Origin of the sequence: Pseudomonas sp. 51_B, assembly GCF_017491595.1 — a bacterium.
Taxonomy (GTDB): Bacteria; Pseudomonadota; Gammaproteobacteria; order Pseudomonadales; family Pseudomonadaceae; genus Aquipseudomonas; species Aquipseudomonas promysalinigenes.
Window position 1 is genome coordinate 55,013 of record NZ_JAFGYW010000015.1, and the last position, 57,671, is coordinate 112,683.

48 protein-coding genes and 1 other RNA gene (2 of these 49 running past the window's edge) are annotated in these 57,671 nt (G+C 61.1%); 17 read left to right on the forward strand and 32 right to left on the reverse strand.

Going from position 1 to position 57,671, the window contains the following annotated elements; genetic code table 11:
* On the forward strand, positions 1 to 4,271 hold the 3' portion of the coding sequence (locus tag J5M56_RS16535; protein ID WP_207937317.1) for an NEL-type E3 ubiquitin ligase domain-containing protein. Its footprint begins 244 nt before the window's first position; only the last 4,271 of its 4,515 coding nucleotides appear in the window; its start codon lies beyond the left edge, outside the window; its stop codon occupies positions 4,269 to 4,271.
* Here the strand turns inward: J5M56_RS16535 and J5M56_RS16540 are convergent.
* Complete coding sequence (locus J5M56_RS16540) at positions 4,255 to 5,079, reverse strand: ion transporter (RefSeq protein ID WP_207937318.1); 825 nt, start codon at positions 5,077 to 5,079, stop codon at positions 4,255 to 4,257. The two genes, J5M56_RS16535 and J5M56_RS16540, sit on opposite strands and share 17 nt — an antisense overlap.
* 157 nt (positions 5,080 to 5,236) lie before the next feature.
* On the opposite strand from J5M56_RS16540, the gene J5M56_RS16545 reads away from it, so the two are divergent.
* On the forward strand, positions 5,237 to 6,031 hold the full coding sequence (locus tag J5M56_RS16545; RefSeq protein WP_347709429.1) for an RHS repeat-associated core domain-containing protein: 795 nt from the start codon (positions 5,237 to 5,239) through the stop codon (positions 6,029 to 6,031).
* On the opposite strand, the gene J5M56_RS16550 is transcribed toward J5M56_RS16545, so the two are convergent.
* From J5M56_RS16550 to gcl, 6 genes are all read right to left on the reverse strand, one after another.
* Positions 5,998 to 6,870 carry an urea transporter gene (locus tag J5M56_RS16550; RefSeq protein ID WP_207937319.1) on the reverse strand — a complete coding sequence of 291 codons (873 nt, stop codon included), beginning with the start codon at positions 6,868 to 6,870 and terminating at the stop codon, positions 5,998 to 6,000. The two genes, J5M56_RS16545 and J5M56_RS16550, sit on opposite strands and share 34 nt — an antisense overlap.
* 128 nt (positions 6,871 to 6,998) lie before the next feature.
* Positions 6,999 to 8,414, reverse strand: a complete 1,416-nt coding sequence (gene pyk / locus J5M56_RS16555; protein ID WP_207937320.1) for a pyruvate kinase — start codon at positions 8,412 to 8,414, stop codon at positions 6,999 to 7,001.
* Positions 8,411 to 9,685 carry a glycerate kinase gene (locus J5M56_RS16560; protein WP_207937321.1) on the reverse strand — a complete coding sequence of 425 codons (1,275 nt, stop codon included), beginning with the start codon at positions 9,683 to 9,685 and terminating at the stop codon, positions 8,411 to 8,413. Before J5M56_RS16560 ends, pyk begins: the two co-directional genes overlap by 4 nt.
* 217 nt (positions 9,686 to 9,902) lie before the next feature.
* Entirely contained in the window at positions 9,903 to 10,796 is an 894-nt protein-coding gene (locus J5M56_RS16565) for a 2-hydroxy-3-oxopropionate reductase (protein ID WP_207937322.1), read from the reverse strand.
* Positions 10,797 to 10,847: 51 nt separating this feature from the next.
* Entirely contained in the window at positions 10,848 to 11,630 is a 783-nt protein-coding gene (hyi, locus tag J5M56_RS16570; RefSeq protein ID WP_207937323.1) for a hydroxypyruvate isomerase, read from the reverse strand.
* A 56-nt stretch (positions 11,631 to 11,686) separates the two neighbouring features.
* Complete coding sequence (gene gcl / locus J5M56_RS16575; protein WP_060476865.1) at positions 11,687 to 13,462, reverse strand: glyoxylate carboligase; 1,776 nt, start codon at positions 13,460 to 13,462, stop codon at positions 11,687 to 11,689.
* Positions 13,463 to 13,719: 257 nt separating this feature from the next.
* On the opposite strand from gcl, the gene J5M56_RS16580 reads away from it, so the two are divergent.
* Positions 13,720 to 14,160, forward strand: a complete 441-nt coding sequence (locus tag J5M56_RS16580; protein ID WP_207937324.1) for a heme-binding protein — start codon at positions 13,720 to 13,722, stop codon at positions 14,158 to 14,160.
* Positions 14,161 to 14,279: 119 nt separating this feature from the next.
* Here J5M56_RS16580 and J5M56_RS16585 read toward each other — a convergent pair whose 3' ends face one another.
* Both J5M56_RS16585 and J5M56_RS16590 read right to left on the reverse strand, forming a co-directional pair.
* Positions 14,280 to 14,891, reverse strand: a complete 612-nt coding sequence (locus J5M56_RS16585) for a TetR/AcrR family transcriptional regulator (RefSeq protein WP_186478474.1) — start codon at positions 14,889 to 14,891, stop codon at positions 14,280 to 14,282.
* A gap of 177 nt (positions 14,892 to 15,068) precedes the next feature.
* Positions 15,069 to 15,953 (reverse strand): LysR family transcriptional regulator, encoded by an 885-nt coding sequence (locus J5M56_RS16590; protein WP_207937325.1) that lies wholly within the window; start codon positions 15,951 to 15,953, stop codon positions 15,069 to 15,071.
* A gap of 87 nt (positions 15,954 to 16,040) precedes the next feature.
* Here J5M56_RS16590 and J5M56_RS16595 point away from each other — a divergent pair, with 87 nt between their 5' ends.
* The 4 genes from J5M56_RS16595 to J5M56_RS16610 all read left to right on the forward strand — a co-directional run bounded on the left by J5M56_RS16595 (position 16,041) and on the right by J5M56_RS16610 (position 19,670).
* A complete protein-coding gene (locus tag J5M56_RS16595) occupies positions 16,041 to 16,544 on the forward strand; it encodes a lactoylglutathione lyase family protein (protein ID WP_060476862.1) in 504 nt (167 codons plus the stop codon).
* The gene (locus J5M56_RS16600; RefSeq protein WP_207937326.1) at positions 16,541 to 17,557 is read left to right on the forward strand and encodes a zinc-binding dehydrogenase; all 1,017 of its coding nucleotides are present in this window, start codon (positions 16,541 to 16,543) and stop codon (positions 17,555 to 17,557) included. The genes J5M56_RS16595 and J5M56_RS16600 overlap by 4 nt, the downstream gene beginning before the upstream one ends.
* Before the next feature lie 90 nt (positions 17,558 to 17,647).
* Positions 17,648 to 18,487, forward strand: a complete 840-nt coding sequence (locus J5M56_RS16605) for an ROK family protein (protein ID WP_207937327.1) — start codon at positions 17,648 to 17,650, stop codon at positions 18,485 to 18,487.
* A gap of 262 nt (positions 18,488 to 18,749) precedes the next feature.
* A complete protein-coding gene (locus J5M56_RS16610) occupies positions 18,750 to 19,670 on the forward strand; it encodes a DUF808 domain-containing protein (protein ID WP_060476859.1) in 921 nt (306 codons plus the stop codon).
* A 121-nt stretch (positions 19,671 to 19,791) separates the two neighbouring features.
* Here J5M56_RS16610 and J5M56_RS16615 read toward each other — a convergent pair whose 3' ends face one another.
* The 7 genes from J5M56_RS16615 to puuE all read right to left on the reverse strand — a co-directional run bounded on the left by J5M56_RS16615 (position 19,792) and on the right by puuE (position 26,771).
* Positions 19,792 to 20,574, reverse strand: a complete 783-nt coding sequence (locus J5M56_RS16615) for an outer membrane protein OmpK (protein WP_060476858.1) — start codon at positions 20,572 to 20,574, stop codon at positions 19,792 to 19,794.
* Between the two features lie 349 nt (positions 20,575 to 20,923).
* On the reverse strand, positions 20,924 to 21,709 hold the full coding sequence (locus J5M56_RS16620) for an outer membrane protein OmpK (RefSeq protein WP_207937328.1): 786 nt from the start codon (positions 21,707 to 21,709) through the stop codon (positions 20,924 to 20,926).
* A 144-nt stretch (positions 21,710 to 21,853) separates the two neighbouring features.
* Complete coding sequence (locus tag J5M56_RS16625; RefSeq protein ID WP_207937329.1) at positions 21,854 to 23,209, reverse strand: nucleobase:cation symporter-2 family protein; 1,356 nt, start codon at positions 23,207 to 23,209, stop codon at positions 21,854 to 21,856.
* A 193-nt stretch (positions 23,210 to 23,402) separates the two neighbouring features.
* Positions 23,403 to 24,731, reverse strand: coding sequence for a urate hydroxylase PuuD (locus J5M56_RS16630; RefSeq protein WP_186478469.1), 1,329 nt, complete (start codon positions 24,729 to 24,731; stop codon positions 23,403 to 23,405).
* Between the two features lie 45 nt (positions 24,732 to 24,776).
* Positions 24,777 to 25,280, reverse strand: coding sequence for an ureidoglycolate lyase (locus tag J5M56_RS16635; protein WP_056801462.1), 504 nt, complete (start codon positions 25,278 to 25,280; stop codon positions 24,777 to 24,779).
* A 49-nt stretch (positions 25,281 to 25,329) separates the two neighbouring features.
* Positions 25,330 to 25,845 carry a 2-oxo-4-hydroxy-4-carboxy-5-ureidoimidazoline decarboxylase gene (gene uraD, locus J5M56_RS16640; protein ID WP_186478468.1) on the reverse strand — a complete coding sequence of 172 codons (516 nt, stop codon included), beginning with the start codon at positions 25,843 to 25,845 and terminating at the stop codon, positions 25,330 to 25,332.
* Positions 25,845 to 26,771, reverse strand: coding sequence for an allantoinase PuuE (gene puuE, locus J5M56_RS16645; RefSeq protein ID WP_060476853.1), 927 nt, complete (start codon positions 26,769 to 26,771; stop codon positions 25,845 to 25,847). The genes uraD and puuE overlap by 1 nt, the downstream gene beginning before the upstream one ends.
* A gap of 388 nt (positions 26,772 to 27,159) precedes the next feature.
* On the opposite strand from puuE, the gene uraH reads away from it, so the two are divergent.
* Positions 27,160 to 27,513 carry a hydroxyisourate hydrolase gene (uraH, locus tag J5M56_RS16650; protein ID WP_060476852.1) on the forward strand — a complete coding sequence of 118 codons (354 nt, stop codon included), beginning with the start codon at positions 27,160 to 27,162 and terminating at the stop codon, positions 27,511 to 27,513.
* Positions 27,514 to 27,578: 65 nt separating this feature from the next.
* Here uraH and J5M56_RS16655 read toward each other — a convergent pair whose 3' ends face one another.
* On the reverse strand, positions 27,579 to 28,328 hold the full coding sequence (locus J5M56_RS16655; RefSeq protein ID WP_207937330.1) for an RHS repeat-associated core domain-containing protein: 750 nt from the start codon (positions 28,326 to 28,328) through the stop codon (positions 27,579 to 27,581).
* Positions 28,329 to 28,486: 158 nt separating this feature from the next.
* On the reverse strand, positions 28,487 to 29,806 hold the full coding sequence (locus J5M56_RS16660) for an NCS2 family permease (protein ID WP_225915547.1): 1,320 nt from the start codon (positions 29,804 to 29,806) through the stop codon (positions 28,487 to 28,489).
* A 311-nt stretch (positions 29,807 to 30,117) separates the two neighbouring features.
* Here J5M56_RS16660 and J5M56_RS16665 point away from each other — a divergent pair, with 311 nt between their 5' ends.
* Positions 30,118 to 30,873 carry a GntR family transcriptional regulator gene (locus J5M56_RS16665; protein ID WP_060476850.1) on the forward strand — a complete coding sequence of 252 codons (756 nt, stop codon included), beginning with the start codon at positions 30,118 to 30,120 and terminating at the stop codon, positions 30,871 to 30,873.
* 102 nt (positions 30,874 to 30,975) lie between these two features.
* Here the strand turns inward: J5M56_RS16665 and guaD are convergent, their stop codons facing one another.
* The 4 genes from guaD to xdhA all read right to left on the reverse strand — a co-directional run bounded on the left by guaD (position 30,976) and on the right by xdhA (position 37,096).
* A complete protein-coding gene (guaD, locus tag J5M56_RS16670; RefSeq protein ID WP_207937331.1) occupies positions 30,976 to 32,280 on the reverse strand; it encodes a guanine deaminase in 1,305 nt (434 codons plus the stop codon).
* A 10-nt stretch (positions 32,281 to 32,290) separates the two neighbouring features.
* A complete protein-coding gene (gene xdhC, locus J5M56_RS16675; RefSeq protein WP_060476848.1) occupies positions 32,291 to 33,136 on the reverse strand; it encodes a xanthine dehydrogenase accessory protein XdhC in 846 nt (281 codons plus the stop codon).
* A gap of 113 nt (positions 33,137 to 33,249) precedes the next feature.
* On the reverse strand, positions 33,250 to 35,649 hold the full coding sequence (gene xdhB / locus J5M56_RS16680; protein ID WP_060476847.1) for a xanthine dehydrogenase molybdopterin binding subunit: 2,400 nt from the start codon (positions 35,647 to 35,649) through the stop codon (positions 33,250 to 33,252).
* On the reverse strand, positions 35,642 to 37,096 hold the full coding sequence (gene xdhA, locus J5M56_RS16685) for a xanthine dehydrogenase small subunit (RefSeq protein WP_207937332.1): 1,455 nt from the start codon (positions 37,094 to 37,096) through the stop codon (positions 35,642 to 35,644). Before xdhA ends, xdhB begins: the two co-directional genes overlap by 8 nt.
* Before the next feature lie 263 nt (positions 37,097 to 37,359).
* On the opposite strand from xdhA, the gene J5M56_RS16690 reads away from it, so the two are divergent.
* The 5 genes from J5M56_RS16690 to ffs all read left to right on the forward strand — a co-directional run bounded on the left by J5M56_RS16690 (position 37,360) and on the right by ffs (position 45,293).
* Entirely contained in the window at positions 37,360 to 38,019 is a 660-nt protein-coding gene (locus J5M56_RS16690) for a GntR family transcriptional regulator (protein WP_060476845.1), read from the forward strand.
* Positions 38,020 to 38,022: 3 nt separating this feature from the next.
* On the forward strand, positions 38,023 to 41,511 hold the full coding sequence (smc, locus tag J5M56_RS16695) for a chromosome segregation protein SMC (protein WP_207937333.1): 3,489 nt from the start codon (positions 38,023 to 38,025) through the stop codon (positions 41,509 to 41,511).
* A 207-nt stretch (positions 41,512 to 41,718) separates the two neighbouring features.
* Positions 41,719 to 42,603 (forward strand): cell division protein ZipA, encoded by an 885-nt coding sequence (gene zipA / locus J5M56_RS16700; RefSeq protein ID WP_186478462.1) that lies wholly within the window; start codon positions 41,719 to 41,721, stop codon positions 42,601 to 42,603.
* 99 nt (positions 42,604 to 42,702) lie between these two features.
* On the forward strand, positions 42,703 to 45,033 hold the full coding sequence (gene ligA, locus J5M56_RS16705; protein WP_207937334.1) for an NAD-dependent DNA ligase LigA: 2,331 nt from the start codon (positions 42,703 to 42,705) through the stop codon (positions 45,031 to 45,033).
* A 163-nt stretch (positions 45,034 to 45,196) separates the two neighbouring features.
* Positions 45,197 to 45,293, forward strand: an RNA gene (gene ffs / locus J5M56_RS16710) — signal recognition particle sRNA small type.
* 170 nt (positions 45,294 to 45,463) lie between these two features.
* Here the strand turns inward: ffs and J5M56_RS16715 are convergent.
* Both J5M56_RS16715 and J5M56_RS16720 read right to left on the reverse strand, forming a co-directional pair.
* Positions 45,464 to 45,889 carry a hypothetical protein gene (locus J5M56_RS16715; RefSeq protein WP_186478455.1) on the reverse strand — a complete coding sequence of 142 codons (426 nt, stop codon included), beginning with the start codon at positions 45,887 to 45,889 and terminating at the stop codon, positions 45,464 to 45,466.
* A gap of 133 nt (positions 45,890 to 46,022) precedes the next feature.
* Entirely contained in the window at positions 46,023 to 46,799 is a 777-nt protein-coding gene (locus tag J5M56_RS16720; RefSeq protein ID WP_207937335.1) for a transporter substrate-binding domain-containing protein, read from the reverse strand.
* Positions 46,800 to 46,922: 123 nt separating this feature from the next.
* Here J5M56_RS16720 and dnaX point away from each other — a divergent pair, with 123 nt between their 5' ends.
* The 3 genes from dnaX to recR all read left to right on the forward strand — a co-directional run bounded on the left by dnaX (position 46,923) and on the right by recR (position 50,028).
* Complete coding sequence (dnaX, locus tag J5M56_RS16725) at positions 46,923 to 48,938, forward strand: DNA polymerase III subunit gamma/tau (protein ID WP_207937336.1); 2,016 nt, start codon at positions 46,923 to 46,925, stop codon at positions 48,936 to 48,938.
* 63 nt (positions 48,939 to 49,001) lie between these two features.
* Entirely contained in the window at positions 49,002 to 49,337 is a 336-nt protein-coding gene (locus tag J5M56_RS16730) for a YbaB/EbfC family nucleoid-associated protein (RefSeq protein WP_027921266.1), read from the forward strand.
* Positions 49,338 to 49,425: 88 nt separating this feature from the next.
* The gene (gene recR, locus J5M56_RS16735) at positions 49,426 to 50,028 is read left to right on the forward strand and encodes a recombination mediator RecR (RefSeq protein ID WP_060479549.1); all 603 of its coding nucleotides are present in this window, start codon (positions 49,426 to 49,428) and stop codon (positions 50,026 to 50,028) included.
* Positions 50,029 to 50,061: 33 nt separating this feature from the next.
* Here the strand turns inward: recR and J5M56_RS16740 are convergent, their stop codons facing one another.
* The 8 genes from J5M56_RS16740 to ccoG all read right to left on the reverse strand — a co-directional run.
* Positions 50,062 to 50,610 (reverse strand): adenine phosphoribosyltransferase, encoded by a 549-nt coding sequence (locus tag J5M56_RS16740; protein ID WP_060479550.1) that lies wholly within the window; start codon positions 50,608 to 50,610, stop codon positions 50,062 to 50,064.
* A gap of 55 nt (positions 50,611 to 50,665) precedes the next feature.
* The gene (gene fnrA, locus J5M56_RS16745; protein ID WP_186478452.1) at positions 50,666 to 51,400 is read right to left on the reverse strand and encodes a Crp/Fnr family transcriptional regulator FnrA; all 735 of its coding nucleotides are present in this window, start codon (positions 51,398 to 51,400) and stop codon (positions 50,666 to 50,668) included.
* A 186-nt stretch (positions 51,401 to 51,586) separates the two neighbouring features.
* Positions 51,587 to 52,969, reverse strand: a complete 1,383-nt coding sequence (gene hemN, locus J5M56_RS16750; RefSeq protein WP_186478451.1) for an oxygen-independent coproporphyrinogen III oxidase — start codon at positions 52,967 to 52,969, stop codon at positions 51,587 to 51,589.
* Between the two features lie 104 nt (positions 52,970 to 53,073).
* Positions 53,074 to 53,757, reverse strand: coding sequence for a sulfite exporter TauE/SafE family protein (locus J5M56_RS16755; protein WP_207937337.1), 684 nt, complete (start codon positions 53,755 to 53,757; stop codon positions 53,074 to 53,076).
* The gene (gene ccoS, locus J5M56_RS16760) at positions 53,750 to 53,971 is read right to left on the reverse strand and encodes a cbb3-type cytochrome oxidase assembly protein CcoS (protein WP_060479554.1); all 222 of its coding nucleotides are present in this window, start codon (positions 53,969 to 53,971) and stop codon (positions 53,750 to 53,752) included. Before ccoS ends, J5M56_RS16755 begins: the two co-directional genes overlap by 8 nt.
* Positions 53,953 to 56,433 carry a heavy metal translocating P-type ATPase gene (locus J5M56_RS16765; protein WP_243430806.1) on the reverse strand — a complete coding sequence of 827 codons (2,481 nt, stop codon included), beginning with the start codon at positions 56,431 to 56,433 and terminating at the stop codon, positions 53,953 to 53,955. The genes ccoS and J5M56_RS16765 overlap by 19 nt, the downstream gene beginning before the upstream one ends.
* The gene (locus J5M56_RS16770; protein ID WP_060479556.1) at positions 56,430 to 56,960 is read right to left on the reverse strand and encodes a FixH family protein; all 531 of its coding nucleotides are present in this window, start codon (positions 56,958 to 56,960) and stop codon (positions 56,430 to 56,432) included. Before J5M56_RS16770 ends, J5M56_RS16765 begins: the two co-directional genes overlap by 4 nt.
* Before the next feature lie 17 nt (positions 56,961 to 56,977).
* Positions 56,978 to 57,671, reverse strand: partial view of a cytochrome c oxidase accessory protein CcoG gene (gene ccoG, locus J5M56_RS16775; RefSeq protein WP_060479557.1) — the final stretch only. 722 nt of this gene lie beyond the right edge of the window; the window shows 694 of its 1,416 coding nt (coding positions 723-1,416); its start codon lies beyond the right edge, outside the window; its stop codon occupies positions 56,978 to 56,980.

Genomic DNA, 57,671 nt, shown 5'->3' on the forward strand with positions numbered 1-57,671 from the left:
AAGCGCGTTTCCAGCAGCCTTTTGCGGTCAACCGCTGGAAGTTCATTACCGGTTCACGCCAGCCGGTGATCAATATCCAGCCGGTGGGTGCGCACCTGACCGAAGTGGTCTACACAGACATGCCGCTGCTCGAAGCGGCACTGCGCAATTTCACTGCCGAGCAGGCCAGCGAGGCGGGTCAGCCCCGTGGCAATCGCCTGACCAGCGCCCGCCAGGGTGGCATCAAGCCACCTTCGGCCATCGAATTTGCCCAACTGTGCCGTAGCCTGGACATCGGCGCGCAATACCAACGTCACCTCGACAGCATCCTTTTGGCGCCGGCCGCTGATGGGCAGCCGGTGTCTACCCTGCTAGGCGAGCTGCAGCGCCAGCAGATGTTGGTCGATGCTTATCGGGCTCAGCAGGCCGGGGTGTTGAATGATCAGGAGCTGCAACTGGTGGTTGGTCTGTGCCGCGATGGTACGCCGCCGCGCCTGGGGGGCGATCCTGTTGTTGCCAAACGGCTGCGTCTGCTCGACTGCGACCTTGAGCAAATCGTGCTGCTCGAGGTGATAGACGAAGGGTTGCTGCTCAATACCACCCGGCGGATCCTCGCGTACGTCCCTGGTGACCCCCATGGGCCGTGGTCGGTTTTCGACAGCCTCAGGCGTTTGGCCAACGGGTTGGGCAAACGCTTGCGCAGCAGCCAGTATCAGCAGTTTTTCAGCCGCTTCGTCCGCCGACGCGATAGCCAGCGTTTCTTCTCGATCATCATCCCGGGCTATGCCGGCCTGGCAGCGTTCGCCAACATCGATCTGGATGAACGCATGTATGCCTACCGGCTTCCGCTTTTCGAGACCCTGGGCGCTGGCCGCATCAAACAGATCAAGGACGATGCCGCCATGATCGCGGTGCCGGTGGCAGACCTGGACCGTCAGGTGCAGCAAGCCCACGACCGGCGCCTGGCGGCCGAAGGGTTGGCGTTGCTGAACCTGGCCGGGCTGTTCATTCCTGTCGTCGGTGCAGGCCTGCTTGCGCTCACCGCCTGGGAGCTGCTGACTGAGGTCTATCACGGCGTCGAGGCCTGGCACGAAGGTGATACCCAGGGTGCCTTGGAGCACATGATGCACGTTGCGACTGATCTTGCCGTTATGGCTGCGCTGGGTGTTGGGGTTACCGTGGCCCGCCGTGCTTGGACGCGCTCGAGCTGGGTCGATGGTTTGTTACCCGAGCGCTTGGAGGATGGCACCACGCGCCTGGGCATTCCGCGCCTTGAGCAGTATCGCAGCCCTTTGCCGGCGCTTAAGGAGCAACCCGATGCGCAGGGCGTGTATCGCCTTGGCGAGCTGGCGTGGGTCGAAATGGAGGGGCACCATTATCCGGTCGTGCAAAGCGCCTTGGACGGGCAGTGGCACTTGCGACCGCGTGGTGGGTGCGGGCCAAGGCTCATTCATAACGGGGCGGGTGCGTGGCGGGTGTGGTTCGAGCAGCCTGGCCAATGGGAGGACCGTCTGCGCTTGTTCCGCCGCCTCGGCGGGCACCTGGGCGAGCTTGATGACGAACAGATCGAACAGTTGCTGGTTGCCCATGACCTGCAGGCCGATCACCTGCGGGCACTGCACGTCTATGGTCAGGCGCCTGATCCTGCATTGCTCGACAGCGCCCAGCGCATGCGCTTGGACCTGCGAATCAGCAGGCTGATCAGCGCCCTACGCTCGGGCGTGCAAAGCGATGACGATGGTTTGCTCGCTCAGGCCAGGGCTTTGCCGCAGGCCTCGGGCCTTTCAGACCAAGCATTCGCCGAACAGATAGCACGTCAGCGCCAGGTTTTGTTCAGCAACGCCTACCAAGCCAGCCAAGGTGCTGCCGATACGCAGAGCCAGGCATTGCGCCGCGCGTTCCCAAGCTTGCACGAGGGCGCTGCTCGCGCGCTGTTACGCGATGCCCATGTGAGCGACCGCCAGCGCTTGGCTGAAAGCGGCAGAGTGCCGCTGCGCCTCGCTGAAGCGGCGCGCGAGCAGGCCGCTCGCATACGCTTGGCCCGGGTGTTCGAAGCGCTTTACCTGCGGGTGCCGCAAACCACCGATCTGGCTCGCGTGGTCCTGGGCCTGCTCGAGCGCATGCCGGGTGGCACGCAGGTGCGTTGGTCGTTGTTCGACGGCACTGTCGATACACCGCTACAGGTCAACGCCCATAGCGCTGCAGATCATTTCGGCGTGCGTCACCATCAGGGCCAATTCACCCTGCTCAATGCCCAGGGGGCAGCGCTGGGTGAGCCGGGGGAGCTGTTCGAAACCCTGGCGGCGGCGTATGACGACCGCCAGCGGGCAGCCTTTGCAGTCGCTGAGCCATTTGCCCACAACCTGCGCGTACTGATCACTCGGCAGGCGGCGCGGCAGCGCACCGAGGTGCAGCAATTGCTGGCGCCGGCAAGGCCCACAGGCTGGTTCCGGCCTGTGCAGCGGCTGCCCGATGGGCGGCTGGGGTATCCGTTGAGTGGCCGCCTGCCTGGCACTGGCAGCCAGACAGCCAACTACGCATTATTGGCTATGGTGCGCGAGTTGTACCCGACCTATACCGATGCCCAAGCCTTGGCCTGGGTGGAAGAGGTGCGCGGCAGCGCAGGGGATGTGCACCGAGAAATCAACCGTTTGGGTAATCAGCTAGCCATGCTCGAGCGTCAGCTTCGCCGCTGGGCACGTCAGGCACCACGCGGCGCCCAGCGTGAAGAGCGACGTTACGTTTTGCGCAGCTTGCTGGACTGCTGGCAGCGACGCGTCACAACCCATAACGACAGCTTGCTGAACACATCAAATTTTCGCCTGGCCATTTTCGCTGCAGAACCGGGCCAGTTGCCCGACCTGCCGCCGCAAGTCAGCTTTGCCCATGTACACGAGCTGGCGTTATTGGGCATGCGCCTTGATGCGGTGCCAGAGAGTTTTCTGAGCAGGTTCCCCAACTTGCGCATTCTGGAACTCAACGGCAATCGCCTGACTCGCCTGCCGGCTGGCCTTGAGCACTTGAATGAATTGCGCGAACTGGACCTGTTCGGTAACCGCATCGTCTTGGATACGGCGCAGGCGAACGTGTTGGCGCGCTGCGAATCGCTGGAATACCTGAACCTCTCATTCAACCCACTGGGCCGCGGGTTCTCCCTTCAGCAGTTAGGTCGCCTGCGGCGCCTACATCTAAGGGGCACTGGCCAAACCGAACTGCCGCCCTCAATCTTGCGGTGTGCAGACTTGTTGCAGGTTGACCTGCGTGATAACCAGATCAGCCGGCTGCCTGCCTGGTTCGCTCGTTCGCCGGTCTGGACAAGGCGCATGATCATGTTGTGGGGCAACCCGCTGCCTGCCGCTGACCTTGAGTTGTTACGCGCGGGCACGCCATCGCTGGGCGCAGATCTTAGCGCGCCAGGTGGGACTACCCAGGTGCGGCTGCGCTGGCTGGATGCGGCCAGGGGCCTGACCCGCGACGAGCAATCGGCGTGTTGGGAGGCGGTACAGGTCGAACCTGGCAGCGCGGACTTTTTCAATTTGCTGGCGCGCCTTTTGGAAACGGCTGACTTTGCCCAGCGCCCCGAAGCACTGGCCGAGCGGGTGTTCACCATGCTTGATGCGATGCAGGAGCATACCAGCCTGCGTGAAGCCCTGTTCGAGCAGGTGACCCGCCAGCTTACCTGCCAGGACAGCGTCGCCCTGAGCTTCAGCAACCTGGAGTTGAGCTTGTTGGTCTGGCGCGCCCGGATCGAAGCCGGTGCTGGCGCCGAGCAAGCGGCGCTGTTGCAGTTGGGCCGCCAGTTGTGGCGGCTGGATGAAGTCGAGCGGATTGCATTGGCCGATATCCAGGCGCGGCGAGCCTCAGGCGCCGACCCCGACGAAATCGAGGTGGGCCTGGCCTACCGGATCGGTCTGCGCGATGCGCTGAACCTGCCAGCGCAGCCGGGTGACATGCTGTTCGCGCAAGTGTCCGGGGTGGATATGGCGCGCCTGGAAGCGGCCCGTGACCAGGTGCAGGCTGCCGAGACCGACGATGCGATAGCTGCCTCGCTGGTTCAGCGCGAATTCTGGCAGACGTTGTTGGAGCGCACTCAAGCCGATGCCTTCGAGGCCGCCGATCAACCTTTCCACGAGCGCTTGCAAGCGTTGCTCGATACCGCCGAATCGGTACCTGAGGCCGAGTACCTGGCGCGGGTAGGGGCTGTGCACGCCGAGCGTCAGGCTGCCCGAGAACGGTTACTGTTGGAGCTGACCCTCAAGGCCCTGGCCGAACCCGCTAACCCTGCTTCCTGAACAGCGCGCTGCCGCAGCGCGAACAGAACGCCGCAGCCGGCTCATGGGCCGGCTTGTGGCACGTCGGGCAGTCATGGCGTAGCTGCTCGCCGCGCATCGCGTTGGCCAGTTCAGCGGTGAAGATGCCAGTGGGCACGGCGATGATCGAGTAGCCGGTAATCATTACCAGCGACGACAGCACCTGGCCCAGCGGTGTCTTCGGCACGATATCGCCAAAGCCTACGGTGGTGAGCGTGACGATGGCCCAGTAGATGCCTTTGGGGATGCTGGTAAAGCCATGCTCAGGGCCTTCGACCACGTACATCAACGTGCCGAACACGGTGACCAGCGTCGATACACTGGCCAGGAACACGATGATCTTCTGCTTGCTGCCGCGTAGGGCTTCGAGCAGGTAGTGGGCTTGTTTGAGGTAAGGGCTGAGCTTGAGCACGCGAAAGATGCGCAGCATTCGGATCACCCGAACGATCAGCAGGTACTGGGCGTCGCTGTAGTACAGAGCGATGATCCCCGGCACGATCGCCAGCAGGTCGACCAGGCCATAGAAACTGAAGGCGTAGCGCAAGGGTTTGGGCGAGCAGTACAGGCGGGTGAGGTATTCGGCCAGGAAGATCGCGGTGAAGCCCCATTCGATACCGGCCAGCAGGCCGGCATAACCCTGGTGCACTTCGTTGATGCTGTCGAGGATCACGGTGACCAGGCTGGCCAGGATGATGAGCAAAAGGATCTTGTCGAAGCGTCTTCCAGCCACGGTGTCGGTCTGGAAGACGATGATGTAGAGGCGTTCGCGTAAGGATTGTGAGGCTGGCATGGCACTGAGAATCCACAAGAGGGATGCCAAGGCTAGGAGGTCGACTGGGCGTCATGCAACTAGGTCAAGCAGCAACAACTGGTAGAAATGTCAGTTTCGTGTAGCGCAGCGTAGGTTCAAGCTTCAGTTTGACTCTTCAAACACAGGCATTCTTATCGTGGTCAGCCCCAGCTCCCAAAACCGTTCCACCGTCACCTACACACCCTATGGATTTCAGAAGGATTTGCGTCACTCTGGAGCGTTGTTTTTCGCTGGTGAGCGGCTGGATACCGCAGGTGGTGGCTATCTGTTGGGCAATGGGTACCGCCTTTATCGCCCAGCATTATTGCGCTTCGTCAGCGCTGACGACATCAGCCCATTTGGTGAGGGTGGGCTGAATGCATATGCCTACTGTGCTGGCGATCCAATCAACAAACACGATCCATCAGGGCACAAGCCAGTATGGCTCATGGCTTTATACAAGGGCCTCGGGATTAGCCAGCACAAAGCCGAACCCTCAGGACTCACTAAAGTGCTCAAAGACTTTGGGCTACCCAAAGACGACCTTAAATTTCATTTGAAGAGCCTCGCACAGCCGAGTGCCAAGGGAGCTAGAATGCTTGTGAATAAGCTAGAAGGTGATCAGTTCATTACGTATCGCTTTACTGGAGACTATCCAAAGGTCACCGGTGAGCAAATACATGTAAGACCACGAGCGCAAACAGCTGGTGTATTTTTTCGCAAGGGAAATATCCATATTGAGCCGCCCAGCTTCGATCATCCCGGGAATCACTTGACATCGCGAGGCTATGAACGGGTGGAACTGAGTTCAGATACGCACGCATTCATTCACGTTGCGCAACCTTTTGCTGCGCCGAGAGTGTCGTTGGATCGTCAGCTACCCGGGGTTTCACAGCGTGTGCGCGCTGAGCCCAATCTTTATGTCGATGTCGAGGTGCTGCGACGAACGTAAACGCGCAACAGATAGCTACCCACGTGTACTAGCCAGCATGCTATGACGAAGGGGGACGTCAATACGGCGATAGGCAGTAGACTCAGAAGCCCTTGCGTGAGTAACGCGATACCAATACTGAGTAATGTTACCCATGAGCGTTCACCCTGTCGGCTGAATGCCAACGCTGCCAGCGCGGCATTGAATCCATACAAGCCTAGCCAGGCGGCCTGCGCTTGCCCTATAAGCAATCCCACTGCGCCGCCAATGGCCGACCCCACTAGGGCCCACATGGCAGCATGGGGGTTGGCAAGAAATGCTCCAACGATGATCAGCAACCCGGCCAGAGGCTGGTCGAGCAAAAAGATCTGCCCCACGCCACGCGCCAGGCCATGCAGCGGGTCGGCTTCGACTAAGCCGTTGGGTGCGGGGCTTGAGAACAGCAAGGTGACCCAGCCGAGCAGCACGAACGGTGCGGTATAGGCGATCAGCAGCTTGCCGCCACGCTTGCGCCATTGGTGGGTGATGATGCTCGACAAGCCGCCCGCGGCAATGATCAGCGGCGGCACCATGGCTGACCAGGGCAGCACGGCGCTGATCAGAATGCCGATCAGCACGCCGTTATAGCAGTACAGCCCAGCCTGGCGGTCGGCGCGGTCGTAGCCGCGGCGTTGGGCAGTGAGTAGCCCTGCCAGAGCACCGAGCAGAGCGCCGCCGACCAGGTCAGGGGCGGTCAGCAGGATGGCCAACAGGCAGCACAGGCCGCACAGTGGGTGGCGCAGCAGCAGCACTTGGCTGAAGCCGTTGAGCAGCGCCGTGGCCCAGTCCGGGCACGGGTTGACGAAGTTTTTGGTGTACATCGGGGCAGTCGATAAGGTTGATGGGGGAGCGGTGGGCCTCTTTGGGCTCCGGTTTTCCGCCGTTACGGGGCGCGGCAACATTGCCGTGGGAGCAGGCTTGCACGCTCCCACGGCAGTGATGCAGACCTTTAAACCAGGGTCTCGATCCGCAAGGTGTTGGTCGAGCCCGGCTTGCCAAACGGTACGCCGGCGGTGATCAGCAGCGTGTCGCCACGGCTGGCCATGCCTTGTGCCTGGGCAATCTCCAGCGCCGTGGATACCACCTCATCGACCTGGCGCAGGCGGTCGTTGACCACCGAGTGCACACCCCAGGCCACGCTAAGGCGGCGGGCGGTCTTGAGGTTTGGCGTCAGATTGAGAATCGGCGCCCGTGGCCGCTCGCGGGACGCACGCAGGGTGGAGGTGCCCGATTCGCTGTAGTTGACCAGCACCGCCACCGGCAGGATGCCGCTGATGCGGCGGATCGCGCAGCTGATGGCATCCGATACGGTGGCCTCGGCCTTCGGCCGGCCGACGTCCAGTTGAGCCTGGTAGTCCGGGCCGTTTTCCACCTGGCGGATGATCTTGCTCATCATCTGCACGGCCTCCAGCGGGTAGTCACCGGAAGCGGTCTCGGCCGACAGCATCACCGCGTCGGCGCCTTCGGCCACGGCGTTGGCCACGTCGGTGACTTCGGCGCGGGTCGGTGCCGGCGAGAAGCGCATGGATTCGAGCATCTGCGTGGCTACTACCACCGGTTTGCCCAACTGACGGCAGGTGTCGATGATGCGCTTCTGAATTTGCGGCACGCTCTCGGCCGGCACTTCCACGCCCAGGTCACCGCGGGCCACCATGATCGCGTCGGACAGCTCGGCAATCGCCTGCAACTGCTCGACCGCCGACGGCTTCTCGATCTTGGCCATCAGGTAGGCCCGCTCACCGATCAGTTGACGTGCTTCGACGATGTCTTCGGCGCGTTGCACGAACGACAGCGCTACCCAGTCCACACCCAGTTCCAGGCCGAATGCCAGGTCACGGCGGTCCTTTTCGGTAAGCGGCGACAGATCGAGCACCGCTTGTGGCACGTTCACGCCCTTGCGGTCAGACAGTTCGCCACCGGCCAGCACTTCGGTGTCGATGGCATCGCTGTGCTTGGCGGTAACGCGCAGGCGCAGCTTGCCGTCGTCCAGCAGCAGATCCATGCCAGGTTCCAGTGCGGCGATGATCTCTGGGTGCGGCAGGTTGACCCGGCGGCTGTCGCCCGGGGTCTTGTCCAGGTCCAGGCGCAGGGCCTGGCCGCGTTGCAGCTGAACTTTGCCTTCGGCGAACCGGCCTACGCGCAGTTTCGGGCCTTGCAGGTCCATGAGGATGCCCAGCGGGTAGTTCAGCTGTTGCTCGACTTCACGAATCCACTGATAGCGCAGGGCGTGGTCGGCATGCTCGCCGTGGCTGAAGTTGAGGCGGAAGATGTTCACGCCGGCCTCGACCAGTTGGCGAATGTCGTCGATGCCTTTGATCGCAGGGCCGAGGGTGGCGAGGATCTTTACTTTTTTATCAGGCGTCATGATTGGGCAGTCTCGAGAATCAGAATGGCGCGAAAGTCGTTGACGTTGGTGCGCGTTGGCTCGGTGACGATCAGTGCGTCCAGCGCCGCGAAATAGCCGTAGCCGTTGTTGTTGTCCAGCTCATCGCTGGCGGACAGGCCCAGTGCTTCGGCACGGGCGTAGTTGTCCGGGGTCATGAAGGCGCCAGCGTTCTCCTCCGAGCCATCGATGCCGTCGGTGTCGCCGGCCAGGGCATACACGCCCGGCAGGCCCTTGAGGCTCTCGGTGAGGCTGAGCAGGAACTCGGCGTTGCGCCCGCCACGGCCATTGCCGCGCACGGTCACGGTGGTTTCGCCGCCGGAGAGGATCACGCAGGGTGCCTTGAGCGGCTGGCCGTGCAGGACGATCTGCCGAGCGATGCCGGCGTGGACCTTGGCCACTTCCCGCGACTCGCCTTCCAGGTCACCGAGAATCAGCGGGCTGAAGCCGGCCTGGCGGGCTTTCACGGCGGCAGCTTCGAGCGACTGTTGGGGCTTGGCGATCAGCTGGAAGTGGCTGCGGGCCAGGGCCGGGTCGTCGGCCTTGACGGTCTCAGAGGCGGGGTTGTTGAGCCAGTCGATCACCGATTGCGGTGCTTGGATGCCGTAGCGCTTGAGAATCGCCAGGGCATCGGCCGAGGTGCTCGGGTCGGCCACGGTCGGGCCGGAGGCGATGACCGTAGCCAAGTCCCCTGGTACGTCGGAAATGGCATAGGTGTAGACGGTGGCCGGCCAGCAGGCCTTGGCCAGGCGGCCGCCCTTGATCGCCGAGAGGTGCTTGCGCACGCAGTTCATCTCGCCGATGGTGGCGCCGGATTTGAGCAGCGCCTTGTTGATCTGTTGCTTGTCGGCCAGGGTCAGGCCTTCGGCAGGTAACGCCAGCAGGGCAGAGCCACCGCCGGACAGCAGGAAGATGACGCGGTCGTCTTCGGTGAGGTTGCTGACCAGTTCCAGCACGCGTTTGGCCACGGCCAGGCCGGCGGCGTCGGGGACCGGGTGAGCGGCTTCGACCACCTCGATCTTCTGGCAGTTGGCGCCGTGGCCGTAGCGGGTGACGACCAGGCCAGAGACGTCGCCCTGCCAGCATTTCTCGACCACTTCGGCCATGGCGGCTGCGGCTTTGCCGGCGCCGATGACGATGACCCGGCCGCTACGGTCGGCGGGCAGGTACGGCTCGAGAACTTGGCGTGGGTGGGCGGCGGCGATGGCTGTGTCGAACAGGTCGCGAAGAAGGGTTTGCGGATCGACCGACATGGCAGGCTCCCAGTTATTGTTGTTCTACAGAATCGAAAACGCCCCTGGAACTGCCTCCGTGCAGGCCGAACCAGGGGCGGGTGTTGCTCGGTGTCACTGCCTGGCCTGTGGTCGCAGGGCAGGCCGCGTGTGCTTCATCGCGAGCTTTGCTCGCTCCTACGGGCCTTACGCTGATCCTGTAGGAGCGAGCGCAGCTCGCGATGAGGCCAGTAAGGTCTTACTTGTCGTCGCGAATCGAGAAGTTGGCCATGTGCTCCAGGCCTTTGATCAGCGCCGAGTGGTCCCAGTTGCTGCCACCAATGGCCGCGCAGGTGTTGAACACTTGCTGGGCATTGGAGGTGTTGGGCAGGTTGATGCCCAGCTCCTTGGCGCCTTGCAGGGCCAGGTTCAGGTCCTTCTGGTGCAGGCTGATGCGGAAGCCTGGGTCGAAGGTGCCTTTGATCATGCGCTCGGCATGCACTTCGAGGATTTTCGACGAAGCGAAGCCACCCATCAGTGCCTCACGTACCTTGGCCGGGTCGGCGCCGTTCTTGGCGGCGAACAGCAGGGCTTCGGCAACGGCCTGGATGTTCAGGGCGACGATGATCTGGTTGGCGACCTTGGCGGTCTGGCCGTCACCGTTGCCACCGACGCGGGTGATGTTCTTGCCCATGGCTTCGAACAGCGGCAAGGTGCGCTCGAAGGCTTTCGGGCAACCACCGACCATGATGCTCAAGGTCGCGGCCTTGGCGCCGACTTCACCGCCGGAGACCGGGGCGTCGAGGTAGGCTGCGCCGGTTGCCTTGATTTTCTCGGCGAAGGCTTTGGTGGCGGTTGGGGAGATCGAGCTCATGTCGATCACCACCTTGTTCGGGCCCACGCCTTCGACGACGCCGTTTTCACCGAACAGCACGCTTTCGACCTGCGGGGTGTCCGGCACCATGATGATGATGAACTCAGCTTCCTGGGCCACTTCCTTAGGGTTGGCCAGGGCCACCGCGCCAGCGGCGAGCAGGTCGGCTGGGGCTGGGTCGTGGTGAGTGGAAACGAAGATGCTGTGACCTGCTTTCTGCAGGTTCTGGGCCATGGGCTTGCCCATGATGCCGGTGCCGAGGAAACCGATTTTAGCCATGAGAAATTACCTCTTTTATATTTGTTCGCGTGCCCGGTGGGAGCAGGTGATTCAGATCGCGTTGTGTGATTTCAGCCAGCCCAGGCCCGCTTCGGTTGTGGTCAGCGGCTTGTACTCTGCGCCTACCCAGCCCTGGTAGCCGATGCGGTCCAGGTGCTCGAACAGGAAGCGGTAGTTGATCTCGCCGGTGCCGGGTTCGTTGCGGCCTGGGTTATCGGCCAGCTGGATGTGGTTGATCAGGTTCAGGTTGGCTTGCATGGTGCGAGCCAGGTCACCTTCCATGATCTGCATGTGGTAGATGTCGTACTGCAGGAACAGGTTGTCGCTGCCGACTTCGGCCTGGATTTCCAGGGCCTGTTTCGTGGTGTTCAGGTAGAAGCCCGGGATGTCGCGGGTGTTGATCATTTCCATGACCAAGCGGATCCCGGCGGCCTTGAGCTTGTCTGCCGCGTAGCGCAGGTTTTCCACGAAGGTCTTGCGCACGGTGGCGCAGTCGGGGCCTTGCGGACGAATGCCGGCCAGGGCGTTGACCTGGGTGTTGCCCAGCACCTTGGCGTATTCGATAGCCTTGTCGACACCGGCGCGGAATTCTTCGATGCGGTCAGGGTGGCAGGTGATGCCGCGCTCACCTTTGGCCCAGTCGCCGGCGGGCAGGTTGAACAGCACCTGGGTCAGGCCGTTGGCATCGAGCTGCTGCTTGATTTCGGCTGCGCTGAAGTCATAGGGGAAAAGGTATTCGACGCCGCTGAAACCAGCGTCGGCGGCAGCCTTGAAGCGGGCCAGGAAGTCCTGTTCGGTGAACAGCATGGACAAGTTGGCAGCGAAGCGAGGCATGGGTTGTCTCCTTGCGATGAAGGCCCCCAGCGCAGGCGCATGGGGGCGTCAGGCGATCAGTCCAGCAGCGAGATGGCAGTCGGCGCGTCGTTGCCGACCAGAGCCAGGTCTTCGAATTCGTTGACTGCGTTGATCTCGGTGCCCATGGAAATGTTGGTGACGCGTTCGAGGATCACTTCGACCACGACCGGTACGCGGAACTCTTCGGCCATCTTCTGCGCTTTGAGCAGGGCAGGGGCGATTTGCGCCGGTTCGAATACGCGGATGGCCTTGCAACCCAGGCCCTCTACCACAGCGACGTGGTCGACCCCGTAGGTGGCGGCGTCGGTCGAGTTGATGTTCTCGAAGGCCAGTTGTACACAGTAATCCATGTCGAAGCCACGCTGTGCCTGACGGATCAGGCCCAGGTAGGCGTTGTTCACCAGCACGTGGACGTACGGCAGGTTGAACTGCGCGCCAACGGCCAGCTCTTCGATCATGAACTGGAAGTCGTAGTCACCCGACAGCGCGACGACCTTGCGTTTCGGGTCGGCCTTGACGACACCCAGAGCCGCAGGGATGGTCCAGCCCAGTGGGCCGGCCTGGCCGCAGTTGATCCAGTGGCGTGGCTTGTACACGTGCAGGAACTGCGCGCCAGCGATCTGCGACAGGCCGATGGTGCTCACGTAGCAGGTGTCCTTGCCGAATACCTGGTTCATTTCTTCGTACACGCGCTGCGGCTTGACCGGCACGTTGTCGAAGTGGGTCTTGCGCTGCAGGGTGGCCTTGCGCTGCTGGCAGTCTTCCAGCCAGGCTTTGCGGCACTTGAGCTTGCCGGCGGCTTTCCACTCGCGAGCCACTTCCAGGAACGCATCCAGCGCTTTGCCTGCGTCGGACACTATCCCTAAGTCAGGGGTGAACACGCGGCCGATCTGGGTCGGTTCGATGTCCACGTGTACGAACTTGCGGCCTTCGGTGTACACGTCGACGGAGCCGGTGTGGCGGTTGGCCCAGCGGTTACCGATACCGAACACCAGGTCGGATTTGAGCAGGGTGGCGTTGCCATAACGGTGCGAAGTCTGCAGGCCGACCATGCCGACCATCAGGGCGTGATCGTCAGGGATGGTGCCCCAGCCCATCAGGGTTGGGATCACCGGCACGCCGGTGAGCTCGGCGAACTCCACCAGCTTGTCGCTGGCGTCGGCGTTGATGATGCCGCCGCCGGCGACCAGCAGCGGGCGCTCAGCGTCATTGAGCATGGCCAGGGCTTTTTCAGCCTGTACGCGAGAGGCGGATGGCTTGTGTACTGGCAGCGGCTCGTAGGCGTCGATGTCGAATTCGATTTCGGCCATCTGCACGTCGAATGGCAGGTCGATCAGTACAGGGCCAGGGCGACCGGTGCGCATTTCATAGAAGGCCTTCTGGAAGGCGTAAGGCACCTGGCCCGGCTCCAGAACGGTAGTCGCCCATTTGGTGACCGGCTTGACGATGTTGGTGATGTCGACAGCCTGGAAGTCTTCCTTGTGCAGGCGCGCACGCGGCGCCTGGCCAGTGATGCAGAGAATCGGAATGGAGTCGGCCGAGGCGCTGTACAGGCCGGTGACCATGTCGGTGCCGGCTGGGCCGGAGGTGCCGATGCACACACCGATGTTGCCTGGGTTGGCACGGGTGTAGCCCTCGGCCATGTGCGAGGCGCCTTCGACGTGACGAGCGAGGACGTGATCGATGCCACCCACTTTCTTCAGGGCCGAGTACAACGGGTTGATGGCAGCCCCTGGGATGCCGAACGCGGTATCTACACCTTCACGGCGCATGACCAGAACGGCTGCATCGATTGCTCTCATTTTGCTCATGATTTGTGCCTCATCGATTTTGTAATTGTATACAACTTGCTTTGTGCCAGAGTGTATTCATGGCTGGCCGCTCAGGTCAACGGATTTTCGTCGGGCAGAGGTGCTTTCCACTTAGCGCCCGTGAAAACGGCAGTTTGCGATCTCGCATACGATCGTTTCAAATTATTGTATACAAAAATATCGCCGGTTGTGTTCTATTGGTTCATCCGTTTTTCATCTGCCCTCAGGGCTTCTCACAACAATAAGAGGACCTTTCCATGAACGCTTTGAACCTGAAACTCGCTGTCAGCCTGGTCAACGCCGCGCTGGCGGCGGGCCGCAAGATCAACGCAGCGCCCCTGACCGTGGCTGTACTCGATGCCGGCGGTCATGTCTTGGCGTTGCAAAGAGAAGACGGTGCCAGCCTGATTCGCCCCGAGGTGGCCACGGGCAAAGCGTGGGGGGCGATTGCCTTGGGCAAAGGCTCGCGCCTGTTGGCGCTTGATGCACAACAGCGTCCGGCCTTCTTTGCGGCATTGAATGGGTTGGGTGAGCGGCCGGTAGTGCCAGCGCCCGGGGGCGTGCTGATTCGTGATCAGGACGGCAAAGTGCTCGGTGCGCTAGGCATCAGCGGTGATACATCGGATATCGACGAGCAATGCGCGATCAGTGCGATCGAAGAGGTGGGGCTGAAGGCGGATGCGGGGGTGGCGGCCTGAACCCAGGCTGCCTGAACTGGCTTTTTCGCGGGTAAACCTCACACACGTTAGCCACAGGCTTGAAAACTGTGGGGAGCCGGTGGGAGCGGGTTTACCCGCGAAGCGGCCTGCGCTGGCTGTCAGGCTGCTTCTGGCTCACACCCTTTGAGCACCATGCGGATGATGGTGTCGGCCGCAGCGTCATAGTCGCTATCGGCCAGCTTGGCTTTGCCGGTCACTGCCGAAATTTGCCAGTCGAAATCGGCGTAGGTCTGGGTCGCGGCCCAAATACTGAACATCAGGTGGTGGGCATCGACATGCGCGATTTGCCCACGATCGATCCAGCCCTGAATGCACTCGATATTGTGCCGCGCCTGCTCGTTCAGTTGTTCCACCTGGTTGGGCGACAGGTGCGGCGCGCCATGCATGATCTCGCTGGCAAATACCTTCGAGGCATGGGGCAGATCCCGCGAGATGCGGATCTTGGAGCGAATGTAAGCACTCAACACCTCTTTGGGGTCGCCGTCGGCGTTGAACGGCGTGGATGCCTGCATGATCGGCGCGATGATGCTTTCCAGAACCTCGCGGTAGAGGTTGTCCTTGGATTTGAAGTAGTAATACACGTTCGGCTTGGGCAGCCCCGCCTTGGCGGCGATATCGCTGGTTTTGGTGGCGGCGAAGCCCTTGTCGGCGAATTCTTCACTGGCTGCGCGCAGGATCAGCTCCTTGTTGCGCTCGCGAATGGTGCTCATGGTCAGGGATCTTCCTCGTGTCTGGCCGCCTCGAAGAGGGATCGGGCATGGTAGCACCGCGCCCGACGGGGGCTCAAGGCAGGGGCCTTGGCGCCTTAGGGCAGCGCGTAATCGCTAGCTGATCCGTCCAGGGTGCCTGGCTTGGTTTCGACTGAGGCCACAGTTGCCCGGCAGTACTCAACGATGGTTTGCATTCAGACGCTCCTGCATCCGTTCAATAACCCGCCTGGCCCTGGAAGACAAAGGCCACTCTGACCTGTAGATCAGCCAGAGCGTATCCACCACAGGGTTACCACATTCAACGACCTGCAATTTATCCTGTTGGTGGAAGGCGAGCCTGGCGAACCTTGGTAGCACGGTGAAACCCAAGCCTCGTGATACCGGCTCCAGGATCAGGCCTACCTGATTGCTAAAGCCCTTTGCCTGGATCGCTCGCATCCCTGGTGTGTCTGGATACCGTCGGCTAAGTAAGCGTGTTGCCATCCCGACTCCGTCTGGGTGGTCGACAAAGCCCAGCTCCAACAAGGTTTCGAAGCCTGCATAGGGATGTGCAGCTGGCAGTATCAGCTCCAGGGGCTCCTCGGTGAAGGTCTGGGATTCGATCCTCTCGTCTTGCGGCTTGAACGTCACAATCCCCATCTCGAAGCGATTGCTCAGTACTGCCTCCAGCACCTCTGAGTCCGGGGCAAACCTATGGCGGATAATGAGGCCTGGATGGGCTTGTTGATAATCCAGCAGCAGCGGATACAGGGCCAGCCCTATGCTGCCTGGTGTAACTAAGCTGATGTCACCAACCTCTAGTTGGTCAGCATTGAGGCGAGCATCAAGCGCGCGGCTAGCGCGTTCCACTTCTCTGAAGTATTCCAACAAGGCAGTTCCAGCAGGTGTCAGCTCCACATGCCGGTGGTGGCGGATGAGCAAAGTACCGTACTGATGCTCCAGGTTACGTATATGCTGACTCACTGCAGCTTGGGTGAGATTCAGCTGCTCAGCCGTGCGAGTGAAATTTCCACGTTCGGCAAGCACTGCGAAGGACCGGAGCCACTGCGGATTAACCATCATGAAGTCTTATCGTAACCATAACCTGATCATGGTTTTCATTATAGATGGCGATGGATAGGGTAGTGCCAACTCTTCTGGAGGTTCGCCATCATGTCCGTTTATCCACGCAACTTCTCTCACATCGGCCTGTCGGTCACCGACCTCGACGGCGCCGTCAAATTCTATACAGAGGTACTGGGGTGGTATCTGATCATGCCACCGACCACCATCACTGAGGACGAAAGTGCAATTGGTGTGATGTGCACCGACGTATTCGGTCCCGGGTGGGGCTCGTTCCGAATCGCTCACCTCTCGACGGGGGACCGTATCGGAGTCGAAATATTCGAATTCCGCAATGCCGAACGTCAAGAAAACAACTTTGAGTACTGGAAAACCGGTGTCTTTCACTTCTGCGTGCAAGATCCAGATGTCGAAGGCCTAGCCGCCAAGATCGTCGCCGCTGGCGGTAAGCAGCGGATGCCGGTTCGTGAGTATTTCCCAGGCGAGAAGCCGTATCGCATGGTCTATATGGAAGACCCATTCGGCAATATTCTGGAAATCTACAGCCACAGCTATGAACTCACTTATTCTGCAGGAGCTTATCAAGCATGACCCTGCCACCGTCCTATCGCGCGTTTACCTGGCAAGGCAGTGCGGACCCAGCGCAACTGCAGCTCACTGAATTGCCGATGCCGAAGCTACAAGCGGACGACGTGCTTATCCGCAATATCGTGATCGGGCTCAACCCCGTTGATTGGAAAGTCTTGGGTGGCAGCCTGGTCAATTGGCAGCCAGGGCACGTACCAGGTGTCGATGGTGCGGGTGTTGTGGTGGCTACCGGTGATAATGTCCCCGCATCCTGGGTCGGGCAGCGTGTCGCTTACCATCAAAGCCTTGGTCGTCACGGTAGTTTTGCGCAATATACCCCCGTCAATGCCAGGGCATTACTTCATGTTCCCGCAGGCGTCAGTTGGGAGCAGGCTGCCAGTTTCCCCTGCCCATCACTGACCGCTTGGCTGGCTTTAGAAAAGCTGCCGTCGGCATGTCGCACATTGTTGGTGAGCGGGGCTGGTGGTTCGGTTGCCAATCATCTGATTCAACTAGCTGTGCGGCGAGGGTTGAAGGTCACCTCGCTCAGCCACCCCAGGCATTGGAAAAGGCTGGCCGATCTGGGCGTGATCGAGCGCATGGCAGGCCCTCTGACTGAGCCGTGGTCAGGGCCGGCGGTATTCGACGCGGTCATTGATACGGTGAGCGCTGAGCACGCGGCTAGCCTTGTCCCCGCCCTTAGAGCCAATGGCCACTTGGTCTGTGTTCAGGATCGTCTGGATGTATCGCCGTTACCACCGTTCACTCGAACGATATCGATACACGAAGTTGCTCTGGGGGCAGCCCATGCATACGGTGATGACCGCACCTGGCGAGACCTTGTCGATGCGGGCAATGAGATCCTCACCTTATTGGGGCGTGGTGAGTGGGAGCCTGACCATTTCAATGTCGTCTCCTTCGAGTATCTTGCAGACCATCTCAGCGGCCTGCAGCATCGAGCTTTCAGTGGTAAAGGCCTGGTTCGCATAGTGAGTGATGAGTTGGGTGAACTTGCCGCGACAGTGAGCAGTGATTGATGCCTGAGTACTGAACCCAGTGCCGATGATTCTGGCAGTTTCCACCGCCTCAGCGCTTGAAGCGGTGGTCGTTAATCAAGAGGTAGTGCAATGAGCAGTGCGTGCGAAGCACCTGAGATCATCATTGGCGCAGATTTGGGCGGGACTAAATTGTCCCTTGTATGTGATGGGTATTCGCGACGTTTTACAACGGGCCTGAACTACACACCCGAAGATTTTGCCGCCCAGCTTTGCGCCTTCGCCGAAGAACTGAACCTGCGCCCGACTCGCCTTGGTATTGCCGTACCTGGCCTAGTCGCCTGCGATGGGCGGGTCGTGTCTTGCGACGTGTTGCCCGGCTTGACGGGGTGGCACCCAGCAACTTCGCTCAAGGCCCTTGGGTGTCAGGTAGCTGTGATCAACGATGTCAAAGCGGCTCTCTTGGAGGAGATGCACGATGCCTGCGACGATTTCACCGGTGGCGTCATCATGGCCGGCACTGCCATAGGTGCCGCATTCATTGCTCAGGGGCGGCAATTGGAAGGTGCCAATGGCTGGGCAGGCGAGCTCGGTTACCTGCCACTGTACATAGATGGGGCAGTCAAGCGACTGGATGAGATAGCCGGCGGGGGGGCGATGGCCGGTCTGCATGGCATCGACGGCGAAGCTTTTGCACGGTTGGCTAATGCAGACGATCCTTCTGTAATGTTGACGGTTAAGGCTGGAGGCCAGGCGCTGGGTCTTGGAATCGCGAGCGTGATAAACATGCTCAACCCCTCGCGCCTGGCAGTCGGTGGGGGAGCGGTCAAGCTCAAGGGCTACTGGAAGGCGGCTTTGCTGACAGCCCAGGCTCATACTATTGCCCCACTATGGGACGCTTGCACGGTGACGCCAGTAGCGTCCGGCGAGTTAGTGGTGGCGCGCGGCGCGGTGCGGGCCGCTCAACGGTAAGCGGCCTGGGCTGGTTGGCGGTGGCCTGGGTGGGCCGTGCTCTGCATTGGATGTGCATCTGGGCAAGGTGCTTCAGTCTCCCGACCGCTGCGCTGTGGCGCGCAGCAAGGGATGCGGTAGCCCTAGCTGTGGGACATGAACTGTTTTGCCCACAGCAGGTCCTTATGAAGTCTTTGTCTCGCGAGTACGGTTCTTGTGAGCGCTGGGTGAGCCGGGTGCTTCAAGCGAGTAGGATGCGCGCTTTTACCGAGGATTGGATGTTATGGCTGGCAGCAGCTTTTTTGCTTTATTGGATGATATCGCGGCGCTGTTGGACGACATCTCGTTGATGAGCAAGGTCGCGGCGAAGAAGTCTGCCAGCGTGCTCAGTGATGACCTGGCTGTGAATGCCGAGCAAGTGACAGGCATGAAGGCAGACCGTGAACTCCCTGTCGTTTGGGCAGTGTTCAAAGGGTCGCTCAGGAACAAGGCGATTCTGGTGCCTTGTGCCCTTGTGCTCAGTGCAGTACTACCAGCAGCGGTCAAATGGCTATTGATGGCAGGCGGCATTTACCTTTGCTACGAAGGCTACGAAGCGATCAAGGACAAGTTTTCACGCAAGGGGCACGGTTCGTCGGAACAGGGTAAGCAGGCCACGCCCAAAAGCCCCGAGGCGCTGGCTGACTACGAAAAACGCAAGATCAAAGGTGCCATCAAGACTGACTTCATCTTGAGTGCCGAGATCATCGTCATCACGCTCAATGTCGTTGCGCAGGCCCCTTTGTATCAGCAGATTCTGACCCTTGTGCTAATTGCGGTAATCATGACCGTGGGCGTGTATGGCCTGGTTGCGGGCATTGTTCGCCTGGATGACGCCGGCTTCGCACTGTCTAAATCCAAGGCTCGGGGTGGATGGGGCAGGGCAGTCAGAAAGTTCGGCCAGGTATTGGTAGCGGCTGCGCCATTTTTGATGAAGGCGCTTTCCTGGATCGGTACGGTAGCGATGTTTCTGGTCGGCGGCACCTTCGTGGCTGAAGGCATACTGCCGCTCGAACACGCCGTTGAGGGTGTGGTAGCAGCGAGTGCAGGTTGGGGGCCAGTCGTGAAATACGCGTTGTTTGGTGTGATTGGGGCAGTGGCTGGCTTTGTAGCGGCGGTGGTGGTCAGCGGGTTTTCCTGGGTTCGCCGAAGCTCTGCAACTTAGGCCCGCCTTGAGCCGCGATTGCGACGCTGCACGGCCTATCAGGCGCCTCGAGAATGAAGCCCGCAGCAGATTATGGCTATGAAAGCGCCGCCAAACGGCGGCGCTGTCATATTCAGCAGAATTAGAAGTGCACTTTGACCAGGAAGCTCATGGTGTTCTGATCGGTAGTGAAGCCATCGCTGTCCTTGATACCGTACTTGTTCTTCCAGTAGTCGTACTCGACGCCCACGTACAGTTGTTTCTCGCCCAGGTGCAAAGCCTTGCCCAGGTCGTACTTGATCTGCGGGTTGAAGTGCAGGTTGGCATGGTAGGTGCCGCGACGGTTCTCGTCGTTGTCCACCACCCAGTCCATGAAACCATCGATCAATACATCGGAGTCGCCCACAGGAATGGTGTAGGACCATACCGGGGTGATCTGCCAGACATTGTCACCGGCGCGGCTACCGTCGGTAGTGCGGTTGTAGAAGTTCAGCTGGAAGTAGTCGAAGCCTGGGATGGCCAGGTCGAAGCCCGGGCCGATCAGATAAGACTCGGTGTCCCCTTCACCGAACTCGTAGGTCATGGCCAGCAGCACGTCCTTGACCGGGCCGAACTCAAGCTTCTGGTCGAAGATCTTGTTGAACGACAGGCGCGGGCTGAATTCACCGTAGTACGTGTTGGGGCCGTTGTTAGCGTCTTTTTTACCCTGATAGAAGATTTTGTCGACGAAGAAGAAGTTGTCGCCGTACTTCCAGCCATCAGCATGTTCGAAGGTGAAGGTTTGCTGAGTCTCCGGGTTGACCTTGAAGTTCTTGCCCCACAGGTAGGTCAGGCTGTTGTTCTGCCACTGCAGCAGGTCGCCGGCAAAAGAAGTGCCGCAGGCCAGCAGGCCGCCCGCGAGAATCAGGCTATTGATGGTACGCATTGCGAGTGTCGCTCCCTTGATTGGTTATTGTCAGCGCTCGAGAGGCGCTTTTTGTCTTTTGAGTCAGCTTTTTTCGATTGGCCACACTTGATTGGCAAGAGCTGCGCCAACTTTTCGGGGTTAGCCGCTGTCTTCCTGCTCGACTCGTTCTGAACGGATGAAAATGGGTATTTCAGGCTGGCAACACGTCGGCCAACCGCCCGAATTCATTGACTGAGCGGTCAGTAAACGCAGGCAGAATCCATCCTGCCTCAATCGAGGGGGCGCGCAGATTACTGGCTTGCGCGCCGCGTCTCAAGTGCTCCGTCCTGGCGCACTGTGATTCAAACCTGGGCGTTCGATCAGGTTTTCAGAAATGTACCTTGATCAGCGCGCTGGCAACACTCTGGTTGCTCTGTAGGTTGCCGCAGCTGTCGATGCCGTACTTGTCTTTCCAGTAGCTGTATTCGAAGCCCACATATAGCTGTTTGGCCCCCAGGTTCAGGGCCTTGCCGAGGTCGTATTTGACCTGTGGGTTGAAGTGCAGGTTGGCGTGGTAGGTGCCGCGTTTGTTCTGGTCGTTGTCTGGCACCCAGTCCATGTAGCCGTCGATCAGCACGTCGGATTTGCCTACGGGGATGGTGTACGACCAGCCAGGGGTTATCTGCCAGACATTGTCGCCCGGGCGGCTGCCTTCGGTGTTGCGCACGTAGAAGTTCAGGGTGAAGTAGTTGAAGCCGGGGATGTCCAGGTCGAAGCCGGGGCCGATCAGGTAGGCCTCGTTGTCGCCTTCACCTCGCTCGTAAGTCATGGCCAGCAAGACGTCCTTGACCGGGCCGAAGGCAAGTTTCTGGTCGAGGATCTTGCCCAATGACAGGCGCGGGCTGAATTCACCGTAATAGGTGGTCACGCCTTTGCCAGGGTCGGCTTTGCCGTTGTAGAAGATCTTGTCGACAAACAGGAAGGTGTCGCCGTACTTCCACTTGTTAGCGTGTTCGAAGGTGATGGTCTGCTGGATATCAGGGTTGACCTTGAAGTCCTTGCCGTACAAGTAGGTCAGGCTTTCGCCATGCCACAACAACCATTGGCCTGCGTGGGCGGGGAGGGCGGCCAGCAAGCTGCTACCCAGTAGCAGGGACGAGGTGATGCGCTTCATGTTGTGATTCCCGGACTTATTGTTTTTGTTAGCGGTTTTTTTGGCGCACGGGCGCCCCGAGCGGCCCATTCCGGCGGGCCGACGGTGAAGCGGTTACTGCCCAAGTGGAGCATGGGGCGGCAGATGACGCCGCCCCCGATTGGCTCAATGTTGGTGGCAGGCGTCGTTATGCACGGCGCGCTCTGCACCACCCAGGATGTTGAACAGCACGTTCAGTACCAGCGCACTGACCGTGGCCATGGCGATACCGCTGTGGGTGATCGGTTCCATCCACTGCGGCATCTGGGCGAAGAACTCCGGCCTGACCACTGGGATCAACCCAAAGCCGATGCTCACCGCCACCAGCAACTGGTTGCGACGGTCGCCGATGTCGGCTTCCTGCAGGATCTTGATACCAGTGGCGGTGACCATGCCGAACATGGCGATGGACGCGCCGCCCAGCACCGCAGGCGGGATCGAGGCGATCAGGTAGGCGGCCTTGGGTAGCAGGCTGAGCACGATCAGCAGGGCGCCTGCCATGACCGTGACGTACCGGCAGCGCACACCCGTCATTTGCACCAGGCCGATGTTCTGGGCGAACGAGGAATGGGTGAAGGTGTTGAAGAAACCGGCGATGAACGACGCGCCGGCATCGCACAACAGCCCACGGCGCAGCATTGCTGGGGTTACTTCACGATCGGTCACCTTGCCCAGAGCCAGGAACATGCCCGTGGACTCGACGAAGATGATCACCACCACCAGACACATCGACAGAATCGGTGCCAAGCTGAAGGTCGGCATGCCAAAGTGCAGTGGCGTCACCACTTGCAGCCACGGCGTAATGCTCAGGCCCGACAGGTCGACCATGCCGATGGAGCCAGCCAGGATGTAGCCCAGGCCCATTCCCACCAGCACTGAAACGTTGACCCAGAAGCCGCGCATGAAGCGGTTGATCAACAAAATGACCGCCAGCACCAGGCCGGCAACCAGTAGGTAGATCGGCGAGCCGAAGGTCGATGCGCTTTGGCCGCCACCGGCCCAGTTGACCGCCACGGGGAACAGCGACAAGCCAATGGAGGTGATCACCGTACCGGTGACAAGCGGCGGGAAGAAACGTACTACCTTCGACATGAAGGGTGCGATCAGCATACCGAAGAACCCGGCAGCGATGGTCGCGCCGAAGATCCCTTGCAGGCCTACACCCGGCATCCCGGCCATGGCCACCATGCTGCCAACGGCGGCGAAGCTGGCGCCCATCATCACCGGCATGCGGATGCCGACCGGGCCGATACCGAACGACTGGATGATGGTAGCGACACCGGCGACCAGCAGATCGGCGTTGATCAGGAAAGCGACTTCTTCACGTGACAAGCCAGCGGCCTGGCCGATGATCAGCGGTACGGCAATCGCACCCCCGTACATCAGAAGCACGTGTTGCAGGCCAACCAGAATCAATTGGAACAGGGGCAGGGGCTGTCGCGGCGGCGCAACGGGAATGTACGCCTTGCGTGACTCGGACATGCAGCACCTCGAGTTTTGTTTTTATTCTCGGATCCAAGCGTCAGTCGCAGGCGCCAGGCCCCATGTCAGCGGCCAGGGTTCGCGCGTGCAGTCGAGCGCTCGATGCTTGCTTGTTGCGTGTGACGTGAAACCAAGGCCGGCGTCGCCGGCCTCTTCGCGGGTGCGTCCGTTCTGTGGAGCGCAGCCCGGTGGATCAGTTGACTTGCGCGCCCTTGGCGATCCAGTCACCGACGAGCTTGCGCTCTTCGGCAGTCATCTGGGTGATGTTGCCCAGCGGCATGATCTGGCTTGCGACCGCTTGCGCTTGAATGCGCGCGGCCTGGGCCTGGATCTGCTGCGGGGTGTCGAACATCACGCCGGCAGGTGCTGCGCTGAACAACGGGCTGGTCGGTTTCGACGAGTGGCACACGCTGCAGCGTTCCTGGATGACTTTATGGATCTTGTCAAAGTCGCCACCGGCTGCCTGGGCGCTCGCCTGGGCGGGTGCCTCGGCAGGCGCGGCAGGCGCTTGGGCGGCCTTGGCAGCTTCCTCGGCGCGCAGCTCGGCGGCGGTCTTGCCACCAACGGCGGTCGCAGGTAATGGCTGATACTCGATCTTCGCCGCTGCCTGTTCAGGGCTCACCGCCATCGGCTTGGGACCGGTGACGTAGGCAAGGCAGATCATCGCCAGTGCACCCACGGGCAGGGTCCAGGCGTACTTGTTGCTGTCATGGCGGGTGTTGAAGTAGTGGCGGATCAGAACCGCGGCTACTGCAATACCCGCCAGGATCAGCCAGTTGTACTGGCTACCGTAGGTGCTCGGGAAGTGGTTGCTGATCATGATGAACAGCACCGGCAAGGTGAAATAGTTGTTGTGGCGCGAGCGCAACAGGCCCTTGGCCGGCAGAACCGGGTCAGGCGTCTGGTTGTTTTCGATCGCCGCTACCAGCTGGCGCTGGGCCGGCATGATGATGCGGAATACGTTGCCGACCATGATGGTGCCGATGATCGCGCCGGTATGCAGGTAGGCGCCACGGCCGCTGAACACCAGGCTGAAGCCCCAGCAGGCGGCAATGATCAGCACGAACAGCACGGCACCGAGCAGGGCAGGCTTTTTACCCAGCGGCGAATCGCAAAGGAAGTCGTAGATGAACCAACCGGCCACCAGCGAACCGATACCGATCGCCACGCCTTCGGCGCCACTGAGGGTGCTGCCAGGGGCCAGCAGGTACAGGGTCGGGTTCCAGTAGAACACTACGCACAGCAGGGCGATACCGGACATCCAGGTGAAATAGGCTTCCCATTTGAACCAGTGCAGGTTCTCGGGCATTTTCGGGGGCGCGAGCTTGTATTTCTCCAGGTGGTAGATACCTCCGCCGTGAATCGCCCAGAGATCACCCGACAACCCATCGCGCGGGTTGCTTCGGTTCAGGTGGTTCTCAAGCCAGACGAAGTAGAACGATGCACCGATCCAGGCGACACCGGTGATCATGTGAACCCAGCGAATGCTCAGGTTCAGCCATTCGTGAAGGTGTGCTTCCACAGTATGTACCTCTGCCGATCACCGTGAAGGATGATCGACCTTTTCTTATTGGTGGGGATTGAGGATCAGCATCTGTTCCTCGGTGAAGTAATGCTCATCGCAGTTGTTGCCAGAACCGCTGCGATCAACCACCAGGAAATCATCCCGCTTTTCGATCGTCAGCACCGGGTGGTGCCAGACGCCGCGATGGTAATTAACGCCCTGCCTGCCATTACTACGGAAGGCACGGACCAAGCCTGATACAGGTGCATCGCCAACGGGCGCGACCACGATCAGAAAGGGGTTGCCGAGCAGCGGGATGAAAGCCTGGCTGCCCAGCGGATGGCGTTCCAGCATGCGCACGGTCAGCGGCATGTCCAGCGCGTCGGCGCGGAAGATGCTGATGATCGCCTTGTCTTCAGGCTCGGCGGTCTCGACCGTGGCGAGCTTGTGAAAACGCATGGTCGAGCCGTTGTTGATCATGAAGTGGTCGCTGCCATCGGTTTCGATCACGTCACCGAAAGGGGCGAATGCTTCTTTGCTCAGGGGCTCGATCATCAGGGTGCGCATGGGTTATCTCTTCTCTTGTGCGTTTTTCTAAATGGGGTTCGGCTGCGGTTTACAGTTGCAGCAGGCGGAACAGTGCAATCAGGTTTATCTGCGCCAGGGCTTCCTTGAATTCGGCCTCGGCATCGTTGTGAATGCGCTTTTCGAAAGAGGCGAGGATCTGATGCCGGTTGCTGCCTTTGACCGCCATGATGAACGGGAACTGGAACTTGGCTTTGTAGGCGTCATTGAGTTCGGTGAAACGGGCGAATTCTTCAGGGGTGCATTGGTGGATGCCCGCGCCTGCCTGCTCATTGGTGCTCGACTCGGTCAATTGGCCTTGCACGGCGGCTTTACCGGCCAGGTCCGGGTGAGCGTTGATCAGCGCCAGTTGGTCAGCGTGGTTGGCGCTCAGCAGGATATCGCTCATGCGCTGGTGCAGTACCTCGATCTCGTCCAGCTCACCCAGTTGGCCCAGGTCGTAAGCCTTTTCGGCAACCCACGGCGAGTGCTCGTAGATGTCGGCGAATGCCTTGACGAAGGCATCACGGTCCAGGGTGGAAGGCTTGAGTGTGTTGAAAGCGGTCATCAGGCGTTCTCTTTCTTGTACGGGTGGGTGGCGTGCCAGTGGCGAGCGATGTCCACACGACGGGCGAACCAGACCTGGTCATGGCTTTTGGCGTAATCGACGAAGCGCTTGAGCGCAGCCAGGCGCGCCGGGCGGCCGACCAGGCGGCAGTGCAGGCCGATGGATAACATTTTCGGGGCCTCGGCACCCTCGGCGTAGAGCACGTCGAAAGCGTCCTTGAGGTACTGGTAGAACTGCTCGCCGCAGTTGAAGCCCTGGACTTGGGTGAAGCGCATGTCGTTGGTGTCCAGGGTGTAAGGGATCACCAGGTGCGGTTTGCCGGTAGGGTTGTTCGGCTCCCAGTAGGGCAGGTCGTCGTCATAGGTGTCGCTGTCATACAGAAAACCACCTTCTTCCATCACCAGGCGGCGGGTATTCGGCCCGGTGCGGCCGGTGTACCAGCCCAGTGGGCGCTCGCCCGTGAGTTCGGTGAGAATGCGGATGGCTTCGAGCATGTGCTCGCGTTCCTGCGCTTCGTCCATGTACTGGTAGTCGATCCAGCGGTAGCCGTGGCTGCAGATCTCGTGGCCGGCTTCGACCATGGCGCGGATCACGTCGGGGTGGCGCTGGGCGGCCATGGCCACGGCGAAGATGGTCAGCGGTACGCCGCTGTCCTTGAACAGCTTGAGCAGGCGCCATACGCCAGCGCGGCTGCCATACTCGTACAGCGACTCCATGCTCATGTTGCGCGCGCCCTGCAGCGGCTGGGCGGCGACCATTTCGGAAAGGAAGGCTTCGGACTCTTTGTCGCCGTGCAATATGTTGCGTTCACCGCCTTCTTCATAGTTCAGAACGAAAGACAGCGCGATGCGAGCGTTGCCCGGCCAGTGCGGGTGAGGGGGAGTGTTGCCGTAACCGATCAGGTCGCGAGGATAGTCAGCGCTCACTGCAGTCTTCCTTCTTGTGTGTTGGTGCGGGGTGGGCGAGCCGCGTCGGGATGTCGCACCACCAGATGGGATGATTGTATACAACTTCTGAAATCATTTGTAAGCCTGTTTTTCCGCATTTCTCCCCTTTTGTCGCTTGAGGCTGGGTTACAAATAGGCCTGCAAGAAACCTGCCTAATTGGTCAATAATTGACCCGAGACGCTGCACGGCGTCTATATCTGGGTCTAGCCGCTGGTGTGCCGGCGGCGCAGTAAAGGGATTCAAAAAATTGTGTACAATCTCACGCTGAAATGTCTTAATGGCGTCATTCCCGCACATCGCAAGCCCTGAATTGGGGCGTCAGCTGTGTATTTTTTGCCCATAGATTGAACAAGAGGCGACAAGCAGATGGGACGTTTGACCACTCACGTACTGGATGCCGCGCATGGCTGCCCAGGCAGCTCGATCAAGGTCGAGCTGTACCGCGTCGAAGGCCAGCAGCTGGAGCTGGTGAATACTGCGTTGACCAATAGCGATGGCCGCGTCGACTCGCCGTTGCTGCAAGGTGATGACTACCGCACAGGGGTATATCAGTTGCAGTTCAGCGCAGGTGATTACTACCGCGCCCGCGGCGTGCAACTGCCGGCCCAGGCGTTTCTGGATGTTGTAGTGCTGCGTTTTGGCATCGACGAGCAGCAAGAGCACTACCACGTGCCATTGCTGATCTCGCCTTACAGCTATTCGACCTATCGTGGAAGCTAGTTGGTCGCTAGAAGAATCTTCGTAGGTCCTTTAGCCCGCTCTCACACTGGCGGGCTTTTTTTCGTCTAGAGATCGATGCCATTGCGAATTCCATTTCCCGTGACGTGCAGTGACTTACCCGTCTTCATCAATACGTGATCTTCAACGCCGGCACCCAAGGCTCCTCCCAGATTGAAAAAGGTACCGACCACGCGCGTTGGCCCTTGCTCTTTCATCCATTCCTGGCTAGCAAGCACATGGGCTGAAGTGTTGGAAATACTCCCGCTTTTAGTGCGTTGTGCAATCCTGACGTAGGCATCTGCGTGATCGCGACTCAAGGAACCATCACCATGGCTTGCCAGGTTGTTGTTCACGGCGGCCAGCTTATCTATGAAGGGTGTGCCTGAAGAGAGTTTCTTGACGTATTCATTGATCACGTATCTTCCTTCGATAAAGCCTTGCTCGGACTGCGAACGACGTGGGAATAGGGATTTTTCAGTGAGGTCCCACGTGTCGGCTACGAGCTTTTTGCCTGGCTTGAACCAGCCTTTGACTTGCGCGATAAGAGCGGGGGCCCGACCAGAAGGGTCTGTCAGGTTTATCGGGTCACACAGGCAGAAACCATAGGGATTGGCCCCTCCTTCGCCGAAAGGGCTCAGGGCGTCTGGGCTATGGAACCTCATGAGCGATGGGCTGTAGGTTCGGTATCCGTTGCCTAACTGATAAACACCGGTCAGCGCCTCTTGATACTCACCGTTGAACCCCAGCTGGCTTTTGCGCGGCTGGCTGTAGCCATAAGGCGTATAGGAGCAGGTAGGGAAGGCCGTATCGCGCATTGATTAGCCTCCGGTGATAACGCTGACGAGGTCTGCACGATTTGTATCAGACACCACTGCTGCTGGCACCTGACAAAAATATCAGTCTGTGGGGCTCGCTTTAGATGCTCTGAAAACAGCCAGAGGCGCCGTGGCGCCTTTGGCTGATGCAGCTGTGGTCAGAGAAACACAAACTTGGCAATGAAGATCGCGCACAACACCCACAGGCTGGCCGAAATTTCCTTGTACTTGCCGGTCCCCGCCTTCAACGCCACATAGCTGATGAAGCCCAGAGCAATGCCATCGGCGACCGAGAAGGTCAGCGGCATCATGATCACCGTGACGATCGCCGGAATGCTGTCGGTGGCTTCGTCCCAATGGATGTGTGCCATGCTGCCCATCATCAGCATCGCCACATAGATCAGTGCGCCGGCAGTGGCATAGGCGGGAATCATGCCCGCCAGGGGGGCGAAGAACATCGCGGCGATGAACAGGATGCCGACGACTACGGCGGTAAGGCCAGTGCGACCACCTGCCGCGACCCCTGCGGCACTTTCCACATAGCTGGTGACCGGTGGCACACCCACCACAGCACCGAACACGCTTGAAGCACTGTCAGCCTTCAACGCCTTCGACAAGTTCTCGATACGCCCGTCCGGCGCCACCAGGTTGGCCCGCTGGGCCACGCCCATCAACGTGCCGGCGGTGTCGAACATGTGCACGAACAGAAACGCCAGCACCACGCTGATCATGCTGACGTTGAACACACCGGCTACGTCCATGGCCATCCAGGTGGGTGCAAGGCTTGGTGGCATCGACATCACACCGTTGAACTTGACCAGGCCCAGCCCCCAGCCGGCCAGGGTGACACCGATGATGCTGATCAGGATCGCGCCGAATACACGCTTGTAGCTGAGAATGGCTATAAGCAGGAAGCACACCGCCGCCAGCAGTGGCCCAGGCTCGTGCAGCGACCCCAGCTTGATCAAAGTGGCTGGGCTGTCGACGATGATGCCGGCGGTCTTCAGGCCGATCAGCCCGAGAAACAATCCGACGCCGGCCCCCATGGCATGGCGCAGGCTGACCGGAATGCTGTTGAGCAACCATTCACGCACTTTCGACAAGGTCAGGAACATGAACAGCACGCCCGAGACGAACACCGCCCCCAGCGCTGTTTCCCAGTTGTAGCCCATGGTGCCGACCACGGTATAGGTGAAGAAAGCATTGAGCCCCATGCCCGGCGCCAGGCCGACCGGCCAGTTGGCATACAGGCCCATCAGCAGGCAGCCCAGGGCTGCGGCGATGCAGGTGGCCACGAAGGCTGCACCATGGTCGATGCCAGCGTCGGCCATGATGTTTGGGTTGACGAAGATGATATACGCCATGGTGATGAAGGTGGTCACCCCGGCGATCATTTCGGTTTTGACGGTGCTGCCATGTTGCTTGAGTTTGAAAATCCGTTCCAGCCAACTCGTTTCGAGTGGTGGCGCGAGATCCAGCGTAGGTGCTTCGGATTTGCGGCTTTCCACAGCGGTACTCCTCAAGTCTTTCTTGTTGTTGTGGGAGCCGGTCCTGAGCAATGCACTTGGTGGCTCCTCGAGGGAAGGCAGACGTCTGACGCGCTTAGTTGACTTACGGGTCAAGAAGTTGCTCGATGGATTATGCTTTTGTGTACAAAGAATGCAAATAATGTTTTATCTTTTGTGCGCGCAATGCGGCGTATAACGGCTATATGGCTTAAACGCCCCTGCTCAATCGCCTCAGCCTGTGTACAATGGCGTCATACTTTCTCTTCGTGCTTCGAGAGCCCATGAACGAACAGCTGCAACCTCTGAAAAAACCTGCGCGTACTGGCAAGGCCGGCCGCAGTGGTACCCAGGATGACATCGTCTACGCGCACATTTTCGAGGCGATCCTCGAGCAGCGATTGGCGCCGGGCACCAAGTTGAGCGAGGAAGCGCTGGGTGAGATCTTCGGCGTCAGCCGCACCATCATTCGCCGTGCCTTGTCGCGCCTAGCCCATGAAAGTGTCGTACTGTTACGGCCGAACCGCGGCGCGGTGGTGGCCAGCCCAACGGTCGAAGAGGCGCGTCAGGTATTTTTCTCCCGCCGCATGGTGGAGCGCGCCATCACCGAGCTGGCGGTGCAGCATGCTACCGTGGAGCAGCTCAACGAACTGCGCCAGATGGTGCGTGAGGAGCGTGACAGCTTCTCTCGTGGTGACCGTGGAGCCGGTATTCGTCTGTCTGGCGAATTTCACCTGAAACTGGCTGAGGCCGCAGGCAACGCCCCACTGGTCAGCTTTCAGCGCAGCCTGGTTTCGCAAACCTCGCTGATCATCGCCCAGTATGAAAGCGGCACTCGCTCGCATTGCTCCTATGACGAGCACATGCAGTTGATCGACGCCATCGAGGCGCGCGATGCCGAGCAGGCCGTGAGCCTGATGATGCACCACATGGATCATATCGATAGCAAGCTGAACCTGGACGACGAAAGCGCCTCGGACGATCTGCACGCCGTGTTCTCGCACTTGCTCAAAAAGCCCAAGGTTTCCGTCAAGGGTTGATCGTTCGGCCCACGTGATGGCTGTGTGGGAGTGCCCCCACAGCCATCGACGCTTCGCCGCTTATTTCCGAAAAGCCATATTACCCCACCTTACGCAGGTGCCTTAGCGCTGATGCACGCAGCGCCCTGCCGCGTAAGTTTCGCGCACGGTACGGTCGTCGCCCAAAGTAGTCAGCACGAACAGGGTTTCTTCGATGCTGGCAGACTGCTGAATGCGGTAGTCCAGCAGCGGTGTGGCCTTGTAGTCGAGCACCACGAAGTCGGCATCGTTGCCTGGGCGCAGGCTGCCGATGCGGTCATCCAGGCGCAACGCACGGGCGCCGCCAAGGGTTGCCAGGTACAGCGACTTGTAAGGGTGCAGACGCGCGCCTTGCAGTTGCATCACTTTGTAGGCTTCGTTCAGGGTGTTGAGCAGCGAGAAGCTGGTACCGGCGCCAACGTCGGTGCCCAAACCCACGTTGACCTTGAAGCGCTCGGCCTGGGGCAAGTTGAAAAGGCCACTGCCCAGGAACAGGTTGGAAGTGGGGCAGAACGCCACGGCCGAACCGGTTTCGGCCAGGCGTTGGCATTCACTGTCGCACAGGTGCACGCCGTGGGCGAATACCGAGCGCTCGCTGAGCAGCTCGAAGTGGTCATAGACGTCCAGGTAACCCTTCTGCTCCGGGAACAGCTCCTTCACCCAATCGATTTCCTTGAGGTTTTCCGACAGGTGGGTGTGCATGTACAACCCGGGGTGCTCCTTGAGCAATTGGCCGGCCAGGGCCAGTTGCTGCGGTGTGCTGGTTGGAGCGAAGCGCGGGGTCACCGCGTAATGCAGGCGGCCCTTGCCATGCCAGCGTTCGATGAGCTGCTTGCTTTCGGTATAGCTGGACTCGGCAGTGTCGGTGAGGTAGTCCGGGGCGTTGCGGTCCATCATCACTTTGCCGGCGATCATGCGCAGGTCGAGGCGCTCGGCTTCCTCGAACAGGGCGTTGACCGATTGCGGGTGCACGCTGCCGAACACCAGGGCAGTGGTGGTGCCGTTGCGCAGCAACTCCTTGAGGAAAATTTTCGCGACCTTGTCGGCGTGATCCTTGTCGGCGAACTGCTTCTCGCATGGGAAGGTGTAGGTGTTGAGCCAGTCCAGCAGCTGTTCGCCGTAGGAGCCGATCATGCCAGTCTGCGGGAAATGGATGTGGGTATCGATGAAGCCCGGGGTGATCAGTGCGTCCTGGTAATGCATCACTTCGATGTCGGCCGCCAGGCTCGGCAGCAGCTCGCTGGCATGGCCGACAGCGCTGATGCGGCCGTCGTCGATCACCAGCAGGCCGTCCTCGAAGTATTCATGGGAAGCGTCCAGGCCTACCTCGGCCGGGTCGGCGATGCTGTGCAGGATGGCGGCACGGTAGGCTTTGCGGGTAGCGGTCATATCACACTCGTCAAATGGCTTGGCTGCGCCGGGAGGGGGGCAGCAACTGGGCAATGGGGCCGGCATTGGCGGCAGCGTCATGCTGGCCAAAGCAAGCGTTGTAGGTGGCAATGATTTCGCCGGCGATGGACACGGCAATTTCGATCGGCAGTTTGCCCTTGACTTCAGGCAAGCCCATCGGGCAACGCATACGCGCCAGCAGAGCATCGTCATAGCCGCGTTCGCGCAGGCGATGCTCGAATTTGACCCGCTTGGTTTTCGAGCCGATCAAGCCAAACCAGGTGAAATCGTTGCGCTTGAGAATGGCGGCGGTCAGTTCCAGGTCGAGCTGGTGATTGTGGGTCATGACGATGCAGTAGCTGCCTGGTGGCAGATCTGCAACCTCGTCGACCGGTTCGTCACTGACGATCTTGCTCACCCCGTTGGGGATGAACTCGGGGAATTCCTGCTCACGCGAGTCGATCCAGCGCACTCGGCAGGGCAGCGCGGCGAGCAAGGGTACCAGAGCACGGCCGACATGGCCCGCGCCGAAAACGGCGATCTGCGCTTGCACCGCGGCCATGGGTTCGAACAGCAGCACAGTGGCACCACCGCAGCACTGGCCAAGGCTGGCGCCGAGGCTGAAGCGCTCGAGGTGCGGTGTGCTGCGGTGCTCTTCGAGCATCTGGCGGGCGATGTGCAGCGCCTTGTATTCCAGGTGGCCACCGCCGATGGTGTCATACAGGGCTGTGGCGCTGACGACCATTTTCGAACCTGCGTTGCGCGGGGTCGAGCCGCGTTCCTCGATGATAGTCACCAGCACGCAGGCTTCACCACGGGCCTGATGGTCGGCGAGGGCGTTGATCCAATGGTGCATGATCCATAACCTCTTGAAGGGGCTATCCAGTCCACAGTGGGGGCAGGTTTGCCCGCGAATGCGAGGGAGTCGCACCGCCGTCTTGGCCGGTGCCCCCACTGTGATCCTCGCTGTCAGTGAGTCACGGTTTCCAGTTCTTGCTCGGCGGATGGTTGCTGAGCCACCGCTTTGCGCATCTGCTCACAGCCCCACAACACCCGCTCCGGCGTGGCCGGCGCGTCGATATTGGGTTGCACACGGTAGTCGGCGATGCTTGCCACCGCGTCCTTGAGCGCGCACCAGGCGGCAATGCCGAGCATGAACGGTGGCTCGCCGACGGCTTTGGAGTGGAACACGGTGTCTTCCGGGTTCTTGCGGTTCTCCACCAGCTTCACCCGCAGGTCCAGCGGCATGTCGGCCACAGCCGGAATCTTGTAGCTGGCAGGGCCGTTGGTCATCAGCTTGCCTTTGGCGTTCCACACCAGCTCTTCGGTAGTCAGCCAGCCCATGCCCTGAATGAACCCGCCCTCGACCTGACCAATATCGATGGCCGGGTTCAGCGAATCGCCCACGTCATGCAGGATGTCGGCGCGCAGCATCTTATATTCGCCGGTCAGGGTGTCGACGATCACTTCCACACAGGCAGCGCCGAAGGCGAAGTAGTAGAAGGGGCGGCCGCGTGCCTGGCTGCGGTCGTAGTAGATTTTCGGCGTGCGGTAGAAACCGGTGCTCGACAGCGATACCTGGGCGAAGTACGCCTGTTGCACCAACTGTTCGAAACTGACGATCTGGTCACGCACCCGCACATGGCCGTTGCGAAACTCGACGTCTTCCTCGGTCACCTGATAGTGCCGTGCGGCGAACTCGGTCAGGCGCTGCTTGAGGATCTGTGCGGCGTTCTGGGCAGCCTTGCCGTTCAGGTCGGCACCGCTGGAAGCCGCAGTCGGCGAGGTATTGGGAACCTTGTCGGTATTGGTGGCGGTGATCTGGATACGGCTGAAATCAACTTGGAACACCTGCGCCACTACCTGCGCCACCTTGGTGTTGAGCCCTTGGCCCATCTCGGTGCCGCCATGGTTCAGGTGGATGCTGCCGTCGGTGTAGATGTGAATCAGCGCACCGGCCTGGTTCAGGAACGTGGCAGTGAACGAGATGCCGAACTTGACTGGCGTCAGCGCCAGGCCCTTTTTCAGAACCGGGCTATTGGCGTTGAAGCGGCGGATCGATTCGCGACGCTCAGCGTAGTCGCTGCTGGCTTCGAGCTCGGCCGTCATTTCTTCGAGCATGTTGTGCTCGACCGTCTGGTAGTAGTGGGTGACGTTGCGTTCGGTCTTGCCGTAATAGTTGGCCTTGCGCACCGCCAGCGGGTCGCGGCCCAGATGGCGGGCGATGTGGTCCATCACTTGCTCGATGGCGACCATACCCTGAGGGCCGCCAAAGCCACGGTAGGCGGTATTGGAGGCGGTGTTGGTCTTGCAGCGGTGGCCGTGCACGGTCGCATCGCCCAGGTAGTAGGCGTTGTCGGAGTGGAACATGGCACGGTCGACGATCGAGCCGGACAGGTCTGGCGAGTAGCCGCAGTTGCCGGCCAGGTCCAGATTGATGCCATGCAGGCGGCCGTCGTCGTCGAAGCCGACGTCGTACTCCACGTAGAATGGGTGGCGCTTGCCGGTCATGGTCATGTCTTCGACCCTTGGCAGGCGCATCTTGGTTGGCTGGCCGGTCAGGCGCGCAATCACCGCGCACAGGCAGGCCGGGCTTGCTGCCTGGGTTTCCTTGCCGCCAAAGCCGCCACCCATGCGGCGCATGTCCAGCACCACTTTGTTCATGGGGACGTCGAGCACTTCGGCGACCAGCTTCTGTACTTCCGTTGGGTTCTGCGTGGAGCAGTAGACGATCATGCCGCCGTCCTCGGTAGGCATCACCGAGGAGATCTGAGTTTCCAGGTAGAAGTGCTCTTGGCCGCCGATGTGCAGCGTGCCTTGCAGGCGGTGCGGGGCGCTCGCCAGGGCTGCGGCAGCATCGCCGCGCTGGTGAGTGTGGCTGTCGAGCACGAAATGCTTCTTGCGCAGCGCCTCGACCACGTCCAGTACCGGCTCCAGGTCTTCGTACTCGACAATGGCGGCCATAGCGGCACGCCGTGCAGTGTCCAGGTCACGGGCCGCCACGGCCAGCACCGGCTGGCCGAAGAACTCGACTTTATCGATGGCCAGCAGCGGGTCGCCAGCGACCACCGGGCCGATGTCCTTGAGGCCCGGAATATCCTCATGGGTAATGGCGATTCGCACGCCCTCGAAGGCATAGCAAGGGCTGGTATCGATGCGCAGGATACGCGCATGGGCGCGGTCAGCGGTGCGAGCGTATACGTGCAACTGGTTCGGGAATTCCAGGCGGTCATCGATGTAAATCGCTTCGCCAGACACATGCTTGTCGGCACTGTCGTGCTTGATGCTGCGCCCGACCCCGCTGGTCAGGTCCTGGCGGAACAGTTCGGCCATCTCGGCCTGGCTCTTGGCAACGTGATGGTTAGACATAATCGGTCACCCGTGTCTCGATGTAAGGCGTTTGCTGTTCGATGAAGTACTTGCGCAGCAGGTTCTGCGCGGTGAGCAGGCGGTATTCCTTGCTGGCGCGGAAGTCGCTGAGCGGGGTGAAGTCTTCGGCCAGAGCCAGGCAGGCGCGCTCGATGCTGGCCTGGTTCCAGGGCTTGCCGCGCAAGGCTGCTTCGCAAGCGCGAGCGCGTTTGGGGATGGCCGCCATGCCGCCGAAGGCGATGCGCACGCCGCTGACTACGCCATCTTCGATGCTCAAGTTGAAGGCTGCGCAGACTGCGGAGATGTCGTCGTCCAGGCGTTTGGACACTTTGTAGGCGCGAAAGGCCCAGTCTTTGCTGGCGCGTGGCACGATGATCTTCTCGATGAACTCACTGTCCTGGCGGGCAGTGATGCGGTAGTCGATAAAATAATCTTCCAGCGGCATGACCCGCTGACGTTCGCCCTGGCGCAAGACGACCTGCGCATCCAGGGCAATCAGCAGGGGAGGCGAATCGCCAATCGGCGAGGCGTTCCCGATGTTGCCACCCAGGGTGCCCTGGTTGCGGATCTGCAGCGAAGCGAAGCGGTGCAGCAGGTCGCCGAAGTCCGGGTACTCCTCGTTGAGTGCACCGTAGCAATCGGTAAGCGCGGTGGCGGCGCCGATTTCCAGGTGGGTGGCGGTCTTGTCGATACGTTTGAGCTCAGCGACATGGCCCACATAGATCATCACCGGCAGGGCCTTGTGGAACTGGGTGACTTCCAGTGCCAGATCGGTACCTCCTGCCAGCAGACGCGCTTCGGGGTGCGAGCTGTATAGATCGGCCAGATCGGCAACGGTCAGCGGCACCAGGCAGCGCTTGTCGCCGGTATTGAGTTCGCCGGTCTGAGTTGGCGCGATGGCTTTCAAGCGGGCTATGGTCTGCGCTTGCTGGGCATCGAACTGGTCGCGGCATGGCTGGCGGCAGCTCTGCTCGGCCGCGTCGAGGATCGGCCGGTAGCCGGTACAGCGGCACAGGTTGCCGGCAAGGGCTTCCTGAGCTTGCTGCAGGTCGGCGCCCTGGCTGTTCTTCTGCAGGGCGAACAACGACATGACGAAGCCAGGCGTGCAAAAGCCGCACTGCGAGCCGTGGCAGTCGGCCATGGCCTGCTGCACACTGTGCAACTGGCCGTTGTGCTTGAGGTCTTCGACGCTGATCAATTGCTTGCCGTGCAGGGAAGAAACGAACGTCAGGCATGAATTGAGGCTGCGGTAGCGCAGGCTGTCCTCGCCAGCTTCGTTCTGCACGAGCTCGCCTACCACTACGGTGCAGGCGCCACAGTCGCCACTGGCGCAGCCTTCTTTGGTGCCGGGTTTGCCCAGGTGCTCGCGCAGGTATTGCAGCACCGTCATGTTAGGGTCCAGGGCATGCTCGCTGCGCAGCACCTGATTGACGAGAAACTGGATCACGGGGATGGCCTCGCAATGGTTTTATTGTTGTTGAGCGGACAATAAGCAGACCTGTCGCGATGGTCAATAATTTTCTGACTCAAAGGTCAGGAAATTATGCGTGTCGACGCTCAGCCGTACATCGGTGCCTTGTACAAGCATAGATCGCGCCGCCTTGCTTGTCTGACCGGTCAAATAAAGGCCAATGCCCCTCTGCGCGAGTGCCAGGCAAGTGCGCTACAATCGCTTCCTTGTGCCCAGTTCAATGATTTTGAAGGAAAACCATGACGTTCAAGGCGCCGGACAGCCTCTCCGAGCAAATTGCCGACTACCTGGCCGAACGCATCATCCGCGGTGAGCTTGCGCCCGGTGAGCGTATCCAGGAGCAGAAGGTCACGCAGGCCTTGAGTGTCAGCCGCGGTTCGGTGCGCGAGGCGTTGTTGATCCTCGAACGTCGGCATTTGGTGGCAATCCTGCCGCGACGTGGCGCCCATGTCACCGAACTGGACGAACGTGGCGTACGCAGCCTGTGCACCCTGATGGGCGAGTTCTACATTTTGCTGGGTAACGCGGTAGCACAAAAATGGCGCACCGAAGCCGACCTGCGACCGTTTCTGGACATTCAGCAGCGCCTGCGTCTGGCCAGTGAACGGCAGGATATCAAGGCGTTCGTCGCCGAAAGTTTCGCAGTGATGCGCGCAGCCTACCCCTTCGCCGATAACCCCTACCTGCAGGAAACCGTCGAAAACCTGCAGCCGGCCATGAGCCGCGCCTACTACCTGGCCCTGGATCAGCGCCAGGCCAACATGGATGACTACCTCGACTTGTTCGCCCGCCTGCTCGAAGCCGTGGTCGCCCGTGACCTGCCGCATATCCGCGAGGTGCTCACCGCTTATGGCCAGCGCAGTTGCGAGCTGGTGCTGGCGGCGCTGGCGCGAGGCTGACCGATGCGCCTGAAGTGCATTCGCCTGGCCGGGTTCAAGTCGTTCGTCGACCCCACCACGGTCAACTTCCCCAGCAACATGGCGGCGGTGGTTGGCCCAAACGGTTGCGGCAAGTCCAACATCATCGATGCGGTGCGCTGGGTGATGGGCGAAAGTTCGGCGAAGAACCTGCGCGGCGAGTCGATGACCGACGTCATCTTCAACGGCTCCACCAGCCGCAAGCCGGTGAGCCAGGCCAGTATCGAGCTGGTGTTCGACAACAGCGAGACCACCCTGCTGGGCGAATACGCGGCGTACGCCGAAATTTCCATCCGCCGCAAGGTCACCCGAGACGGGCAGAACAGCTATTACCTAAACGGCACCAAGTGTCGCCGCCGCGATATCACGGACATCTTCCTCGGCACCGGCCTGGGCCCGCGCAGCTATTCGATCATCGAGCAGGGCATGATCTCCAAGCTCATCGAGGCCAAGCCAGAAGAGCTGCGCAATTTCATCGAAGAGGCGGCGGGTATCTCCAAATACAAGGAGCGCCGCCGCGAAACCGAAAGCCGGATCCGCCGCACTCAGGAAAACCTTGCACGCTTGACCGACCTGCGCGAAGAGCTGGAGCGCCAGCTCGAGCGCTTGCAGCGCCAGGCCCAGGCTGCGGAGAAGTACCGTGAATACAAGGCTCACGAACGCCAGCTCAAGGCCCGCCTGGCAGCGTTGCGCTGGCGCGACCTGGATGAGCGTGTGCGCCAGCGCGAGGCGGTGATCGGTGACCAGGATATCGCCCACGAGGCGCTGGTGGCGGAGCAGCGTAACGCCGATGCCAGTATCGAACGCCTGCGCGACGGGCACCACGAGCTCTCCGAGCGATTCAACCAAGTGCAAGGCCGCTTTTACTCAGTGGCTGGTGACATTGCTCGGGTGGAGCAGAGCATCCAGCATGGCCAGCAGCGCCTGCGCCAGTTGCAGGACGATTTGAAGGAGGCCGAGCGTAGCCGTCAGGAGACCGAATCTCACCTGGGGCATGACCGCACCCTGTTGGCCACACTCGGTGAAGAGCTGGCGATGCTCGAGCCGGAGCAGGAGCTGACCCTGGCTGGCGCCGAAGAAGCTGCCGCTAGCCTTGAAGAAGCCGAGCTGGGTATGCATGGCTGGCAAGAGCAGTGGGACAGTTTCAACACTCGCTCCGCTGAACCACGGCGCCAAGCCGAGGTGCAGCAGGCCCGGCTGCAGCAGCTAGAAGCCAGCCTGGAGCGCCTGGCCGAGCGTCAGCGCAAGCTGGCCGAGGAGCGTGAGCAACTGGGCGTGGACCCGCAGGATACCGGCATGCTGGAGTTGGCCGAGCAACTGGCCGCCAGCGAGATGCTGCTTGAGCAGTTGCAGGTGTCGGAGCAACAAGTGGTCGAGCGCCTGGAGCACGTGCGCGAGCAATTGCAGCAGGCGATTCATGCCCAGCAGCAGCAACAAGGCGACTTGCAGCGTCTGGGCGGCCGCCTGGCCTCGCTCGAGGCGCTGCAGCAGGCTGCTCTTGAGCCTGTGGGCGGTACTGCCCAATGGCTTCAGGACCATGGGCTGGACCTGCGTCCGCGCCTGGCTGAGGGCCTGCGCGTTGAGCCAGGCTGGGAGCTGGCAGTGGAAACCGTGCTGGGCGCCGATTTGCAAGCCGTGCTCCTGGACGATTTTGCTGGCTTGAACTTCAGCGCCCTGGAGCAGGGTGAGCTGCGCCTGCTGCTGGCAGCCGAAGGTGGTGAGCGCCAGCCCGGCAGCCTGCTCGACAAGGTCGAAGGGCGCACCGACCTGGCGCCGTGGCTAGGCCATGTGCAACCAGTACAAGACCTTGCCGAGGCGTTGGCCAAGCGCGCCGCGTTGAGCGACGGGCAAAGCCTGGTGAGCCGCGATGGCTACTGGGTGGGGCGGCATTTTCTGCGCGTCAGCCGCGGTGCCGACTCTCAAGGGGGTGTGCTGGCCCGTGCCCAGGAAATCGAACGGTTGGGTGAGGAGCAACAGGCACTTGAGGCGGCGCTGGAACAGCTGGAGCACGAGGCGCAGATCACCCGCGAGCAACAGCTTGAACTGGAAGAGCAGCGCGAGCAATTGCGCCGCCGTAGCCAGGAAGAAAACCGCCAGCACGGCGAGCTCAAGGCCAGTCTGTCCGCTGAGCGCGCTCGCGCCGAGCAGCTCGAGCTGCGGCGGCGTCGCCTGCAGGAAGAACTGGCCGAGCTTCAGGAGCAACAGGCGCTTGAGCACGAGCAACGTGGCGAAGCGCGCCTGCTGCTGCAGGAGGCGCTGGACCTTATGGCCCAGGACACCGAGCAGCGCGAGCAACTGATGGCGCGCCGCGACACGCTGCGCGAAGGCCTCGACCGCATTCGCCAGCAAGCCCGGCAGCACAAGGACCACGCCCATCAGTTGGCCGTGCGCCTTGGCTCGCTGCGCGCCCAGCATGACTCCACTCGCCAGGCATTGGAGCGCCTGGAGCAGCAGGCCGCACGGCTGAGCGAGCGTCAGGAGCAACTGAACCTGAACCTCGAAGAAGGTGAAGCACCGCTTGAAGAGCTGCGCCTTAAGCTTGAGGAACTGCTGGAGCGGCGTATGAGCGTCGACGAGGAAATGCGTCAGGCGCGGCTGCACATGGACGAAGCGGATCGCGCATTGCGTGATGCCGAAAAGCGCCGCACCCAGGCCGAACAGCAAGCCCAACTGCTGCGTGGCCAGCTGGAGCAGATGCGCCTGGAAAACCAGGGCCTGGATATACGTCGGCGCACCTTGCAGGAGCAATTGTTGGCTGATGGCTACGATTTGCAAGGCGTGCTGGGCACGCTCGAGGCCGACGTCAGTGAGCAGGGCACCGAGCTTGAGCTGGAGCAGGTCGAAGGCCGTATCCAGCGCCTGGGCGCGATCAACTTGGCGGCCATCGAGGAATACGAGCAGCAGTCCGAGCGCAAGCGTTACCTGGACGCCCAGGATGCCGACCTGGTCGAGGCCCTTGATACCTTGGAAAACGTCATTCGCAAGATAGACAAGGAAACCCGCAACCGCTTCAAGGATACCTTTGATCAGATAAATGCAGGATTACAGGCACTTTTTCCAAAAGTTTTCGGTGGTGGCAGCGCTTATCTGGAACTGACGGGCGAAGATCTACTCGATACAGGGGTGACGATTATGGCGCGTCCGCCGGGCAAGAAGAACAGCACCATCCATCTTCTATCCGGCGGCGAGAAGGCACTGACCGCTTTGGCGCTGGTGTTTGCCATCTTCAAGTTGAACCCAGCACCGTTCTGCATGCTCGACGAGGTCGATGCGCCACTGGACGATGCCAACGTTGGGCGGTACGCCCGGCTGGTCAAGGAAATGAGTGAAAGCGTGCAGTTCATCTACATCACCCATAACAAGATCGCCATGGAGATGGCGGATCAACTGATGGGGGTGACCATGCATGAGCCGGGCTGTTCACGTCTTGTTGCAGTTGATGTAGAGGAGGCCCTGGCCATGGTGGACGCCTGATGAACGAAGATCGGGATGAAAAGCGTAGGCAAATGTCCCCTGACATGTGCGACAGACGGTGTAAAGTTGTCTTTGGTCGTGCTAGCTTAATGTCACTCGTTTTTTGCGTGGGTAAAACGCCTGTCAGAACATAGAGTTGGCGCCACGTGTTAAAGGGCTTTTGAACCCTTTGTTTTCAAGCATATTTTTATAGAGGCACGGGATTACATGGAAATCGGTCTGCGCGAGTGGCTGATCGTCATCGGCGTCATTGTCATCGCCGGTATTCTTTTCGACGGCTGGCGCCGTATGCGCGGCGGAAAAGGCAAGCTGAAATTCCGTCTGGATCGCAGTTATTCCAACCTGCCGGACGAGGAGGGCAGTGCGGAAGTGCTCGGCCCGTCGCGGGTACTGGAAACCCAGAAGGAGCCAGAACTGGACGAGGCCGACCTGCCGTCGCTCAGTGCCCCGGCCCGGGAGCGCGACCGCGAGCGTGAGCCGAAACCGGCCAAGGCCAGCAAGCGCAACAAGCGTGCTGCCCAAGAGCAGGGCGACCTCGACTTGGTCGCTGAACCGCGCGAGCCTGACCTGTTCGCCGATGCCGACGAATCGTTCACCGCTGACAACAGCCGCAACAATGGCTTTGCCGCCGCTGGCAACTCGGCCAAGGAATTGCCGCCGGTCGAGGAAGTATTGGTGATCAGCGTCATTTCCCGCGACGAAGGTGGTTTCAAGGGGCCAGCTCTGCTGCAGAACATTCTTGAAAGCGGCCTGCGTTTTGGCGAAATGGATATTTTCCACCGCCACGAGAGCATGGCCGGTCACGGCGAAGTGCTGTTCTCCATGGCCAACGCAGTCAAGCCGGGTATCTTCGACCTTGACGATATCGACCACTTCAGCACCCGTGCAGTGAGCTTCTTCCTGGGTCTGCCAGGCCCACGTCATCCGAAGCAGGCCTTCGATGTGATGGTGGCGGCGGCGCGCAAGCTGGCCCACGAGCTCAATGGCGAACTCAAGGACGACCAGCGCAGCGTGCTGACGGCGCAAACCATCGAGCATTATCGCCAGCGCATCGTCGAGTTCGAGCGCCGCGCGCTGACCCAAAAACGCTGATGTAGACCAGTGGGTGGCCTGGCCTTGGTCTTACCCACCCTGTTTCAAGCGCAAGAGCAGCCCAGGGCTGCTCTTTTGCTTTGCAAGAGAACCTGAAAAATGACCGCCGAAAACCGAATCCACGCTTTGCGCGCCGAGCTCGATCAGCACAACTACCGCTATTACGTGCTGGACGAGCCCAGCGTGCCCGATGCTGAATACGACCGCCTGTTCAATGAGCTCAAGGCCCTGGAAGCCGAACACCCGCACCTGATTACCCCCGACTCGCCCACCCAGCGGGTCGGTGGGGCGGCGCTGGCGGCTTTCGCCCAGGTGCGTCACGAAATACCGATGCTCAGCTTGGGCAACGCCTTCGAGGAGGCGGACCTGCGTGAATTTGGCCGTCGCGTGGTCGATGGGCTCGATCAGCCTGGCACGGTGGATTTCAGTTGCGAGCCTAAGCTCGATGGCCTGGCCGTGAGCCTATTGTATCGGGATGGCTTGTTGGTGCAGGGTGCAACCCGTGGCGACGGCACCACCGGAGAAGATATCAGCGCTAACGTACGTACCGTGCGCAACATTCCGCTCAAGCTGCAGGGCGAAGGGTGGCCTGCGGTGCTGGAGGTGCGTGGCGAGGTCTACATGAGCAAGGCTGGCTTCGACCGGCTCAACGCGGCCCAAGCCGAGGCCGGCGGCAAGACATTTGCCAACCCGCGCAACGCCGCAGCCGGCAGCCTGCGCCAGCTGGATTCGAAAATCACCGCCAGTCGCCCGCTGGAGTTCTGCTGCTATGGCGTCGGGCAGGTTTCCGGGAGCATTGGCCAAAGCCATATCGGCATCCTCGAACAGCTCAAGCAGTGGGGCCTGCCGATCAGTCGCGAACTCAAGCATGCAGCAGGGATCGAAGAATGCCTGGCCTACTACCGTGACATTGGCGAGCGGCGCAACAGCCTGCCCTACGAGATCGACGGTGTGGTGTTCAAGGTCAACAGCCTGGCTGCCCAACGCGAGCTGGGCTTTCGCGCCCGTGAGCCGCGCTGGGCCATCGCCCACAAGTTCCCGGCCATGGAAGAGCTCACCGAAGTACTGGACGTGGAGTTCCAGGTCGGGCGCACCGGGGCCGTCACGCCTGTGGCGCGTCTGAAGCCCGTCAAGGTCGCTGGCGTGACTGTGTCAAATGCCACGCTGCACAACATGGACGAAATCGCCCGGCTGGGGCTGCGCATCGGTGACACGGTGATCATCCGCCGCGCCGGCGATGTGATCCCGCAGGTCATGCAGGTCGTGCTCGAGCGCCGTCCAGACGATGCCCGCCCGGTAGAGGTGCCCAGCGCATGCCCAGTCTGTGGCTCGCAGGTCGAGCGCACCCAGCTGATCAAGCGCAGCAAGGGTAAGGAAACCACCAGCGAAGGGGCGGTATACCGCTGCGTTGGCCGCCTGGCCTGCGCTGCCCAACTCAAGCAGGCGATCATTCACTACGTATCGCGCCGGGCCATGGACATCGATGGCCTGGGTGAAAAGAGCGTCGAGCAGTTGGTGGATGAGGGCCTGATTAGCTCGCCCGCCGACCTGTACAAGCTCAAGTTCGAACAGATCGTCGGCCTGGAGGGCTTCGCCGAAGTCTCCAGCAACAAGCTGCTGGACGCTATCGAAGCCAGCAAGCGCCCGAGCCTGGCCCGCTTCATCTACGCCCTGGGCATTCCTGATGTGGGTGAAGAAACCGCCAAAGTACTTGCCCGCTCGCTAGGTAGCCTGGCCCGTGTGCAGCAGGCACTGCCCCAGGTGCTGACCTATTTGCCGGACATCGGCCTGGAAGTGGCCTACGAGATTCACAACTTCTTCGAGGACGAGCACAACCGCAAAGTCATCGAGCAATTGCTGGCCAGCGGCATGCAGTTGCAGGATGAAGGGGAGCTGGCAGCCGAGTTTGCGGCAAGCACCACGCTGGCTGGGTTGATCGCCAAACTGGACATACCTGCGGTGGGCCCTACTGGCGCGCAGAAGCTGGTGGACAAGCTTGGCAGCTTGGACAAGATCATTGCTGCCGATGGTATCGACTTGCGCCAGGCCCTGGCGGCGAAACAGGCCGAAGCCGTGCGCGAGTTCTTCAAGGACCAGGCCAATCAGCAACTGGCCTGTGATATCGAGGCGCAACTGCTGGCCTTTGGCATGCACTGGAACAGCGAGAGGAAAGTTGCCGAAGGCCTGCCGCTGGCCGGCCAGACGTGGGTGCTGACAGGCTCTCTGGAGCGCTTTAGCCGCGATATCGCCAAAGAAAAGCTTGAGAGCCTGGGCGCGAAGGTCGCCGGCTCGGTTTCTGGCAAAACCCACTGCGTGGTAGCAGGGCCTGGTGCTGGTTCAAAGCTGGCAAAGGCCAGTGAGCTTGGGGTGAGGGTGTTGGATGAAGAGGCGTTTGTTGCCTTTCTGGCCGAGCACGGCATTACCGTCTGATCGGTGGAATGTTGTCGAGGGCTGAGTTGCAGGCCTAGATATGCCATGGGCGGGACAAGTCATTGAGAAATGATGAGTTTTTCTTATCTTAAAGGTTGTATCTTCGCCTCAGAGCGGTACAATGGCGCGGCTCGCTGCTCAGCGAGCAGCGTAGTGGTGGCCCCATCGGTCCCCCCGCATTGATTACCCGTTAACCTGGTCAGGCCCGGAAGGGAGCAGCCATAGCGGGAACATCGAGTGCCGGGGTGTGGCTGGTGGGGCCGCCTCCATTTCCGGGGTCTGAAAATATAGTTGCTCCAGCATGGTCTGCGGGTGATGCAGATTGCCGTGGGGCAGGTGGGTGCTCGGCATAACATTTTTGGTGCCTGTGAGATCGAGCGCCGCCGGCGCTCGATCTTACAGTCGCTTCATACGCCAGGGGCGCTAAAGCTCAGAGGTTGTACTTCTCTTCAATCTTGCGTTTGTCGAGTGCGTATCGCTTGATGTCGATCGCCTCAGACTCAAGCTGGGCATCCAGCGCGTCCATATCGTGCTTTTTCAGCGTTGCCACATGCGCTTTGGTGGCTTGGTAGTTGATCATTTCTGCAGCGTCATGCCCGCTCACCGGATCCCAAAGAATGGAGAGCGGCCAGAACAGCAGGTTCACCACGCCAAAGCCGTATGCGCGGCCGTAGAACGATCCACCACCTGGCAGCAGGCCAAGGCCTGCGGCAAGCCCGGGTTTTTTTTCTTCAACCGAGAGGTTCCTGGCGCGGTAGCCAGCGAGTTCCGACTCCTGGACCGAGTTGAGGCCGGTAGCACAGCCGGTGGTCAACACGATGAGGGCGGCAGCGGTCAGATTTCGAACGGTGGACATGCAACTTTCCTAAATGTGGTTACGGTCTCGCCCTTCACTGGGCATTGAGGCGCGCAACTTTACACTGGATGATGGCCTATTGATATTATTTCGTCCCGGCGTGATAGGCATGCGGCTGGCAAAGGATTGCTCTCTACTCCGGTTCAGGCTGGGCTGCCAAAGCCTTTCCCGAATAAGCAGCCGCCCCGTAGCGCTGGATAATCCGTTCGATATCCCCCGACTGCTTCATCCGCACCAAGGCCCGCAGTATTCCCTGGGTCGGTATCGCCGGATCATTTCTAACCAGGCATCCCAACGCTTGCTCCTCCACCACCGCCTGCGCTTGCAGCCGCTGTGCGGGCGGTAAATGCTGGTTGAACCACTGCAGCGCCAGTTGGTTGCTGACCGCATGCCGGTATCGCCCAGCCTGCAGCTTTTGCAGCGCCAGTTGCTGGCTGCGGCTGTCCTCGCGCTGCAACTGGCCTTGAGCAAACAGCGGCTCGAGGGTGCCGTAGGTGTACCCCAGCACCGTACCGATCGCCTGGGGTTGCAATTGCTCGGGGCGAGTCGAATCGCTGTCGCCCGGGCGCCCGACCAGCACATCGCGCTGCTCGATCAATGGGATGCTCCACACGAAATTCCCCGGCCGATCATTGAACCATTGAGTGCTGACGTAGCAGCGCACGTCGATATCACCCGCGTCCATGGCCTGCTGCATGCGTAGGCGCGCCAGTACGTGGTATTCCGGTCGCACACCAGCTTCTTGTGCCAGCGCCTGAACAAGATCGAACACCAGGCCCTCCACAGGTTGATCGCCTTCGATACGTACCAGCGGCATGCTCCAGCTTTCGGCCACCGAAAAACGTACCACCGGTTGCTCTGCCAGGCTGTAGGTGGCCCAGAGCAATAACAGGGCCAGCAGTCGTTGCAATGCACATCCTCCTTGAACAACGTACCTGTCGCTTAGCTTAGACGAGCCGTGCAGGGTGCAATTTTGCCCCCGCTCCGCTAGCATTAGCGATCTTCCGCTCGTTCAGGCTACGATGGTTTTTCGATGAGTTATCAGGTTCTTGCACGTAAATGGCGTCCGCGCTCGTTCCGCGAAATGGTCGGCCAGACCCATGTGCTCAAGGCCTTGATCAACGCCTTGGACAATCAGCGTCTGCACCATGCGTACCTGTTCACCGGTACGCGGGGCGTGGGCAAGACTACCATCGCGCGAATCATCGCCAAATGCCTGAACTGCGAAACCGGTATCACTTCGACACCCTGCGGCACCTGCTCGGTATGCCGGGAGATCGACGAAGGGCGCTTCGTCGACCTGATCGAGATCGACGCCGCCAGCCGCACCAAAGTCGAGGACACCCGCGAACTGCTCGATAATGTGCAGTACGCGCCAAGCCGTGGGCGCTTCAAGGTCTACCTGATCGACGAAGTGCACATGCTCTCCACCCACTCGTTCAACGCCCTGCTCAAGACACTGGAAGAGCCACCGCCCTACGTCAAGTTCATCCTTGCCACCACCGACCCGCAGAAACTGCCGGCCACCATCCTCTCGCGCTGCTTGCAGTTCTCGCTGAAGAACATGAGCCCGGAGCGGGTGGTAGAGCACTTGAGCCACGTGCTGCAGGCCGAAAATGTGCCATTCGAGGCTGATGCCTTGTGGCTGCTCGGGCGTGCCGCCGATGGTTCGATGCGTGACGCCATGAGCCTGACCGACCAGGCGATCGCCTTCGGTGAGGGTAAGGTGCTTGCTGCCGATGTGCGGGCCATGCTCGGCAGCCTTGACCACGGCCAGGTCTATGGCGTGCTGCAGGCGCTGCTCGAAGGCGACGCGCGTGCACTGCTTGAAGCGGTGCGCAACCTGGCCGAGCAGGGGCCGGATTGGAGTGGTGTACTGGCGGAAATGCTCAATGTGCTGCACCGAGTGGCCATCGCCCAGGCGTTGCCTGAGGCAGTGGACAACGGCCAGGGCGATCGCGAGCGTGTGCTGGCGCTGGCCGCAGCATTACCGGCAGAAGATGTGCAGTTCTATTACCAGATGGGCCTGATTGGTCGTCGCGACCTACCGCTGGCGCCCGACCCACGCGGCGGCTTCGAAATGGTCCTGCTGCGCATGTTGGCGTTTCGCCCGGCAGATACCGACGATGCGCCGAAACCGGTGCTAAAGCCAGTGGGGATCAGCCAGGCCACAGCTGATCCGGCAACCTCGGTGGCAGTGCCAGAGGTGCCTGCACAGGCGCCTGCCGTTGCAGCGGCGCAGCCTGCGCCGCAAGACGCCGCCACTGTTGTCGCGCCGGTCCCTGAGCCGGCAGCAGAACCACAACCAGAACCCGCGTCGCCTGCGCCAGAGCCTGTGCCGGTGGAAGAGGTGATCGACCTGCCTTGGGAGGAGCCCGCCGCGCCGCATGAGCCTGCTCCAGCACCAGCCCCGGTTGTTGCCTCGTCAAGCGCGCCACCGGTGTACGACGAGCCGCCCTTCGACCCGTCAGCCTACGCCTCTGCCGGCATGGATCGTGACGACGAACCGCCGATGGATGAGGAATACTACGCGGGTGAAAGCGACCCAGTAGGCTTCAGCTATTTGGATGAGCTGGCCGAACACGTTCAGGAAGCTGCCCCTGTGCCAGCGCCCGAACCACTGCCGGCTGCTCAGCCTGCTACCGGTTTGGCACTGCAATGGCTGGAATTATTCCCACAGTTGCCTGTCTCGGGTATGACAGGCAACATCGCAGCGAACTGTACCCTGATAGCCGCTGACGGTGATGATTGGTTGCTGCACCTGGACCCTGGTCAGGGCGCACTGTTCAACACCACTCAGCAACGCCGGCTGAACGAAGCGCTCAACCAGCATCTGGGGCGCACCCTGAACCTGCGGATCGAACTGATTCGCCCAGAACAGGAAACCCCGGCCCAGGCCGCAGCTCGCAAGCGCGCCGAACGCCAGCAGGGTGCCGTGCTGTCGATCGAGCAAGACCCACTGATCCAGCAGATGATCAAGCAGTTCGGTGCCACGGTGAGGCAGGATACTATTGAACCCGTAGAGGCCCTGGCCAGCCAGGGCCAATGATCGACAACCATGCGGCCGGCCCTTTGCCTGGCTGCATCACATGACCCAATCGAGGTATACCCCATGATGAAAGGTGGCATGGCCGGCCTGATGAAGCAGGCCCAGCAGATGCAAGAAAAGATGCAGAAAATGCAGGAAGAGCTGGCCAACGCCGAAGTCACCGGCCAGTCCGGTGGCGGCCTGGTAAGCGTGGTGATGACCGGTCGTCACGACGTCAAGCGTGTCAGCATCGACCAGAGCCTGATGTCCACCGATGAGGACGACAAGGAAGTGCTGGAAGACCTGATCGCCGCGGCGCTGAACGACGCGGTGCGCAAGATCGAGCAGAACAGCCAGGACAAGATGGGCAACATGACTGCCGGCATGCAGTTGCCACCAGGCTTCAAGATGCCATTCTGATCCGGTTCTTGCTTTACAGGGGGAGTAACGGCCTGCCGGTCGTTGCTCCCTCGTTCATTTTGTTCCCAAGACTTGCAGGCCTGTCTACATGAGCTTCAGCCCCCTGATCCGCCAACTGATCGACGCCCTGCGCACGCTTCCAGGCGTTGGCCAGAAAACCGCCCAGCGCATGGCCTTGCAACTGCTCGAGCGCGACCGCAGCGGCGGCATGCGCCTGGCCCAGGCGTTGAGCCAAGCCATGGAGGGGGTTGGCCACTGCCGCCAGTGCCGCACCCTGACCGAGCAGGAATTGTGCCCGCAGTGCAGCGACCCGCGCCGCGATGACACGCAATTATGCGTAGTAGAAGGGCCGATGGATGTGTACGCGGTGGAGCAGACCGGCTATCGTGGGCGTTACTTCGTGCTCAAGGGGCACCTCTCGCCACTCGACGGCTTGGGGCCGGAGGCGATTGGCGTGCCGCAGCTGATGGCGCGGATCGAAGAACAGGGCAGCTTCACCGAAGTGATCTTGGCGACCAACCCTACCGTGGAAGGTGAGGCGACTGCGCATTACATCGCTCAATTGCTGAACGAGAAAGGACTGGTGGCTTCGCGCATCGCCCATGGCGTGCCGCTGGGTGGGGAGCTGGAGCTGGTCGATGGTGGTACCCTGGCCCACGCCTTTGCCGGGCGTAAGCCGATCTCGTTGTAAAGGCCAGGGCCGTAGGCGGCCCCGGCCAGCGCATCAGTATTCGCTCAAGGAAAACTCGGTCAGGCAGAAGGTCGGCACCCCGGCCGCCTGCAGCCTGCGCGAACCCTCAAGCTCCGGCAGGTCGATAATCGCTGCCGCTTCGAACACCTGGGCCCCGGTGCGGCGCACCAGGTTGGCCGCAGCCAGCAGCGTGCCGCCGGTGGCAATCAGGTCATCGAAGATCAGCACCGAATCACCTTCGCACAAACTGTCGGCGTGCACTTCCAGGAAGGCTTCGCCGTATTCGGTCTGATAGCCCTCGCTCAGCACATCGGCCGGCAGCTTGCCCTGCTTGCGGAACAGGATCAGCGGCTTGTTCAGCTGGTGGGCGATGATCGAACCGATCAGAAAGCCACGGGCATCCATCGCGCCGATATGGCTGAACTCAGCCTCGACATAACGCTCGATGAATTGGTCGGCGACGAAGCGCAGCCCGCGCGGCGACTGGAACAATGGGGTGATGTCGCGGAAGATCACGCCGGGTTTGGGAAAGTCCACTACCGGGCGGATCAGGGCTTTGAGGTCGAAGGCATCGCTGTGCATTGGTGCGGGTATCCTGGGAAAACGAATGCCCAAGTATACCCGCTAAACGCCGGTGTCAGGCTTCCATTGCTCCGCCCGCCAGCGCGCACAACTGGATCGGGTCGAGGATATGCACCTCCTTGCCTTCGGCTCGCAGCAAGCCGTTTTGCTGGAAGCGCGTGAACACCCGTGAGACGGTCTCCACCGCCAGGCCCAGGTAGTTGCCGATCTCGTTGCGCGACATGCTCAGGCGGAACTGGTTGGCCGAGTAGCCGCGAGCGCGGAAGCGTGCGGACAGGTTGACCAGGAAGGTGGCGATGCGCTCGTCGGCGGTCTTCTTCGACAGCAGCAACATCATTTGCTGATCGTCACGAATTTCGCGGCTCATTACCCGCATCAGCTGCCGTCGCAACTGTGGCAGCTGGACGGACAGCTCATCGAGGCGCTCGAAGGGAATTTCGCAGACCGAAGTGGTTTCCTGGGCCTGGGCCGATACCGGGTAGGCCTCGGTATCCATGCCGGACAACCCGACCAGCTCACTGGGCAGGTGGAAGCCAGTAATCTGCTCTTCACCGCTGTCGCTGAGGCTGAAAGTTTTCAGCGCCCCGGAACGTACGGCGTACACCGAGCCAAAATTGTCACCCTGACGGAACAGGAATTCACCTTTCTTCAACGGGCGCCCGCGCTTGACGATTTCATCCAGTGCATCCATGTCTTCCAGATTGAGCGAAAGAGGCAGGCACAGGGGGGCCAGGCTGCAGTCCTTGCAATGGGCCTGGGTGTGAGCGCGCAGTTTGACTGGCTCGGACATATGAATCGATCCTTGTGGAAAAGCACACATAAGTCGTAAGGGTAACCCACGACAGCAAGTGTAGGCCAGTGTCCGCTAGGGTGGTGCGAACTGGCCAAGCCCCGGCAGGATGAATGCCGGCAGTGCTTGTGGGCCCATAGTGTGCCTGGCAGGCAGGGTTGTCCATGCGGTTGAGTGGCTCGCGTGTCAGATAACCCGCGAAAAACGCTGGCGGTTGTGCATCGCCAGGTAGGCGTCGAACACCATGCACACCGAGCGTGCCAGCAAGCGCCCGGCCGGCATGATACGGATGCCTTTGTCGTCGAGCTTGATCAACCCATCGCGCTGCATGCGCAACAATTGCGGCCAGAGGTCATTGAAATAGCCGCGAAAATCCACCGTGAAGGCTCTCTCGATTGGTTCGAAATCCAGCTCGAAATGGCAGATCAACTGCTGAATGACTGCCCGCCGCAGGCGGTCGTCATGATTGCAGACCAACCCTCGCTGAGTCGCCAGTTGCGTAGTGGACAACGCTTGCTGGTAGGTGTTGAGATCGCTGCTGTTCTGGCAGTACAGGTCACCGATCTGGCTGATCGCCGAGACGCCCAGGCCGATCAGGTCGCAGTGGCCATGGGTGGTGTAGCCCTGGAAGTTGCGCTGCAAGGTGCCTTCTTCCTGAGCCATCGCCAGCTCGTCGTCTGGCAGGGCGAAATGGTCCATGCCGATGTAGTGATAGCCAGCGGCGGTGAGCTGCTCGATGGTGTTGTGCAGCATTTCCAGCTTCGCTGCCGGGGCCGGCAAGTCGTTGCTGTCGATGCGGCGCTGTGGCATGAAACGCTCGGGCAGGTGGGCGTAGTTGAACACCGAAAGGCGGTCGGGTTGCAGGCGGATCACTTCTTCGACCGTGCGGGCAAAACCGTCCACGCTCTGTTTTGGCAGGCCGTAGATCAGGTCAAGGTTGATCGAGCGAAACTGCAAAGTGCGGGCCGCCTCGATCAGGGTGCGGGTCTGCTCCAGGCTTTGCAGCCGGTTGATCGCTCGCTGCACTGCCGGGTCCAGGTCCTGCACGCCGAGGCTGACGCGGTTGAAGCCCAACTCGCGCAGCAGGCCCATGGTCGACCAGTCGGCCTCTCGGGGGTCGATCTCGATGCCGTAGTCGCCGGAATCATCATCCAGCAGGTTGAAGTGCTGGCGCAGGGTAGCCATCAACTGGCGCAGTTCCACATGGCTGAGGAAAGTGGGTGTACCACCCCCGAAATGCAGTTGTTCAACCTGCTGTTTAGGGTCCAGGTGGCAGGCGATCAGCTGGATCTCCTGCTCCAGGCGTTGCAGGTACGGTGCCGCGCGCCCGCGATCCTTGGTGATCACCTTGTTGCACGCACAGTAGTAGCAGATGTTGGCGCAGAACGGCACGTGTACATACAACGACAGCGGGCGCACGGCCCTGCGGCTCTCGCGCAGGGCATGCAGCAGGTCGAACGAGCCTACCTCGCTGTGCAGTTGCACGGCGGTTGGATAAGAGGTGTAGCGTGGGCCGGCCAGATCGTAGCGATGAATCAGGTCGGCATCCCAACGTAAGTCGGCGAGCATGTGGGCAATCCCCGGATGATGCAGCAATGTCCGGAGTCTATGGCCGTCTGTAAGAAACTGTGTTGATTTGTATCAAAGCTAGACAGCGCCGTAGAGCGGCGCGGTCAGTGGCCCATCAGCCAGTGCTGATGTGGGCCAGGCAGCGTCCACAGGCCAAACAGGATGACCAGCAGCCCGCCTGCCACCCGCACACTGCGCCGTCTCAACAACGCGTTTACCCGCTGAGCGGCAAGCCCTGTGGCCAGCAGTATGGGCCAGGTGCCCAGCCCGAATGCCAGCATCAGCGCTGCGCTGTAGCCGGCACTGCCCTGGCTGGCCGCCCACAGCAAGGTGCTGTAGACCAAACCGCATGGCAGCCAGCCCCACAGCGCCCCCAGCAGCAGCGCCTGCGGCAGGCTGGACACTGGCATCAGACGGGAAGCTGCCGGTTGAATAACGCGCCACAGGCCCCGGCCTAGTGCTTCGATACGGGTCAAGCCATTCCACCAGCCTGCCAGGTACAGGCCCATGGCGATCAGCAGCAGTGCAGCCACTACCCGCAAGGCCATGGCGGCGGGGCTGCTGGCCACTGCCCAGCCGGCCAGCCCCAGCAGCAGGCCTGCGCAGGCATAGCTGAAAACCCGCCCCAGGTTGTAGGCCACCAGCAAACGCAAACGCCGGCCACGTTGCTCGGGAGGTATGGCCAGGGTCAGCGCACCCATCAGGCCGCCGCACATGCCCAGGCAATGACCACCGCCGAGCAGGCCCAGGATCAGCGCTGAACCGAGCAGGGGAAAGAGATCAGGCACGAGGAGGGACATCCTTATCGTCAGGCCCCGGGGCCTGTTCAGGTTCAGGTTTGACGGCCGCCTGGTGCCGTGGATCCTGGTCGTCGAACAGAATGCTGTGGGCAGGGCCATCGAGATCGTCGTACTGGCCGCTGTCGACCGCCCAGAAAAAAATGTACACCGCCACGCCGACCAGCAGCAGGGCGGCCGGGATCATTACGTAGAGCGCGGGCATGGCGTTTTCCTTGGGTGGGCGGTCGTGTCGCTCGCCGCTGGCCCCAGGGGCGCCGGCAGGCTAGCCAGGCGGGTCAGGCGCAGGGCGTTGAGCACCACGATCAGGGAACTGACCGACATGCCGACCGCCGCCCACACCGGGGTGATCCAGCCAAGCGCGGCGAACGGCAACATCAGGCCATTGTACAGGGTTGCCCAGAGCAGGTTCTCGAGGATGTTGCGGCGGGTGCGCCGGGCGAGGTCGAAGGCACTGACCAATGCCTGCAAACGGTTGGACAGCAGCACGGCATCGGCGCTGGTCTTGGCAAGGTCGGTTGCGCTGCCCATGGCGATACTGATGTCGGCTGCGGCGAGTACCGGCACGTCGTTGACTCCGTCCCCCAGCATCAGGACCTTGCGCCCGGCTGCCTGCAACGCTTTCAGGCGTTCGAGTTTGTCGTCCGGGCGCAGCCCCCCAACGGCCTGGTCGATACCCAATTGCGCGGCGACCTCGGTGACCATCGGCGAGCTATCGCCGGACAGCAGGAGGGTGCGCCAACCCCGAGCCTGGCAGGCCGCGAGCAGGGCTGGGGCATCCTCGCGCAGGCGGTCGTCCAGGCCGAACCAGGCCAGTGGGCCCTGGCGGTTGCCCAGCAGCAGCCACTGGCCGCGTGGCTGCGGCACCGAGGGGATCTCGGCGCCGCTCAGGGCGCAGACGAACGTGGCTTGGCCTATGCGCAGCAGTTCATTGTCCAGCTTGCCTTCCAGCCCCAGCCCCGGAATCGTTTGAACGTCGTCTGCAGGGCTTGCAGTACGGCCAAAGGCGCGGGCGATCGGGTGTTCGGAGCGGTTTTCCAAGGCGGCAGCCAAGGCCAGGCAGCGCTCGGCAGGCAGCGCGGCCAGCGGATGAATGTGGCGCAGGGTCAGGCGGCCTTCGGTAAGTGTGCCGGTTTTATCGAAGATCACCGTGTCGATCTGGTTAAGGCCCTCCAGCACATGGCCGCGGGTCACCAGCAAGCCTAGCTTGTGCAATGTACCGGTCGCGGCGGTGAGCGCGGTGGGCGTGGCCAGGGACAGGGCGCAAGGGCAAGTCGCCACCAGCATGGCCAGGACAATCCAGAATGCCCGCGGCGGGTCCTGGAGCCACCACCACAGGCCGATGGCCACCGCCGCCAACAGCGAAAACAGCAGAAAGTACTGCGAGGCGCGGTCGGCAATTTCTGCCAAGCGTGGTTTCTCGGTTTGCGCGCGCTCCAGCAGGCGAACGATGGCTGACAGGCGTGAGTCTTGGCCCAGGGCCTCGACTTGCACGTGCAGCGTGCTCTCCACATTCAGGGTACCCCCGGTGACCCGTTCGCCAGCACGCCGGGGAAGGGGCAGGTACTCACCCGTCAGCACCGACTCATCCACGCTCGAGTGGCCTTCGACGATGCACCCGTCGGCCGGTATCACCGCGCCGGGCAGCACCTGCACGGTGTCGCCACGCTGCAGCTCGCCCAGCAGGATGCGCTCGGTGCGGCCGAATGCGTCCAGGCGCAGGCACGAGGCAGGCAGCAGGTTGACCAATTGTGCGGTGGCCGCAGCGGTGCGCTCGCGGGCGCGGCGTTCCAGGTAGCGGCCGGTGAGCAGGAACAGAGCGAACATGCCGACGGTATCGAAATACAGCTCGCCATGGCCGGTCACGGCGGTCCAGATGCCTGCGCCGAACGCCAGGGCAATGGCCAGCGATACCGAGACATCCATGGTCAGGTGACGGGTGCGCAGGTCCCGTGCAGCTCCCTTGAAGAAAGGGGCGCAGCTGTAGAACACGATGGGGATGGTCAGGAACAAAGCGACCCAGCGCAGGATGGTATGGAGTTGCGGCGACAGGTCGATGTTGAATTCCGGCCAAGTGGCCATGGTCGCCATCATCGCTTGAAACCACAGCAGCCCGGCGACCCCCAGGCGGCGCAGCGCGCTGCGGTTTTCCCTGGCCAACTGCTCTGCCGCCTGATCGGGTTGGTACGGGTGGGCGGCATAGCCGATCTGACGCAGTTCGGCGAGCACCTGTGACAGCGGTAGTTGCTGTTCGTCCCAGTTCACCAGCAGGCGATGGTTGGACAGGTTCAGGCGCGCTTGAGCAACGCCTGGCAGCTGACGCAGGTGTTTTTCAATCAGCCAGCCGCAGGCAGCGCACGTGATGCCTTCGACCAACAGGGTGGCCTCGGCGAGTTCGCCTGTGTGGCGCACGAAGCGCTGTTGCACATCGCTGCGGTCGTACAGGGCCAATTCGTCTTGCAGTTGCCTGGGGAGCGCTTCGGGGTTGGTACTGCTGTCACTGCGGTGTTGGTAGTAGTGCGCCAGGCCGCTGGCGACGATGGCCTGGGCCACTGCCTGGCAGCCTGGGCAGCAGAACGGACGGGGTTCGCCGAGCACCACGGCGGTGAAGCGGTTGCCAGCAGGTACGGGCAGGGCGCAGTGGTAGCAGGGGGTGGGTTGGGTCATTGCTGGTGCTCGGCACCTTGCAAGGCTTCATCACCCAGCTGCAAGGTCACGCCATGCTCGACCTTTTCTTCTTCGAACAGTCGCCATACCTGGCCATCCTGGTTGCCCAGCAGCTCTACGAAACGACGGCCCTCGACCTGATCCTGAAGCTGCCCGACGTAGCGCCCGGCCTCGACCCGGCTGAGCAGCACCTTGCGGTCCTTGTCTGGCTGGGTGGGTGAAATCAGGTTCAGCTCCAGGCCCTGGGGGTCACTATCCCCGTTCAGTCGCACAGCCACCTCGCCGGTCAGCTCATCCAGGTGCACACTAGCCTTGAGCTTGAGGGTCTGTGCCAGCAGTTCCCGGTCCAATGAACGGTTGATGCCTTTGCCCGCCTCGTAGTAGTTGTCGTTGACCAGGTTGTCGGGGTTATGCACAGCGATGCTGACCATGGTCAGGCTCAAGCATACCGAGGTGGTCAGGATGCCGATGATGATCCAGGGCCAGAGGTGCTTGTACCAGGGGCTGGCGGCGGTGGCGGCAGGCATTGTGAGTGTTCTCTCTGTCAGCGGATCTGTGGGCCGATGAAGCGGCTCTTGGCTTCAACCGTAGCGGTGCCGTCATCGGCGCTCTTGAGGATGAAGGTGATTTCGTTGGTGGTCGAGGGCAGCTTTTCGGGGGCGATCGATAGCTGCACGGGCAGGCTGACGATGTCGCCTGCGGCAACGCGAATTTCCTGCTGGCCTTCCAGGCGCAGGTCAGGCAAGCCGGTGGCGTCCAGCACGTAGACGTGGTCGCGCTGATCCTTGTTCATGACCTTGAGGCTGTATACGTTCTCGATGCGGCCTTGGGCATTTTCGCGATACAGCACGCGGTCCTTGCTGACATCCAGGCCCACCAGCGGGCGGGTGGCGAAGGCAGTGGCCAAAGCAATGATCATGACCAGCAACACCACGGCATAGCCGATCAGTCGAGGCCGCAGCATGTGGGTCTGTTGCCCGGAAAGGTTGTGCTCGGTGGTGTAACTGATAAGCCCTTTGGGGTAATTCATCTTTTCCATCACATTGTCGCAGGCGTCGATGCACGCCGCGCAGCCGATGCATTCGATCTGCAGGCCGTCGCGGATGTCGATGCCAGTGGGGCAGACCTGTACGCACAAGGTGCAGTCGATGCAATCGCCAAGGCCTTTGGCTTTGTAATCACTGTCCTTCTTGCGCGGGCCGCGTACTTCGCCGCGGCGCGGGTCGTACGAAACGATC

Coding starts and splice junctions, on each gene's coding strand:
- J5M56_RS16635 (WP_056801462.1), bottom strand. CDS start 25,280: ATGCGCACCCTGATGATCGAGCCCCTGAGCAAAGAAGCATTCGCCCCT.
- pyk (WP_207937320.1), bottom strand. CDS start 8,414: ATGACGCCTGATAAAAAAGTAAAGATCCTCGCCACCCTCGGCCCTGCG.
- J5M56_RS16590 (WP_207937325.1), bottom strand. CDS start 15,953: ATGATGGTTAATCCGCAGTGGCTCCGGTCCTTCGCAGTGCTTGCCGAA.
- zipA (WP_186478462.1), top strand. CDS start 41,719: ATGGAAATCGGTCTGCGCGAGTGGCTGATCGTCATCGGCGTCATTGTC.
- xdhB (WP_060476847.1), bottom strand. CDS start 35,649: ATGTCTAACCATCACGTTGCCAAGAGCCAGGCCGAGATGGCCGAACTG.
- J5M56_RS16615 (WP_060476858.1), bottom strand. CDS start 20,574: ATGCGTACCATCAATAGCCTGATTCTCGCGGGCGGCCTGCTGGCCTGC.
- J5M56_RS16730 (WP_027921266.1), top strand. CDS start 49,002: ATGATGAAAGGTGGCATGGCCGGCCTGATGAAGCAGGCCCAGCAGATG.
- hemN (WP_186478451.1), bottom strand. CDS start 52,969: ATGCTCGCCGACTTACGTTGGGATGCCGACCTGATTCATCGCTACGAT.
- J5M56_RS16620 (WP_207937328.1), bottom strand. CDS start 21,709: ATGAAGCGCATCACCTCGTCCCTGCTACTGGGTAGCAGCTTGCTGGCC.
- smc (WP_207937333.1), top strand. CDS start 38,023: ATGCGCCTGAAGTGCATTCGCCTGGCCGGGTTCAAGTCGTTCGTCGAC.
- J5M56_RS16540 (WP_207937318.1), bottom strand. CDS start 5,079: ATGCCAGCCTCACAATCCTTACGCGAACGCCTCTACATCATCGTCTTC.
- recR (WP_060479549.1), top strand. CDS start 49,426: ATGAGCTTCAGCCCCCTGATCCGCCAACTGATCGACGCCCTGCGCACG.
- J5M56_RS16625 (WP_207937329.1), bottom strand. CDS start 23,209: ATGTCCGAGTCACGCAAGGCGTACATTCCCGTTGCGCCGCCGCGACAG.
- J5M56_RS16580 (WP_207937324.1), top strand. CDS start 13,720: ATGAACGCTTTGAACCTGAAACTCGCTGTCAGCCTGGTCAACGCCGCG.
- J5M56_RS16740 (WP_060479550.1), bottom strand. CDS start 50,610: ATGCACAGCGATGCCTTCGACCTCAAAGCCCTGATCCGCCCGGTAGTG.
- J5M56_RS16610 (WP_060476859.1), top strand. CDS start 18,750: ATGGCTGGCAGCAGCTTTTTTGCTTTATTGGATGATATCGCGGCGCTG.
- ccoS (WP_060479554.1), bottom strand. CDS start 53,971: ATGCCCGCGCTCTACGTAATGATCCCGGCCGCCCTGCTGCTGGTCGGC.
- J5M56_RS16690 (WP_060476845.1), top strand. CDS start 37,360: ATGACGTTCAAGGCGCCGGACAGCCTCTCCGAGCAAATTGCCGACTAC.
- J5M56_RS16665 (WP_060476850.1), top strand. CDS start 30,118: ATGAACGAACAGCTGCAACCTCTGAAAAAACCTGCGCGTACTGGCAAG.
- guaD (WP_207937331.1), bottom strand. CDS start 32,280: ATGACCGCTACCCGCAAAGCCTACCGTGCCGCCATCCTGCACAGCATC.
- J5M56_RS16560 (WP_207937321.1), bottom strand. CDS start 9,685: ATGTCGGTCGATCCGCAAACCCTTCTTCGCGACCTGTTCGACACAGCC.
- J5M56_RS16770 (WP_060479556.1), bottom strand. CDS start 56,960: ATGCCTGCCGCCACCGCCGCCAGCCCCTGGTACAAGCACCTCTGGCCC.
- J5M56_RS16565 (WP_207937322.1), bottom strand. CDS start 10,796: ATGGCTAAAATCGGTTTCCTCGGCACCGGCATCATGGGCAAGCCCATG.
- fnrA (WP_186478452.1), bottom strand. CDS start 51,400: ATGTCCGAGCCAGTCAAACTGCGCGCTCACACCCAGGCCCATTGCAAG.
- uraH (WP_060476852.1), top strand. CDS start 27,160: ATGGGACGTTTGACCACTCACGTACTGGATGCCGCGCATGGCTGCCCA.
- J5M56_RS16605 (WP_207937327.1), top strand. CDS start 17,648: ATGAGCAGTGCGTGCGAAGCACCTGAGATCATCATTGGCGCAGATTTG.
- J5M56_RS16585 (WP_186478474.1), bottom strand. CDS start 14,891: ATGAGCACCATTCGCGAGCGCAACAAGGAGCTGATCCTGCGCGCAGCC.
- J5M56_RS16600 (WP_207937326.1), top strand. CDS start 16,541: ATGACCCTGCCACCGTCCTATCGCGCGTTTACCTGGCAAGGCAGTGCG.
- ligA (WP_207937334.1), top strand. CDS start 42,703: ATGACCGCCGAAAACCGAATCCACGCTTTGCGCGCCGAGCTCGATCAG.
- J5M56_RS16765 (WP_243430806.1), bottom strand. CDS start 56,433: ATGACCCAACCCACCCCCTGCTACCACTGCGCCCTGCCCGTACCTGCT.
- dnaX (WP_207937336.1), top strand. CDS start 46,923: ATGAGTTATCAGGTTCTTGCACGTAAATGGCGTCCGCGCTCGTTCCGC.
- gcl (WP_060476865.1), bottom strand. CDS start 13,462: ATGAGCAAAATGAGAGCAATCGATGCAGCCGTTCTGGTCATGCGCCGT.
- uraD (WP_186478468.1), bottom strand. CDS start 25,845: ATGACCGCTTTCAACACACTCAAGCCTTCCACCCTGGACCGTGATGCC.
- J5M56_RS16550 (WP_207937319.1), bottom strand. CDS start 6,870: ATGTACACCAAAAACTTCGTCAACCCGTGCCCGGACTGGGCCACGGCG.
- J5M56_RS16715 (WP_186478455.1), bottom strand. CDS start 45,889: ATGTCCACCGTTCGAAATCTGACCGCTGCCGCCCTCATCGTGTTGACC.
- J5M56_RS16655 (WP_207937330.1), bottom strand. CDS start 28,328: ATGCGCGATACGGCCTTCCCTACCTGCTCCTATACGCCTTATGGCTAC.
- xdhC (WP_060476848.1), bottom strand. CDS start 33,136: ATGCACCATTGGATCAACGCCCTCGCCGACCATCAGGCCCGTGGTGAA.
- hyi (WP_207937323.1), bottom strand. CDS start 11,630: ATGCCTCGCTTCGCTGCCAACTTGTCCATGCTGTTCACCGAACAGGAC.